The organism is Bradyrhizobium brasilense, assembly GCF_029714345.1.
Taxonomy (GTDB): domain Bacteria; phylum Pseudomonadota; class Alphaproteobacteria; order Rhizobiales; family Xanthobacteraceae; genus Bradyrhizobium; species Bradyrhizobium australafricanum.
Map to the genome: position 1 here is coordinate 2,988,189 of NZ_CP121669.1, position 54,504 is coordinate 3,042,692.

Sequence of the window (54,504 nt, forward strand, 5' to 3'; positions counted from 1 at the left end):
TCCGGAGTGGCGGCCAACCTTCGTGCTGCGCGGGCTGAAGCGGCTGCCGGCGAGCTGGTGACGTTCCCGCGGGGCAGCGATCCGCGGCGAGGCCGGCACACGCACGCTTGAACGGGAAATCCACCATCTGTCCGAAGTCCCAGCAGTAAACCGGCTGTGACTTCGCCGTAGTTGTCTCTATATTTGGGTTGCTCCGGCCAGAGGTTGGCAAAGGGTTCAGCATGAGGAGGCTGCCCCGGAGCTGGCTCAAAGGGAGACACCGTGCAGACGACGCTGCTCGGCCTGGCAATTGCCTTCATTCTTGCACTGGTCGCGGCGCTGGTCGGTCCATATTTCGTTGACTGGAACCAGTTCCGGCCGCAGTTCGAGGCGGAGGCGTCCAAGATTATCGGCGTGCCGATTCGCGTCGCCGGCAATCTCGACGCGCGACTGCTGCCGGCACCCTCGCTGCGGTTGAAGACGGTCACCGTCGGCGGCGCCAACGACCTCGGCAAGATTCGGGCTGCCAATCTCGACGTCGAGTTCAGCCTGAGCTCGCTGATGCGCGGCGAGTGGCGCGCGAACGAGCTCACCGTCAACGGCGTGTCGCTCGATCTCGGGCTCGACCCGAAAGGGCGGATCGACTGGTCGCCGTCGAGCGGGAGCTTCAACCTCGCTTCGCTGGCGATCGACCGGCTCAACCTGACCGGCCGCATCGGACTGCATGATGCCGCGAGCCGCAGCACGCTCGAGCTGAACGACATTGCCTTCAGCGGCGACGTCCGCTCGCTGGCCAGCGCGATCCGCGGTGACGGCAATTTCATGTTCGACGGCAACCGCTACCCGTTTCGGGTCTCCTCGGGGCAAAGCGCCGATGGCAGCGGCACCCGCCTGCACTTCAGCGTCGATCCCGGGCAGCGGCCGGTGTCGGCCGATCTCGACGGCATCCTGACCTTCGAGGCCCGCGCGCCGCGGTTCGAGGGCACACTGACGCTGGCGGGTGCGCCCGGTCAGCGCGGCGGCGATGCGCCGCCATGGCGGATCGCAGCCAAGGTGAAATCGGACTATTCGGCGGCACGGCTCGACCAGATCGAATTGAGCTATGGCGCCGAGGACCGTGCGCTGAAGCTCGCCGGTAATGGCGATCTGCGTTTTGGTGCGTCGCCGCTGCTGCGCGCCTCGCTTACGGCGCGGCAGCTCGACGGCGACAAGTTCGCCGCCAAGGATAGCGCCAAGGATAGCAACAACGGCAATGTCGAGCCGGTCCGCGTGCTGCCGGCCATGCGCGCGGTGTTGTCGGGTCTTCCGCAAAGCCCGATACCGGCGCAGCTGGAGCTGGCGTCCGAGCAGATCATGCTCGGCGGCCGTCCGTTGCAGGACATCTCGGCGGAGCTGCGATCGGATGCGAAATCCTGGACGGTGCGCCGGCTGGAATTTCGCGCGCCGGGATCCACGCGGGTCTCCATGAGCGGTGCCAGCGCGCAAGCCGGTGCAGCGAACAGCTTCAAGACCGCGCTCAACATCGAATCGTCCGATCCCGACGCGCTGATGACCTGGCTGCAGGGGCGCGGCGACGTCACCTATCGCAGCCAGAAGCCGCTGCGGTTGCGCGGCGACGTCATGGTGTCGCCATCAGGCTTTTCGATCGACGCGATGAAGGCGGAGATTGAGGGCGGCACGCTCGAGGGCCGCGTCGCGGTTACGCACCGCGAGGCGACCAGCGGCTCGAAGGTCGAGGCGCAGTTGAAGGCGGAGCGGCTCGATCTCGACGCGACCGCGGCATTGATCCGCTCGCTGGCCGGTCCGCAAGGCGAATGGCCCGACGAGGCGCAGCTGTCGCTCGACGTCGGGCGCGCGGTCTCTTCCGGGCAGGAATTGCGGCCGCTGCTGGCGAAGATCGCCTATAGCCCGAAGAATATCGTGCTCGAGCGCGTCAAGATCGGCCAGCCCGACAACGTCACGCTGGACGGCAATGGCAATTTCGACCGCGCTAATTCGACCGGCAAGCTCGCGGTCGACGCGACCGCCGCGTCGCTTGGCCGGCTGACCGCTGTGGTTCAGCCGTTCGCGCCGGCGCTGGCCGCGCGGCTTGGCGTGCTCCGCGCGGCTGCCGGCCCGGTTCGCGCCAGGCTCGCGCTCGACCTCGGCAAGGGCAAGGCGGCCGATCGCGTCAGCGCGCGCGCGACGCTCGATCTCGACACGCCGCAGCTCAAGGGCAATACGGTGATCTCGGCGACGCCGCAGGTGGCCGCGATCCGTGCGCTGGATTTCGATGCACTTCGCCGCAACGAGGTTGCAGCGGAGACGAAATTCTCGGCCGGCGATGGCAACGCTTTGCTGGCGCTGCTTGGGCTTGACCATGCGGTCGCAGCCGGTGCCGGTTCGACGCAATTCGAGGGCACGGCGATCGGCGCGTGGGGCGCGCCGTTGCGGCTGAAGGCAAGGCTCTGGGGCGCAGGGCTCGACGCGGATGCCGAAGGGACCGCGGAGCCTTGGACCAAGGACGGGGCCAACGCGGGCAAATCCAGCATCAGCCTCCGCGTCCGCAGCGCCGACATCAGTCCGCTGCTCAATCTGAAACCAGCCGATCCGGTCGCAAACATCCGCCTGTCGTCGAAGCTGACGCTCGCGGGCGACAGGCTGACCTTCGACGATCTCGACAGCATCATCGCCGGTTCTCGGCTGCGCGGCCATCTGGCGCTGACGCTCGCCGATCAGAAAAGCGTCGACGGCGAAGTTGGTCTCGATCAGATCACGCTGGCGCCGATTTTCGCGGCCGCGATCGGCGCGGCCGGTCACGATGCGACGGAGCCGCTCGGCCAGGGGCTCACAAGCGCCTGGCGCGGCAAGGTCACGTTCGAAGCGCTGCATGGCCTGCTGCCGGGTGGCGCCGAGCTGCAGCCGGTCAGCGGCACCATCAGGTCGGACGGGCAATCGCTGACCTTCGACGGCATCAAGGGCAAGATCGGCGGTGGCGAGGCGACCGCCACCATCGATGCGCGACAGGGCGCCAACGGACTTGCGCTCAGCGCCAATGTGCAGCTGTCCGGCATCGACAGTTCAGCCTTGCGCTACCGCAGTCTCGCGATGCCCAAGGGACGCGCCTCGATGCAGATGACGTTGTTGACGCAGGGCCGCAGCGCCTCGGCCTTGACCGGCGCGCTGTCCGGCAGCGGCACCGTGACGCTGGAGGGGCTGAGCCTTCCGGGCCTCGATCCGCGCGCCTTCGAGGTTGCGATCCGCGCCAGCGATTCCGGGCAGGCGACCGACGACACGCGGCTGCGGCAGATCGTCGAACCGGTGCTCGCGAGCGGCGCGCTGTCGATCGCTTCGGCGCAAATCCCCTTCAACATCCGCGACGGCCGCCTCCGGGTCGGCGCCACCACGCTCGCGGCGAACGGCGCCAATGCGATCGTATCCGGCGGCTACGACATTCCGGCCGACCAGGCCGACATCCGCGCCGCCCTGGCATCGACGCAGGTCGGCACGGCCAACAGCCGACCGGAAATCCAGCTGCTTGCCGTCGGTACGCCCGATGGATTGTCGCGCAGCATCGACATTGCGGCGCTGTCGTCGTGGCTTGCGGTGCGCGCGATCGATCGGGAGACCAAGCGGCTCGACGCCATCGAGCGCGGCGAACCGGCGCCGCCGCCGACCCAAACGGCGCTTCCGCATCCGGCCGAGCCGGCGCCGGATGCATCCAACCCGAATTCGGCGGGAGTGCCTTCCGCCAACTTGCCGGGGCCTGGCCCTGACCCGCGCCGCGTGCCGGCGAAGCCGAAGATCGTTGCGCCGCGGCCGCCGACTGTCCCGCCGGTTGCCACCGCACCCGCCATTGTGCCGCCCGCGTCGGTTGCGAGCCAGCCGCAGCTGGCGCCGCTGCCGCCGCCGATCGAGGTCAAGCCGGCGCCCGGCGCGGCCAGGCCAAAGCCGCTGCGGCCGCCGCTGTCGCTGACGCCGCAGGTCGCCAATCCATCGCAGCGGCCGGCGATGCAGAACTAGACGCGCTTTCAAGCGAAGCGGGCACCGGTTCGCGTCAAGACAGCGCGTCAAACGAAGCGCTGGCTCATGATCGGTGCTGGAGAATATTGATCAGCTTGCCGAAGGGATCGCGGACGAAGAAGCGCCGCACGCCCCACGGCTCGTCCGCCGGTCCGTATTCGATCGCGATGCAGGCTGCCTTCATTCGGCGCAGGGCCTCGTCGAGATCGTCAACCTCAATGGAGAGATCAGGCACCGGCGTGCCGGAGCCACCTTCGGAAGCGAAGCTGATTTGAGCCTGCATTGTTTCGGATGAGCCGTAAGTCGCAACCCAACCGAAATCCATCAGGGGCTCGAGGCCAAGCACGTCGCGATAGAGCGACTTCGCTGCCGCTGTGTCCGGTGCGGCAACGTTCGCGACGATCCGATTGACCCTCATGCTGAGCCCGCGCAGCGGAACGACCGTCAACTGGTGGCGACGGTCGGAGAGGCCGTCAGGCCTGCTGACGCGTGTCGACCTGTTGCGGCCTGACATCCGTGGGCACCGCCGGCGTGGCGCGCGAGCGGAAGTAGTCGAGCACGAACAGCCGGATCGCGGAGGACAAATTGCCCTGCTGACGGTTGTTGTCGATCTCGCCGACCAACTCCGACAGCGTCATGTTCCGCAGACCGGAAATCTCCTTCATGCCATTCCAGAAGGCTTCTTCGAGGCTGACGCTGGTCTTGTGTCCGGCGACGACGATCGAGCGCTTGACGACGGGAGACTTCATGATGCGTCTCCATTTTCGATGCGGTGCTGATCGAGCACACGCGCGTTGCGCTTGCCGAGGAATTCGTCACGCGCTCGTTCGGATTTGGTGCGACCGAATAGCGCACGATTGGCTTCGGCCTGCTTCGCTGCTTGTTCGCGCTCACCGCGCTTCTTGAATCGTTTCAAGTTGACCACGTCGCCCATGCTCGTCGTCCTCATCGTCCCCAGAGCGGAATTGGTGATGCATCGTGACGAAAGCAAGAGCAACTGCGCTACGCGCCCGGCTCGATATCCATCCCGAATCCCCGTTTGATGCCCTGATAGCATCAAAGAATCCGTTTCGCTCTGCGAAAACTAGACGTCTGTACCATGCGCCAGCGCAGAGCTCATAGGTAACGCGCCTTAGTCTTTAGGCGTTATGATCGATAATTATATCACGCGCGCTGACCGTAATTATCCGGACAATGCGCGCTTCGCTTTAGCCCGGGTGTGTCATTTTGTCCGGCTGCACGAGGCGATCAAATTCATCCGCGGAAACAAATCCGAGCCGCAAAGCCTCTTCCTTCAGCGTCGTTCCGCGCGCATGCGCCGACTTGGCGACCTTGGCTGCGTTGTCGTAACCGATCTTCGGTGCGAGTGCGGTGACCAGCATCAGCGAGCGCTGCATCAGTTCGTTGATGCGCTTTTCGTCGGCGCGTATTCCGACAACGCAATGCTCGGTAAATGAGCGGACAACGTCAGACAGCAACTGAATGGAATTTATCATACAGTATGCCAACACAGGCTTGTACACGTTCAACTCGAAATGGCCCTGGCTGCCGGCGACGGTGATCGTGGTCTGATTGCCGAACACCTGGCAGCAGACCATGGTCATGGCTTCGCACTGGGTCGGATTGACCTTGCCCGGCATGATCGACGAGCCCGGCTCGTTCTCGGGCAGGATCAATTCGCCGAGGCCCGAGCGCGGGCCCGAGCCGAGCAAGCGAATGTCATTGGCGATCTTGAACAGGCCGGTCGCCACCGAGTTGATCGCGCCGTGCACCAGCACATAGGCGTCGTTGGAAGCCAGCGCCTCGAACTTGTTGGCCGCGCTGGTGAACGGCAGCTTGGTGATCTTGGCGACGTGGCGCGCGAAGGTTTTCGCAAATCGTGGCTTCGAGTTGAGGCCGGTGCCGACGGCGGTGCCGCCCTGCGCGAGCGGAAACAGATCCTTCACCGCGACGCGCAGCCGCGCGATGCCGCTCTCGACCTGCGCGGCGTAGCCGGAGAATTCCTGGCCGAGCGTCAGCGGCGTCGCATCCTGGGTGTGGGTGCGCCCGATCTTGACGATCTTGGCAAACGCCTTCTCCTTCTTGCGCAACGCGCGAAGCAGTTCGGTGAGTGCTGGAATCAGATCGGCGACGATGCGGCTCGCTGCGGCGATATGCATCGCGGTCGGAAACGAGTCGTTCGACGACTGACTCATGTTGACGTGATCGTTCGGATGGATCGGCTTCTTGGCGCCAAGCTCGCCGCCGAGCATCTGGTTGGCGCGGTTGGCGATCACCTCGTTCGCGTTCATGTTGCTCTGCGTGCCCGAGCCGGTCTGCCAGACCACCAGCGGGAAATTGTCGTCGAGCTTGCCTTCGATCACTTCCTTGGCTGCGCGGATGATGGCGCCGGCGCGGCGCGCATCGAGCTGGCCGAGCTCGCGATTGGTCTCCGCGGCCGCAAGCTTCACGATGCCGAGTGCATGGACGATCGCGATCGGCATGCGGTCGTGGCCGATCTTGAAATTCTGCCGCGAGCGTTCGGTCTGCGCGCCCCAATAGCGGTCGGCGGGAACGTCGATCGGACCGAAGCTGTCGGTCTCGCTGCGGGTCTTTGCCTTGGAGGGGATCGTCGATCGAGCCATCATGCTTTCCGTGGATGCTTGCCGTTGCGTCGTCAAAACGTGGCCCCGCGCGGCAACGCGACAGCGTCCGCGTGAAGGGCACGTTCATGCAGAAGGTAGGCCGGGATGACGATTTGTCATCCCGATCCCGGCAGGCATCCTACAAGGTCGAGGCGTGATCTGCGCTTAGATTATTTCTTGCGGAAGCGGTCCAGCCGCACGACCTCGGCGCCTTCGCTGGGCTTCGCGGGCTCCTGCTCGGTCTCGGCGCTCTCGGTCGCAGGGGCGGGCAGGGGAGAGGCCGGTGCGGTGGCGGGAGGGGCTTCTTCGGACAGTGCGTCCGAGACATCGAAGCGCAAATCGAACGGCGCGGACGGATCGAGGAAGCGCGTCACCGCGGCGAACGGCACGGTCAGCCGCTCGGGAATCCCGCCGAACGACAGGCCGACCTCGAAGCGATCCTCGGTCACCACCAGATCCCAGAACTGGTGCTGCAGGATGATGGTCATCTCCTCCGGATACTGCGCGAGCAGCCGGGGCGACAGCTTCACGCCGTCGCCGTGCGACAGGAAGGTGATGTAGAAATGGTGCTCACCTGGCAGGCCATGTTCGGCGGCGTCGGACAACACCCGGCGCAGCACCCCGCGCAGCGCATCGCGCGCCAGCACGTCATATCGGATGTGATCGGTCGCCATGGTGATCCTGTCGCTTCGAAAATGCCCGCCGGGGCGGCGCCGGACCGTCCGACTCGCCCTTTTGCCATGCTACCCCGCCGGGAGCCGGAAATCAGCAGGGCTGGCCGCTGAAATGCGCGCAGACGCCCGATTGGGAAACAAGGGATAAAGTGGAGGCTTCTGTTGCCAGGTGCCTCCGAACCCCGCCTAGCGGAGCTTAACCCGCTAGGACTTTAAGATGGTCTTTCAAACTGCGTTACGCAGCCTGAGCAACCGGAGCAAAGTTGTCGTTGGCAACTATTGCATTGGCCCGATGTCGGCGGAACCATACCGAGAAAAAACACGCCCTTTACGCCCTCGTCGATCCTATTTCGCCCCCGCCGAAAGCCACCGCGACGGATGGATTTTGGTGGAGGCGCCGGGTACCGCCCCCGGGTCCGAATGGTTTATTGCGACGGTCATTTATTTCCATAGCCGGCGAACCGGCACCCCCAATATAGCGGCAAAGTCTTAGAAAAACAGAGCCGATTCAGGTCCTTTCGGCTGTGAAAACCCGCCGATTTGGGGTTGGCCAAGGTCTTGGCGCTGTCCCGGCGCTGATCTAGGTTTTGTCCATGCCCCCGGATTCTCCGCCGGTTGCCGCCCCGGCGCCGGATGCCTCCGCACCATCGCCGCCCCACCAGCCCGGCCTGCTCGAGCTGTTCCTGGCCTTTGCCAAGATGTCGCTAGCCGGCTTTGGCGGGGTTCTGGTCTGGGCCCGGCGCGCGATCGTCGAGCAGCACCGCTGGATGACCGCGGAGGAGTTCAACGAGACCTTCGCGCTGTGCCATTTCCTGCCAGGTCCGAACATCGTCAACCTGTCGGTCGTATTCGGCTCGCGCTTTCGCGGCATAGCCGGCGGGCTCGCCGCCTTCGCCGGGCTGGTCGGGCCGCCGATGGTGATCGCGACCATCCTTGCCGCGCTCTATGCCCGTTACGGCGACATCGACGTGCTGCGCCGGACGCTCGCCGGCGTCGCCTGCGCCGCGGTCGGGCTGCTGTTCGCCGTCGTCTTCAAGATGATGATGCCGCTCCTGAAGCGGCGCGATGTCACGGGCCTCGTCATTCTGGCTGCTGTTTTCGTCGCGATCGGACTGATCCGCTGGCCGCTCCAGATCGTGCTGCTGGTGGCGATCCCGCTCAGCATTGCGACGACGGTCCTGGCCCGCCGCATGGTGCGGGCATGAGCTCGGAGTCCAACCCGATCGCGGCGCTGGTCTGGACCTTCGGCCTGATGTCGCTGTTTGCGGTCGGCGGCGCCAATTCGGCGATTCCCGAAATGCACCGTGCCGCCGTCGACGTGCATCACTGGCTGACCGACAAGCAGTTCGCCGACGTATTCGCGATCTCGCAGCTCTCGCCGGGGCCGAACGTGCTGATCGTGACCTTGATAGGCTATTCTGTCGCAGGCGTGGCCGGGGCGTTGGCCGCTACGGTGGCGATGTGCGGACCGACCGCGCTGCTTGCCTATTATGTGAGCCGTTTCCTCGATCGCTCGCGCGAGGCGCGCTGGCCGGCGATGATCCAGGCGGCACTGGTTCCGCTGTCGATTGGTCTGATGGCGGCCTCCGGCCTGATCGTGGCGCAGACCTCAGACCAAAGTTGGATCGCGGTCCTGATCACCATTGTCGCGGCCGCGCTTGCTTTTGCGACGCGGATCAACCCTTTGTGGATGTTGCTGGCCGGAGGCCTCTTGGGTTTCGCTGGCGTTATCTGACGAAAATCGCTAGCAAGGCTTTCGGTCAACGCACCACAAACCAAGCCATTCAATCAAAACGGGCGGGACAGCCCTGACGGGGGAAGCGAAGTCATGAGCGATACGCCGAGCGAGGCGCCGGTCAAATCGATCTTGCCGAAATGGGTGCGCGGTCCGCAGGATTTTGTCGGCGGGCTCGCCATGATGGCGGTTGCGCTGTTTGCCTTGTGGGCCTCGAGCGATTTGCAGGGCATGCACGGATTTTCGTTCGGCGCCGGAACCGCGCCGCGCATGTTCGCCGTGCTGCTGCTGTTGCTCGGCGGTGGTGTCGCGCTGATGGGAGTTCTGCAGGCCGGCCCGCATATTGCGGCCTATTCCTGGCGCGGCCCGTTGTTCGTATCCGCCGCAATCGTGTTCTTCGCATTGGCGATCCGGCCGCTCGGGCTTGTGGTCTCCGCCTTTGCCGCCTTCATGATCGCGGCGATGGGCTCGCAGGAGACGAAATTGGTCGAGGCCATCATTGTCGGCGCCTGTCTGACCCTCGGCTGCGCGCTGCTTTTCCCCTATGTGCTGGGACTTCCGATGCCGATGTTCCCGCGTTTCCTGATCCAGTGAGGGCGTGATGGAACTGTTTGCCAATCTCGCCCACGGTTTCGCGGTCGCATTCTCGCCGATCAACCTTCTGATGTGCCTGATCGGCGCACTGGTCGGCACGCTGGTCGGCGTGCTGCCGGGCATCGGCACCATCGCCACCGTCGCCATGCTGCTGCCGATCACCTTCGGCCTGCCGCCGGTCGGTGCGCTGATCATGCTCGCCGGCATCTATTACGGTGCGCAATATGGTGGTTCGACCACCTCGATCCTGGTCAATATTCCGGGCGAGGCGACCTCCGTCGTCACCGCGCTCGACGGCCACCAGATGGCCAAGCAGGGCCGCGCCGGTCCGGCTCTGGCGATCGCCGCGATCGGCTCGTTCTTCGCCGGCTGCGTCGCGACCGTGCTGATCGCCGTGCTCGGCGCGCCACTGACCAAGCTCGCGCTGGCGTTCGGCCCGGCTGAATATTTCTCGCTGATGGTGCTCGGCCTGATCTTCGCGGTGGTGCTCGCCAAGGGCTCGGTGCTGAAGGCGATCGCGATGATCGTGTTCGGCCTGTTGCTGTCGATGGTCGGTTCCGACATCGAGACCGGCGCCTCGCGCATGGCCTTCAACATCCCCGAACTCGCCGACGGTCTCGGCTTTGCCACCGTGGCGATGGGCGTGTTCGGCTTCGCGGAGATCATTCGCAACCTCGACCACGGCGCCGAGATGAACCGCAACCTGGTGCAGCAGAAGATCACCGGTCTGATGCCGACCAGGAAGGACATCGCGGATTCCACGCCTGCGATCCTGCGCGGCACCGTGCTCGGCTCGATCCTCGGCATCCTGCCGGGCGGCGGCGCCGTGATCGCCTCGTTCGCGGCCTATACGCTGGAGAAGAAGCTGGCGAAGGATCCGAAGCGGTTCGGCCGCGGCGCGATCGAGGGCGTGGCGGCGCCGGAAAGCGCCAACAACGCCGCGGCGCAGACCTCGTTCATCCCGCTGCTCACGCTCGGCATCCCGCCGAACGCGGTGATGGCGCTGATGGTCGGCGCGATGACCATCCACGGCATCGTGCCGGGTCCGCAGGTGATGCAGAAGCAGCCCGATCTGGTCTGGGGCATGATCGCCTCGATGTGGATCGGCAATCTGATGCTGATCATCATCAACCTGCCGTTGGTGGGCATCTGGGTCCGTCTGCTGCGCGTGCCGTACCGGCTGATGTTCCCCTCGATCGTGGTGTTCTGCGCGATCGGCATCTATTCGGTGAACAACGCGCCGGTCGACGTCGTGCTCGCCGGCGTGTTCGGCCTCGTCGGCTATTGGCTGATCAAGCACGATTTCGAGCCGGCACCGCTGCTGCTCGGCATGGTGCTGGGCCCGCTGATGGAGGAGAACCTGCGTCGTGCGCTGTTGATCTCGCGCGGCGACTGGAGCGTGTTCGTCTCGCGGCCGCTGTCGGCGGTGCTGCTGGCGATCGCGGCCGGTCTCCTGGTGCTTGCCGTGCTGCCGACCTTGCGTGCCAAGCGCGACGAAGTGTTCGTGGAGTCCGAGGGCTAGAGCATGATCCGGAAAAGTGTGAAGCGGTTTTCCGGATAGATCATGCTCAAACAGGGAGCGCCGGCCCTGCGTCGGCGCGCCGCAGGCGGAAGTCGAATCGACACTCGATGTCGTCCCGTGAAATGAAAATGCCGGCCGATTTGGCCGGCATTTTTATTGGTCAAACGTTCCGGGAGGAATTGAGATGATGTCCATTCGCTCGCTTGCGGGCGCATGCCTTTCGGCATTTGTCGCGCTCGGCGCTTTCGCCGTGCCGGCGTCCGCGCAAAACTATCCGACCCGCACCATCACCATGATCGTGCCGTTCGCAGCCGGCGGCCCGACCGACGTCATTTCGCGCATCGTCACCGCGCACATGGCGCAGACGCTGGGACAGAGCATCGTGATCGAGAACGTGGTCGGCGCCGGCGGCACCACCGCGACGACGCGCGCCGCACGTGCCGCCAATGACGGCTATACGTTGATCACAGGGCATATGGGCACGCACGCCGCCTCGGTGCCGCTCTATCCGAAGCTTGCCTACCACCCGGAAAAGGATTTCGAGCCCGTCGCGCTGCTCGCCGGCACGCCGATCCTGATCCTTGCCCGCAAGGACTTCCCGCCGAAGGATCTCAAGGAGTTCGTCGCCTACGTGAAGGCCAATGCCGAGAAGGTCAACGCCGCGCATGCCGGCATCGGCTCGGTCTCGCACGCCTCCTGCGAGCTCCTGAACTCGATCCTCGGTGTCAAACCGGTCGGCGTGCCCTTCAACGGCACCGGCCCGGCCATGAATGCGCTGGTCGCCGGCCAGGTCGATTACATGTGCGACCAGATCGTCAACGCGGTGCCGCAGATCAACGCCGGCACCATCAAGGCCTATGCGGTCGCCACCCCCGAGCGCAACCCGTCGCTGCCCAATGTGCCGACCACGACGGAAGCCGGCTTGCCGGCATTCCAGGCCCAGGCCTGGAATGCGATTTTCGCGCCGAAGGGAACTTCGCCCGCCATCATCGCCACGTTGAATGCCGCGGCCATCAAGGCGCTTGACGATGAGAATGTCCGCAAGCGCCTGCTCGACCTCGGCAGCGTGATCCCGGCGCCCGCCAACCGTACGCCGGAGGCGCTCGCGACGCTCGTCAAGAACGAGATCGCGAAGTGGACGCCGGTGCTCAAGCCGGCAACTTAATCCAGTACAATCAGGCAGATAGGGCAGGGGCGGGACGCGAGTTCCGCCCCTTGTCGTTTGGCGCGGAGTGCTCACTTTTCAGGGTATAATCGGTACGCTCAGCCGAATCAGCGTGCCGACCGGCGGCCTTGGCCGCTACATTGGTCGTTCTCTCGAAAGCCTGAAACAGACGCCATGAACCAGTATCACGACCTGCTCGAACGCATCCTCGCCGACGGTGCCGAGAAGCACGACCGCACCGGCACCGGGACGCTGTCGATCTTCGGTCATCAGATGCGTTTCAACCTCGCGGCCGGCTTCCCGATGCTGACCACCAAGCGGCTGCCGCTGAAGGCGATCGTGCACGAGCTGCTCTGGTTCCTCGCCGGCGACACCAACATCAAATATCTCAACGACAACGGCGTCACGATCTGGGACGAATGGGCCGACGCCAACGGCGACCTCGGTCCGGTGTACGGCTCGCAATGGCGGTCGTGGCCCGCGCCGGATGGCCGCAGCATCGACCAGATCGCTGGCGTGGTCGAGATGATCAAGCGCAATCCGGATTCGCGGCGGCTGATCGTCAGCGCCTGGAATCCGGCCGAGGTCGACAAGATGGCGCTGCCGCCGTGCCATTGCCTGTTCCAGTTCTATGTCGCCAACGGCAAATTGTCCTGTCAGCTCTATCAGCGCTCGGGCGACGTCTTCCTCGGCGTGCCCTTCAATATCGCCTCCTATGCGCTGCTGACCATGATGGTCGCGCAGGTGACCGGGCTCAAGCCCGGCGATTTCGTGCACTCGCTCGGCGACGCGCACCTCTACTCCAACCATCTCGAGCAGGCGCGCCTGCAGTTGACGCGGCCGACGCGGCCGTTGCCGACGATGGCGATCAATCCGGACGTGAAGGATATCTTCGCGTTCCGCTACCAAGACTTCAAACTCGAAGGTTACGACCCGCATCCGCACATCAAGGCCGAGGTCGCGGTATGAGTTGCGGTCCGAGGGATTGAATGTCGCTGACGATCCGCCGCGCGCGGCCCGATGAGGCCGGACTGGTGTTCTCGCTGGTCCGCGAACTCGCCGAATACGAAAAGCTTCTGCACGAGGTTCACGCCAGCGAGGCCGATATCGCCGAGGCGCTGTTCGGCGCCAACCCACGGCTCTATTGCGACATCGCGGAATGGAACGGCGAGCCTGCCGGCTTCGCGGTCTGGTTCGTCAACTTCTCGACCTTCGCCGGCCGTCACGGCATCTATCTCGAAGACCTCTTCGTGCGTCCGGCGCTGCGCGGCAAGGGCATCGGCAAGGCGCTGCTCGTGCATCTGGCGAAGCAATGCCTCGCCAATGGCTGGTCGCGCCTGCAATGGGCGGTGCTCGACTGGAACGCGCCGTCGATTGCATTCTACAAGTCGCTCGGCGCCGAGATGATGGACGAATGGACGATTTGCCGCGTCTCCGGCGAGGCGCTGTCGACGCTCGCGGAAGGGACGCTCTGATGGAGATCGTGCTCGTCGTAGCGGTCGCCGAGAACGGCGTGATCGGGAGCGACAACGCTATTCCGTGGCGGCTGAAATCCGACCAGCAGCGTTTCAAGGCGATCACGCTGAACAAGCCCGTCGTGATGGGGCGCAAGACCTTTGAGTCCCTGCGCAGGCCGCTGCCGGGCCGCACCAACATCGTGGTAACGCGCGATCCCAACTACCGCGCGCGCGGCGCCATCGTCACGACGTCGTTTGACAACGCCCGCGCCATTGCGCTTGGCGACGCGCTGCGGCGTTTCGCCACTGAGATTGCCGTCATCGGTGGCGCGGAAATCTACGCGCAATGGATGGGCACCGCCGATCGCCTTGAGATCACCGAGGTCCATGCCCGGCCGGACGGCGACACGCGGTTCGACAAAATCGATGCGCAGCTGTGGGACGAGGTGGCGCGCGTGCGAAATCCGGCAGGCCCGGACGACAGTGCCGACTTCTCCTATGTGACATATCGTCGGCGCGGCCGGGGTTAACCAATGTTTGCATTGACAATTATGCCCCGACGCATAGCTCGTCCGGCCAGGAAGCTTGCGTTGTAAGGGCCCTAGCGGTCCCCTATAACCGGGCCGGACATTCGAGGCCGGGCGTCCCGTCCGGACTTGCCGAGGAGATGTTTGATGCCGTGGAAAAATCAAGGCGGGGGGCCCTGGGGCTCGGGTCCGAAAGGGCCATGGGGCACCGGTCCGCAGTCAGCCGGGCCAAGGCCGCCGGATCTTGAGGATCTGCTGCGGCGCGGCCAGGACCGCCTGCAGCAGTGGCTGCCCGGCGGGCATTTCAGCGGCATGGGCGTCGCGCTGGTGCTGGTCGCCGCGCTGGCGATCTGGTTCGCGACCGGCATCTTCCGCGTGCAGTCCGAAGAGCTCGGCGTCGTGCTGCGCTTTGGCAAGTATGTCCGCGATGCGCAGCCGGGCCTGCGCTATCACCTGCCATATCCGATTGAGACAGTGCTGCTGCCGAAAGCGCTGCGCGTCAACACGATCTCGATCGGCATGACCCTGATCGACGATCCCGCTCGCCGCGGCCGCACCATGCGCGACGTGCCGGAAGAGAGCCTGATGCTGACCGGCGACGAGAACATCGTCGACGTCGACTTCACGGTGCTGTGGCGCATCAAGCCGGGTGGGGCCGGCGCCTATCTGTTCAACATCCAGAATCCCGAAGGCACCGTGAAGGCGGTTGCCGAAAGCGCGATGCGTGAGGTGATCGGCCGCTCGCAGATCCAGCCGATCCTGACCGGGGCGCGCAACGTCACCGAGCAGAGCGTTCAGGAGTTGATGCAGCGGACGCTCGATACCTACAACGCGGGCATCCAGATCACGCAGGTGCAGATGCAGAAGGTCGATCCGCCGGCGCAGGTGATCGACGCATTCCGTGACGTGCAGGCGGCGCGCGCCGACCTCGAGCGCAAGCAGAACGAGGCACAGACCTACGCCAACCGGATCGTGCCGGAGGCGCGCGGTCGTTCCGCGCAGATCCTGCAGGCTGCCGAAGGCTACAAGGAGCAGGCGGTCGCCGACGCCAAGGGCCAGAGCGCACGCTTCCTGAAAGTCTATGAAGAGTACAAGAAGGCACCCGACGTGACGCGCGAGCGCATCTATCTGGAGACCATGGAAAAAGTGCTCGGCGGCTCCGAGAAGCTGGTTTACGACGGCGGCCCGGGCCAGAACATCGTGCCCTACCTTCCGCTCGGCGAACTGACGCCGCGACGTCCGGCGGCACCGGCCACGACCGGCCAGCAGCAGGGAGCCACCCGATGAGGTCTCCCGTCACCGGCATTGTGTTCCTGATCATCCTCTTCATTGTGCTCGCCGTCGGCTACAGCTCGGTGTTCACCGTGCAGCAGACCGAGCAGACCATCGTCTTGCGGTTTGGCGAGCCGGTCGACATCGTCACCGAGCCCGGCCTGCACTTCAAGGCGCCGTGGAATTCGGTGATCAACGTCGACAAGCGCATCCTCGATCTGGAAAACCCGTCGCAGGAGGTGATCGCCTCCGACCAGAAGCGGCTCGTGGTCGACGCCTTCGCGCGCTATCGCATCAAGAACGCGTTGCGCTACTACACCAGCGTCGGCTCGATCCAGGCCGCCAATCTGCAGCTGACCACGCTGCTGAACGCAGCGCTGCGCCGCGTGCTCGGCGAGGTCAACTTCATCACCGTGGTGCGTGACGATCGCGAGAAGCTGATGCAGCGGATTCGCGAGCAGCTCGACAGGGAAGCGGACGGATACGGCATCGAGGTCGTCGACGTCCGCATCCGCCGTGCCGACCTGCCGGAGCAGAACAGCCAGGCCGTCTACAACCGGATGAAGACCGAACGTGAGCGCGAGGCGGCCGAGTTCCGTGCCCAGGGCGACCAGAAGGCGCAGGAAATCCGCTCGAAGGCCGACCGCGAAGCGACCGTGATCGTCGCCGAGGCGAACTCGGCCGCGGACCAGACCCGCGGTGCGGGTGACGCCGAGCGCAACCGCCTGTTCGCCGAAGCCTATGGCAAGGACAAGGACTTCTTCGCGTTCTATCGCTCGATGACGGCTTATGAGAACGGCCTGCGTTCCAGCGACACGCGTTTCCTGTTGCGGCCGGACTCGGAATTCTTCAGATACTTCGGCGGTGCAGGCGGCAAGTTGCCTGAGGCGGCCGCCGCGCCGAAGCAGTAACGTCACGACTTGAACATCAGGACTTGGCGGCGATGCGGATGACGCTTCGCCGCCGACCAAAAACAACAAGCATCGAGCGGGAGGCTGCCATCCGATGAAGTCCATAGCGTTCGGCGACTTCCTCATCGGGTTGGGAATCCTGTTCGTGCTCGAAGGCATCCTGTTCGCGGCAAGCCCCGCCTGGATGCGCCGGGCGATGAAGAGCGCGCTGGCGACACCCGACAACATCCTGCGCGTCGTCGGTATCGGCTCGGCGGTCGCCGGGCTTGTCCTGATCTGGGTGGTGCGAAGATAGTCGCCGCTCCGGAGCATGCGAAGCATGACCGCCAATGCGCGATTGCGCATCGGGGAACCTCGAGATTTCCCCAAGGTGCGCGATTGCGTCCCCGGGGTTCAGCCCTGTCGGGCTGCCCCGGAATGACAAGCAAGACTGAACATAATCGTGAGCCTCTCGCCGCCGGTTTTTCGCCGAAATGTCCGGCTGAGATGCTTGCGCCGTATGCCCGTTCGGGCGCACTCTGTAACTAGCGCATTTGAACCCGTTTGCTTCTGGAGAAACTCCTACATGACCGCTGCCAGACCAGCCCTGAGCCGCCGCTTCCGCATGATGGGAGCCGCGATCTCGATCGGTGCTGCGAGCATGCTGAGCTCCGTGCCGGCGTTCGCACGCGGTCCTGAAGGCATCGCCGACATCGCCGAGAAGGTGATCGACGCCGTCGTCAACATCTCGACGTCGCAGACCGTCGAGGCCAAGGACCGGACGATGCCGCAGCTGCCGCCGGGTTCGCCGTTCGAGGAATTCTTCGACGACTTCTTCAAGAACCGCCGCGGGCCGCCTGGCAAGGGCGGCGACAAGAGCGGTGAGTTCCAGCCGCGCAAGACCAACTCGCTCGGCTCGGGCTTCATCGTCGACACCGCGGGCATCGTCGTCACCAACAACCACGTCATTGCCGACGCCGACGAGATCAACGTCATCCTCAACGACGGCACCAAGATCAAGGCCGAGCTGGTCGGCGTCGACAAGAAGACCGACCTCGCGGTCCTGAAATTCAAGCCGCCGAAGCCGCTCACCGCGGTCAAGTTCGGCGACAGCGACAAGATCCGGCTCGGCGACTGGGTGGTCGCGATCGGCAACCCGTTCAGCCTCGGCGGCACGGTGACCGCGGGCATCGTCTCGGCCAAGAACCGCGACATCAGCCAGGGCCCGTATGACAGCTACATCCAGACCGACGCCGCCATCAACCGCGGCAATTCCGGCGGTCCGCTGTTCAACCTCGATGGTGAGGTGATCGGCGTCAACACGCTGATCATCTCGCCGACCGGCGGTTCGATCGGCCTCGGCTTCGCGGTGCCGTCGAAGACCGTGGCCGGCGTCGTCGACCAGTTGCAGAAATTCGGCGAGCTGCGCCGCGGCTGGCTGGGCGTGCGTATTCAGCAGGTCACCGACGAGATCGCCGACAGCCTCAACATCAAGCCGGCGCGCGGCGCGCTGGTTGCCGGCGTCGACGACAAGGGGCCGGCCAAGCCGGCGGGCATCGAACCCGGCGACGTCGTCGTCAAGTTCGACGGCAAGGACGTCAAGGACCCCAAGGATCTGTCGCGCATCGTTGCCGACACGGCGGTCGGCAAGGAAGTCGACGTCGTCGTCATCCGCAAGGGCAATGAGGAGACCCGCAAGGTCACGCTCGGCCGGCTCGAGGACAACGAGAAGGTTCAGCAAGTCAACGCCAAGTCGAAGGACGACACCGCCGAGAAACCGGTGACCCAGAAGGCGCTCGGTCTCGACCTCGCGGCGCTGAGCAAGGACCTGCGCACCAAGTACAAGATCAAGGACAGCGTGAAGGGCGTCGTCGTCACCGGCGTCGACGGCAACTCCGATGCCGCCGAGAAGCGGCTGTCGGCGGGCGATGTCATCGTCGAGGTGGCACAGGAGGCGGTGTCGAGCGCCGCCGACATCAAGAAGCGCGTCGATCAGCTCAAGAAGGACGGCAAGAAGTCGGTGCTGCTGCTGGTCTCGAACGGCGACGGCGAACTGCGCTTCGTCGCGCTCGGCGTGCAGTAGCCCCGATGGTCATTGCCGGGCTTGACCCGGCAATCCATCACCTAACAAAGTTCTTGCGAAGAAGATGGATGCCCGGGTCAAGCCCGGGCATGACGACTTTCGCGAACGGCTACCCCGCCACGAACTCATCCCGCCGGTAGCCCTGCGCGTACAGCAGCGCGGTGAGATCGCCGTGGTCGATCCGGACCGCGGCGGCGGCAGCGACCGCCGGCTTGGCGTGATAGGCTACGCCGAGGCCCGCAGCCTGGATCATGCCGAGATCGTTGGCGCCGTCGCCCACCACCAGGGTGTCGATCTCGTCCAGATCGAAGGACTCGGTGAGCTCGATCAAGGTGGCGAGCTTGGTGGCGCGGCCGAGGATCGGCTCGACCACCTCACCGGTCAGCTTGCCGTCCACGACCTGCAACTGGTTGGCGCGGTTTTCCTGAAAGCCGACCTTCGCCGCGACCACCTTGGTGAACAAGGTGAAGCCGCCCGAGATCAGGCAGGTATAGGCGCCGTGCGCGCGCATGGTCATGACCAGTTCGCGGCCGCCCGGCGTCAGCGTGATGCGCTTGTCGAGCACCTCGTCGACCACGCTGACCGCTAGGCCCTTGAGCAGCGCCACCCGCTCGCGCAGCGCGGACTCGAACTCGATCTCGCCGCGCATCGCACGCTCGGTGATCGCAGCGACATGGGCCTTGAGCCCGGCGAAGTCGGCGAGCTCGTCGATGCACTCCTGGCCGATCATGGTGGAATCCATGTCGGCCAGAAAAAGCTTCTTGCGCCGAGCGATCCGAGGCTGCACGACAATGTCGATCGGCAGGTCGCCGCGGGCCTGGCGAAGGCGTTCCTCGATTGTCTTGATACCGTCCCTGCTGCTGTCCTCGCCTTCGAACGGAATGTCGGCGGCGACTTCGTTGAACAGCCACTGCGCCGGGCCGGGTGAGGGCAGCACGGCCCGCGCACCGTCGACGATGGTGGAGTCGAGCGCGGGGCTTGCAGGATTGCAGATCAGCGTGGCAACGAGGGACATGCAGGCGCATTCGGGATTGTTGAACAAGGCAGTGCTTATCGCAGGGCCGACCGCCAGCGGCAAGTCGGCGCTGGCGCTCGAACTCGCGCAGCGGACCGGCGGGGTCGTGATCAACACCGACTCCATGCAGGTCTATCGTGACCTCCGGACCATCACCGCGCGGCCGACCGCAGGCGAAGAGGCGCTGGTTCCGCACCGGCTCTACGGCCATGTCGACGCCGGCGTGAATTTCTCCGCCGGCGCCTGGGTGGCCGATGCGGCGAAGGTGCTTAGTGAGGCTCGTGAGCAGGGACGGCTGCCGATCTTCATCGGTGGCTCCGGCCTCTATTTCAAGGCGCTGACGCGCGGCTTGTCGGCGGTGCCGCCGATCCCGGCTGATGTGCGCGACGGCGTGCGCGCACGGCTCGAGCAGCACGGCGTCGAGGCGCTGCATGCCGAGCTTGCAGCGCGCGATCCGGTGTCGGCCGAGCGGCTGAAGCCGCGCGACCGCACCCGCATCGCACGCGCGCTCGAGGTGGTCGAGGCCACCGGCCGCCCGCTGCCGGACTGGCATCGCGAGGGCCTGCCGCCACTGCTGCCGCCGGGCGATTTTCATGCGCTGTTTCTCGCGCCGGCGCGCGAGACGCTCTATGCGCGGATCGACGCCCGGTTCGGTGTCATGCTCGATGCCGGCGCGCTCGACGAGGTCGCGGCGCTGGCGGCGCGTGGGCTCGATCCGTTGCTGCCGGCGATGAAGGCCCATGGGGTGCCGGCGCTGATCCGGCACCTGAGGGGAGAGATCAGCCGCGAGGAGGCCGCCGAGATCGGCCGGGCCGACACCCGCCATTATGCGAAGCGCCAGTTCACCTGGTTTCGCCATCAGCTCCCGGAATTCGAATGGGTGGTGCCGGAAGCTGGCGGGGAATGGCTGGAGAGCCGGGTCCCGTAGCCCGGGCCGGCGGTCCCGCACGCCCGTCAGCCATGCGCGTTCGCCTGCGCAAAAACACTCGCCGAACGAGCGGAACCCCGGTAGAGTACCGAAATCGCGAAAGTGCTTGCCTTGCCTTGACATTCAGGCTTTGGCCGCTATGTTCGCGCAACCTTTGGGAAGACTGGGTCGTATCGTGCGCAACATTATTACCAAACTGCTTATCGCCGTCGTACCCAGGCACACCGCCGGGGATGGCTAGCGGCCATCCAAATTCGGGCGGTGTGCATGGGGCCTCTAGGGCCCCTTTTTATTGCCCGAAGCCGAACTGACGAGAACTGACAAAAGCCGCGCAAAAACAAGCGCATCCGGAGCGAACCATGACCGACAAGAGCCACGATCCTAATCAGATGACCGGCGCCGCGATGATCGTGCGCGCGCTCATCGATCACGGCGTGCAGCATGTCTTCGGCTATCCCGGCGGTGCGGTGCTTCCGATCTACGACGAGATCTTCCAGCAGAGCGAGGTCGAGCACATCCTGGTCCGTCACGAGCAGGGCGCCGGCCATGCCGCCGAAGGCTATGCCCGCTCGACCGGCAAGCCCGGCGTGGTGCTGGTGACGTCGGGCCCCGGCGCCACCAACATGGTGACGCCGCTGACCGACGCGCTGATGGATTCGATCCCGCTGGTCTGCATCACCGGCCAGGTGCCGACCCACCTGATCGGCAACGACGCCTTCCAGGAGTGCGACACGGTCGGCATCACGCGGCCCGCCACCAAGCACAATTGGCTGGTCCGCGACGTCAACGACCTTGCCAGGGTGCTGCACGAGGCCTTCTATGTCGCCACCACCGGCCGCCCCGGCCCGGTCGTGGTCGACGTGCCGAAGGACGTGCAGTTCGCGACCGGCACCTACCATCCGCCGCGCAAGTCGGACGTGCACGTCTCCTACACGCCGCGCGTCAAGGGCGATGCGACCCAGATCCGCAAGGCGGTGGCGCTGCTCGCCAACGCAAAGCGGCCGGTGATCTATTCCGGCGGCGGCGTGATCAATTCGGGTCCCGAGGCCTCGAAACTGCTGCGCCAGCTGGTGGAGGCGACCGGCTTCCCGATCACCTCGACCCTGATGGGGCTGGGCGCCTATCCCGCTTCGGGCCCGAACTGGCTCGGCATGCTGGGCATGCACGGCACCTACGAAGCCAACATGACGATGCATGATTGCGACGTCATGCTGTGCGTCGGCGCGCGCTTTGACGACCGCATCACCGGCCGTACCGACGCGTTCTCGCCGGGCTCGAAGAAGATCCACATCGACATCGACCCGTCCTCGATCAACAAGAACATCCGCGTCGACGTGCCGATCATCGGCGACGCCGGCAACGTGCTCGGCGATTTGCTGCAGGTGTTCAAGGCGGAAGCCAAGAAGCCGGACATCAAGTCGTGGTGGCAGCAGATCGCGCAATGGCGCGCGCGCAACTCGCTGTCCTACCGCAAGAACAACGATATCATCCTGCCGCAATACGCGATCCAGCGCCTGTTCGAGCTGACCCGCGGCAAGGACACCTACATCACGACCGAGGTCGGTCAGCACCAGATGTGGGCCGCGCAGTTCTTCGGCTTCGAGGAGCCGCATCGCTGGATGACCTCGGGCGGTCTCGGCACCATGGGCTACGGCCTGCCGGCCGCGGTCGGCGTGCAGGTGGCACATCCGGACAGCCTGGTGATCGACATCGCCGGCGACGCCTCGGTGCAGATGACGATCCAGGAGATGTCGACGGCGGTCCAGTTCGAACTGCCGATCAAGATCTTCATCCTGAACAACCAGTACATGGGCATGGTGCGGCAATGGCAGCAGCTGCTGCACGGCAACCGCCTGTCGCATTCCTACTCCGAGGCGCTGCCGGACTTCGTCAAGCTCGCCGACGCCTATGGCTGCGTCGGCCTGCAGGCGACCAAGCCGTCCGATCTCGACGGCGCGATCAAGGAGATGATCTCGATCAAGCGCCCGGTGCTGTTCGACTGCCGGGTCGCCGCGCTGGAGAACTGCTTCCCGATGATCCCGTCGGGCAAGGCGCATAACGAGATGCTGCTGCCGGAAGAGGCGACCGACGAGGCCACCGCGAAGGCCTTCTCCGGTGGCAAGGCGCTGGTGTGATGATGGATCGGCGTGGAGCACTCTCTTTTCACCTCGCCCCGCTTGCGGGGAGAGGTCGGATTGCGCGCAAGCGCAATCCGGGTGAGGGGGAGTCTCCGCGAGTCCGTCTCTCACCATTGCTCTGGAAGCAGCCCCTCACCCCAACCCTCTCCCCGCAAAGAGCGGGGAGAGGGAACTTATCGCACGCTCGGATGGAGGGCGGCTCCCATGTTTGACCTCAACGAGCTCGAGCGTGCACACCGGATCGTCGGCACCGCAGTGCCGGCGACGCCGGCGCACACATGGCCGCTGCTGGCGGAGCGGCTCGGCACCGAGGTCGTGGTCAAGCATGAGAACCACACGCCGACCGGCGCCTTCAAGGTGCGCGGCGGCCTGGTCTATCTCGAACGGCTGAAGCGCGAGCGGCCCGACGTTCCCGGCATCATCTCGGCGACGCGCGGCAATCATGGCCAGAGCCTGGCGTTCGCGGCAGGACGTCAGGGCGTGTCGGCGACAATCTACGTGCCGCGCGGCAACTCGGTCGAGAAGAACCGCGCCATGCACGCGTTCGGGGCCGAGCTCGTCGAGCATGGCGACGACTTCCAGGCCGCGCGCGAAGAGGCCGAGCGCCGCGCCCAATTCGCCGGCCTGCACATGGTGCCGTCGTTCCACCCGGACCTCGTGCTGGGTGTCGCGACCTACGCGCTCGAACTGTTCCGTACCGCGCCCGATCTCGACATTCTCTATGTGCCGATCGGGCAGGGCTCCGGCATCTGCGGCTGCATCATGGCGCGCGACCTGCTCGGGCTGAAGACCGAAATCATCGGCGTGCAGTCGACCGAGGCGCCGTCCTACGCGCTGTCGTTTGCGGCCGGAAAGATCGTCACCACCGAGTCGAGCAACACCCTTGCCGACGGCATGGCGACGCGGATTCCGGACGCGGATGCGTTCGTGCTGATCCGCAAGGGTGCCTCCCGCATCGTACAGGTCAGCGACGACGAGGTCGGGCAGGCGATCCGCGCCTACTGGACCGACACCCACAATCTCGCCGAGGGCGCGGGCGCTGCGGCGCTCGCGGCCGCGCTGCAGGAAAAGAACAGGCTCGCCGGCAAGCGGGTCGGCCTGATCCTGAGCGGCGGCAATATCGATTTCGATCTGTTCCGGACCTGGATCGGAACGGATGCCGCGCCGGCCGCCGAGCGGGCGGTGGCGTGAACAGAATGTAAGGGGACGACCATGAACCAGCCCGCATCCGCCTACTTCCTCGAAGAGCGTCACGATCCCAACGAGACGCACACTTTGTCCGTGCTCGTGCAGAACGAGCCCGGCGTGCTCGCGCGCGTGATCGGCCTGTTCTCCGGCCGCGGCTACAACATCGAGAGTCTCACCGTCTCGGAGACCGAGAGCCAGAAACATCTCTCGCGGATTACGATCGTCACCACCGGCACGCCGATGGTGATCCAGCAGATCAAGCATCAGCTCGACCGCATGATCCCGGTCTACCGCGTCGTCGACATGACGCTGACCGGCAGCTCGATCGAGCGCGAGCTTGCGATGGTCAAGGTGCGGGGCGGTGGCGATCACCGCGTCGAGGCGCTGCGGCTGGCGGACGCGTTCCGCGCCCGGGTGATCGACGCCACGACCGAGAGCTTCGTGTTCGAGATCACGGGCAATTCGTCCAAGATCAGTCAGTTCATCGACCTGATGCGTCCGCTGGGCCTGGTCGAAGTGTCACGAACCGGGGTGGCCGCGATCACGCGCGGGCCGGAAGGGATGTGAGGCATGTTGGCGCGCGACTGGTACTACACGCAACGGCGGCAGGTCGGTCTCGATACCGCGGTGGCCTCGATCTATGACGTCAGCGAAGACAGCGATGTCCGTGCCCGCCAGGCGCTGACCATGCTCGGCGTCAAGCCGGGCTGGCGGATCGCCGATATCGGCTGCGGCAACGGCGTGCTGGCCACCGAGGCGGCGCTGATGGGCGCCGAGGTCGACGCCATCGACATCTCGCCGGCGATGATCGGGCTTGCCGAAATCTATGCGCGCGACCGCAAGGCGAAGATCCGGACCCAGCCGGCCGGCCTGCTGTCGTTCGCCTACCAACCGAATTCCTACGACCTCATCGTCAGCGAGTTCACGCTGCACCATCTGCCGGACTTCTGGAAGGCAGTGGCGCTGTCGCGAATCTTCAACGCATTGAAGCCCGGCGCGAACTTCTATCTGCGCGACATGGTGTTCGTCGGCATGCCCGACGGTGTCGATCGCGATGTCGAAGGATGGGCCGACTTCTCGATCAAGAATCACGGTTTCGAGCGCGAAAGCGTGATCACCCATATGCGCGACGAATACTCGACCTTCGGCTGGGTGATGGAGCGTATGCTGACCGAGACCGGTTTCACGCTGGTCTCCGTTGACTACCACGCGCCGCTGCACGGCACCTATCTGCTGCGCAAACCGAAGCCCGACGAACAGATCTAGATCCCGACCGAAACGGAAGCAAAAGAAGAACAACAATGAAGCCGGCCGATGTTGGCATCGCCGTCATGGTCGCGGTGATCTGGGGGCTTGCGTTCGTCGCAAGCCGGATCGCGCTCGATGAGTTCTCGCCGGAGCTGATGACGACGCTGCGCTTCGCCATCGCCGCGCTGCCGTGCCTGTTCCTGCGCAAGCCCGGCGTATCCTGGCCGCTTCTGATCGCGATCAGCTCAACGCTGTTCCTCGGCCAGTTCCTCGCACAGGCCTTTGCGATCGCGCATGGCGTTCCCGTCGGGCTTTCCAGCGTGATCGTGCAGAGCCAGGCGCTGTTCACCATCGCCTTTGCTGCCTTGGCTTTCGGAGAAATCCCGACGCGGACCCAGGCGATCGGCATCGCGATCGCCGCGCTCGGCCTGCTGATGATCTGCGGGACGGTCGGCTATGACTTCAGCGTCGCGGCGTTCGCGATCATCATGATCTGCCCGATCAGCTTCGCGATCGGCAATCTTCTCCTGCGGCAGGCGAACGGCGCGCCGATGTTCGATCTGTTCGCCTGGCTGTGCCTGTCCGCCGCGGTGCCGCTCGCGGTGCTGACCTTGATCACAAACGGCCCGCAGCCGACCTGGCATGCGCTGACCCATATGTCGCTGACCGGGCTCGTCTGCATGCTCTGCCTCGGCGGCATCTCGACCAGCATCGCCTACTGGCTGTGGGGCCGGCTGCTGCGGGATTATCCGGCGGCGCAGGTGGTGCCGTTCGCGCTGCTGGTGCCGTTCGTCGGCTCCGCCGCCTCGAGCATCGTGTTCGGCGAGACATTCGGGCCGCTGCGGCTGGCCGGCATGGTCACCGTGATCGCCGGCATCGCCGTGATGCTGCTGTCGAAGCGGCCAAAAGCTCTGCCGAAAGTCGCGTGAGGGCGCCATGTCGAATTCGCTGCTGTTTGCCTTTGTCGTATTCGCCGTCGTGATGTTCTTCACGCCGGGCCCCAACAACATCATGCTGCTGTCGTCGGGGCTGACCTACGGCTTCCGCCGTACGGTGCCCCATATCGCTGGCATCACGGTCGGCTTCGCCTTCATGGTCGGCGCGGTCGGCGTCGGGCTAGGGACCGTCTTCATTGCCTATCCGGTGCTGCAGACGATCCTGAAATATGGCGGCGTCGCCTACCTGATCTATCTCGCCGCCGTCATCGCCATGGCCGAGCCGCCCTCGGCGGACAAGGACGACAGGGGCGGCCGCGGCCCAATGACGTTCTGGGGTGCCGCCATGTTCCAGTGGATCAATGCCAAGGGCTGGGTGATGGTGATCGGCACCATCACGGCCTATGCGGCGATTGCCGCCTTTCCCTGGAACATCGCGATCCAGGTCGGCCTGAGCCTGATCCTGGGCACGGTGTCCTGCATCGTCTGGGCGCTGTTCGGGACCGCCTTGCGGCCGATCCTGACCTCGCCCCGGGCGATCCGCGCCTTCAATGTGGTGATGGCCATCCTGCTGCTGGCCTCGCTCTACCCGGTCTTCATGGACGCATGATGCCGCACCGCGCCATGCGAGATGAGGGTTTCCCCTGAGGGGGAAAATGCTCTAGACAACGCCGGAAATTCGCGGGCGCCCGGCGGTTCTGACCTTCCGAAAGCCTGATTCATCGGCCGATTTTGGCCCCCTTCAAACGAGGAAACCACGATGCGAGTTTACTACGATCGCGATGCCGACCTGAACCTGATCAAGGGTAAGAAGGTCGCCATCGTCGGCTACGGCAGCCAGGGCCACGCTCACGCGCTGAACCTGAAGGATTCGGGCGTCAAGGAAGTGGCGATTGCGTTGCGCAAGGGTTCGGCCTCGGCCAAGAAGGCCGAGAACGCCGGCTTCAAGGTGATGGAAGTTGCCGAAGCCGCCAAGTGGGCCGACCTCGTCATGATGCTGACCCCGGACGAGCTGCAGGGCGACATCTATCGCGAGCACCTGCACGACAACATGAAGAAGGGCGCGGCGCTCGTGTTCGCCCACGGCCTCAACGTGCACTTCAACCTGCTCGATCCGCGCGCCGACCTCGACGTGCTGATGATCGCGCCGAAGGGCCCCGGCCACACCGTGCGTTCGGAATACCAGCGCGGCGGCGGCGTGCCCTGCCTGATCGCGATCGCCAAGGATTCGTCGGGCAACGCCCATGACCTCGGCCTCAGCTACGCCTCGGCGATCGGCGGCGGCCGCGCCGGCATCATCGAGACCACCTTCAAGGAAGAGTGCGAGACCGACCTGTTCGGCGAGCAGGTGGTGCTCTGCGGCGGCCTGGTCGAGCTGATCAAGGGCGGCTACGAAACCCTGGTCGAAGCCGGCTACGCGCCCGAGATGGCCTATTTCGAGTGCCTGCATGAAGTGAAGCTGATCGTCGACCTGATCTATGAAGGCGGCATCGCCAACATGAACTACTCGATCTCCAACACCGCCGAATACGGCGAGTACGTCACCGGTCCGCGCATCGTCACGGCCGAGACCAAGGCGGAGATGAAGCGCGTGCTGGCCGACATCCAAGGCGGCAAGTTCGCCCGCGACTGGATGCTGGAGAACAAGGTCAACCAGACCTCGTTCAAGGCGACCCGCGCCAAGCTCGCCGCACACCCGATCGAGGAAGTCGGCGCCAAGCTGCGCGACATGATGCCCTGGATCAAGAAGGGCGCGCTGGTCGACAAGAGCAAGAACTAAGGCAGAATTGCAGGGTGAGCGCGGTTTCGCTTGCCCTGCACGCCAAAAGTAAAAAGGGTGGGCGCGTTGCCCACCCTTTTTCTTTGTCGCAGAGGCGCGGCGGCCTAGCCGGCCGCCATCGGCTGCTTCTCGATCCTGTTGTGCAGCTGCCAGAACCGCACCGTGCGCTGCGCGGTTTCAAGCGAGAGCCGGCGGTAATCGCGCTGCGCGATCTCGAGCGTCGCATTGTCGAGCGGCAGCGGCAGCGGCCGCTTGCGCAGGATGCTTTCGACCGTCGGCCAGTTGAGCCGCGCCGAGCGGCACGGGATCAGGATCAGGTCGGAGCGAAGGCCGAGCATCAGCCGTTCGATCATCGCGATCGGCATGTCGTTGAGCACGGCGAGCGCGACCGTGACCTCGTCGAGCTTGCCCTCTTCGGCGAATTTGTAGACGGCCGCATCGTCGAGCTCGTTCAACTGCTTCATCAGCTTGACCAGCTCTTCGGCGATGCCGTAGTTGCGGCGCGGCGCCGCGGCCTCTTCCTGGGCGATGTCGTTCAGCACCTGGCTGATCTCCTCGCGCGCCCTGGGCGACGCGATCGAGAGCAGGCGGGCGCGCACCGTATCCTTGGCGCGCTGCAGCAGGTCGCGCAGCAGCTTGGCCGGAATGTCGATGCGCAGCCCGAGGATCTCGACCAGCTCGTCGTCGCCTTCGGCGCGGGCGACGATGCTGGAATAGCCGTTGTCGGAGAACTGCGCGCCGGCGTTCTTGGCGAGACGCCGGATCACCTTGTCCTCGCCGCGGTCGATGATCACGTCGGTGACGGAAGGCGGCAGGTTTTCCCGCGCGGAGATCGCGAACAGGTGGTCCTGGCCCTTGCTGCTCGCGATCTCGCGCAGGGCGTCGTTCGAAAGGCGGCTGGAGTGGGTCAGCACGTCGCCGGCGACGCTGATGTCGTCGTCCCAGGCGAGGTGCTGAATCACCTCGAACGGCGCATAGTCGAGCGGGGCGAGCCGCTTGCTGAGCTCGGCCCGCGCACGGGTCTCGACGCGCGCGACCAAGAGGCAGAGCACGTCGTCGAACACCTTGACCTGTTCATCGTTGAGGCGGTCGCCGTCGTTCAGGAACAGATCGGTGACCTGCCGCAGCGTCTGCACGCGCTTGGCCGATGTCCCGTCCCGGACCGCATCCTCGAGTTCGGCAATAATCGATTGTGACGCCTGTTGCGCCATCGATGGGCAACCTTGTTTTTGTTGAATGACACCTGTCTGCGCACCATGCGGGGCGCGGTCTTACACCTGCGTTAAGGTGGAACCCGGTGCAAATACGGTGTGCATCGCATCCTTAACAGGCTGCGACCGGACTCGATTCAATGCGCGCTTTCGGCTCAGCGGAAGCTGATGCCGGTGCATTTTAAGAGATCGTTTAGGCCGATAGGCGCCGCGCGACGGAAAAGATGTCGATCGACGCTGCTCGTCCGCGCAATTGCGTCGAGCCGAGCGGCTCGACGACTAAGTCCCGGTCCGGCGGCAGCAGGCGGAGCAGGTCGCCCGATACCAGCAGCGGACGGCCGGCCTCCTTGCAATGCGCCTGCAGCCGCGCCGTGACGTTCACGGTGTCGCCGAAATAGGCGATCTGCCGCCGCGAGTCCCCGCATTCCGCGATGACGACCGGACCGGCATGCATCCCGGCCCGAAACGCGGGCACCACGCCGAACTCCTTGCGATATTGATCGGCCCGCTTGGCGAGGCGATCCTCGATCGCGAACACGCAATCGAGATACCGCCGCGATCGTCCGTCGGCATTGGCCGGCCAGGTCACGATCACTTCGTCGCCGACATAGGCGTGGACTTCGCCGCCGTGCGACACGATCGGCTCGTCGATGTCGAAGAAGAAGCGCGTCAGCAATTCCTGCACGCGCAGCTCGCCCATCGACTCCGCTAGCGTCGTCGAGCCGACCAGGTCGAGGAACAGCAGCACGCGCTCCTCGCGCACCGGCTGCCGATAGCGTCCGAGCACGATGCCGAGCAGCGTATGCCCGCCGATCATCCGGACCAGCTCGTAGATCGTCGTGATCGGGATCGACAGCAGCAGGCCGACGCCAATGATCTTCAGGAAAGTTTCGCGCATCCACTTGGCTTCGAGCCCATGCCCGTAAAGCACGATTTCCAGCACGATCGCGGCGGCCGCAACGGTGACGGTGAGGATCACAGAGCGGCCGATCAGCTCGACGATGAGTGATTGCCGTCGCAGCCAGCCACCACGTGCGGCCAGATAGAGATGCGTCGCCCAGACGATCACCGTGAGGGCTGCGCCGTCGAGGGCGCTGCGCACATAATTCGAGACGGAGGCCTTGTCGGACTCATCGAACGCATAGCGAAACAGCCCACCGACGAGCAGGCCGAACACCGCCAAGACGATCACAGGCGTCACGGCGCGCCGCATGGTCCCTCCATGCATATGAAATATCCTGCGCGGACCGGGAAGGCCAGCCGCGGCGCGGCCGGCGGTGGACGGGATGCATCGCGGCGGCACTCATGTATGCTGCGACGACAGGATCGATCGAACAGGGAAAGTGGCATGACATCGGCTGTCACCACAGGCGCGTGCAGGCTGGCCGTTCTGACGGCCGTCTCCATCGCCTTCACCGCGCCAGTTGCCCGCGCCGGCGATCAGAGCGTTGGCGAGCCATCCTGCGACGGCGACACCTACCAGATGGTCGAATGCCTCAAGGCCAAGACCGCGCAGTGGGACAAGCGGATGAACGTCGCCTACCAGAAGGCGTTGAAGGATGCCGCCGACGACAAGCAGCGCGAACAGCTGCGCACCGCGCAGCGGCTATGGATCCAGTATCGTGACGCCAACTGCCTGTATTACGACCTCGGCGAGGGCACTATCGCCCGGCTCGATGCCGGTGAATGCATGCGCAGCATGACCGAAGCCCGCGCTAAGGAACTGGAGAATCTTGGCCATCAGTGAGCCATCTTCCGGAGTCAGGACCGAGGTCATGACTGATGGAAAGAGCCAGGACGAATTGACCCAGCTTGCGGATGAGGCGTTGCGCGCCCAGCCCGGCTGTGAGACCGCGCGCGTGCCGGCGATCGCCGGGCTGCCCGATGCGCAGATCGGACGCAACTGGGAGATTCCGAACGTCGTGCTCGGCGACAGCCTGATCAGCGACGTCGACCGCGCGGTGCTATCGGTTCATCGCCAACTCGGCCGCAAGTTTCACCTGGTGTAAGGTGGCCCGATCTTAGCTCGCCTGCGCCTGACGTGGCGCGGGCCGGCCGGCCATGCTGATCATCCTGAGCGCGAACACCGCAGCGAGCGGCACGAGGAATAGCGCGTAGAGCGGCATCTCGGGAATCCGCTTGCCGAACGAGACCATGAACTGCAGCAGCAGATAATAGCCGCCGATCAGATGCAGCCTGCGCCAGGAGCGCGGGTCGAGCAGTGCAGCCGTGCGATCGAACGAAGTCGCGGTCAGCGCGATGATGGTGAGATAGCCGATACCGCCGAAGATATACGAGACCGCCGAGGTCGCGGCCGCAAAGCCGGGTGGATCGAGCATCGCGAAGGAGGCGATCGCGACCGCATGGATGGCGTGCGAGGCCGCGAAGGTGACGCCCAAATAACGGCGGTTGCGGCGCTGCCAGTGCGTCCAGGCGTTCGGCCACAGCCGCGCCAGCGCCGCTGCGGAGAAGGCAAGGCAGAAGAACAAAAGCGAGGTCCGCGCCGTGAAACGGACCACCATCCGAACACCCTCGACCTCAAACTGCCGCATCGCGGCGATCCAGATCGAAAGCCCGATCAGGGTCAATGTGAGCAGGCCGAACAGCCGCCAGCCCTCGAACCAGTTTCGACGCGCCGTCATATCCCGCCTCTCGTTTATGTAATCGCCAATTACATTGCGCGGTCTCGCGCGGTCAATCCGTGTAATCAGCGCTTACATTCACAAGCGGGTGATGCTAGAGGTGCGCCATGCGCCGACCCGCCAAAAGCCCGCCCTCCGGACGCCGGCCCGCCAAGCCGCGTCCGGCCGCGGCAAGGGCGACGGCGGCCAGGCCGTATCACCACGGCGATCTCCGCCGGGTTCTGATCGATGCCGCCATGCAACTGGTCGGCGAGGGCGGCCCGGAGGCGGTCAGCGTGCGCGAGGCCGCGCGCCGGGCCGGGGTCTCGCCGGGCGCGCCGTTCCGGCATTTCCCGAGCCGGGACGCGCTGATGAATGCGGTGGCGGAGGAGGCGCAACGCCGCTTTCTTGCCGAGATCGAGGCGGCGTTGGCCGAGGCGCCGTCAGGTGATCCGCTCGGCCGCTTCCGCTATCTCGGGATCGCCTATCTGCGCTGGGCGATGAAGAACCCGACCCATTTCGAGATCATCTCCAGCCGCCGCTTCTTCGACCACGACCGCTCGGCCGCCCTCTCCAGCGACAATGCCGAGTTGATCGGTCTGACCGGGCGCACGCTGGCGGAGGCATTTTCAGCTGGCCAACTCGGGACGCGCGACCTCAGGCAGGTCCAGATCGCCGGTCGCGCGCTGGTCTATGGCTTCGCGCGGATGCACATCGACGGTCATTTGCCGCGCTGGGGTGTCGGCGATGCGGAGGTCGAGCAGATGGCCGCCGACATCGTCGATCTCTTCATCGCGGGTATCGCGAGCCACGCTGCGCCGGCTGCCAAAGTTTAAAGGCACGGGCGCTGCCTGCCGCGGCCAGGCCTGGGCAGGCAAATTCATTGCACGTTCATGACGATTCAATTACGGTTTTGTGACGCGGTCCAGACACCGGCTGTGCCGCATGCCTCCTGGCCGTTGCCAGTCAAGGCGGTGGCATTGCGCCGGGTTGTATTGCGTCCCGCCCATGGCGCCCGCGCCTCAGCAGAACTCCTCCGTCGCCGCACTGGCCGGCGGTCTTGCCGCGCTTGGCATCTGGCGGCTGATGGCGGTCGCGGCACCGCATTTCGGCGCGCTGATCCTGATGCTGCGCACCGAGACCGATTTCGGCTCGCGGCTTTGCTTCCTGCTCACCTGGGGAATCCTGAACTTCCTGTTCATCGCGCTGCTGCGCCGGCCGGCGCTGTCGGGCGCGCTGTCGCTGACACTGGTCGTGGTCTTGGTGCTGCTGTCGCGCTTCAAGCACGACGTGGTGCAGATGACCGCGAACTTCGTCGACCTGATGGTGATCGACCGCGACACCGCGGCGTTCCTGCTGACGATCTTCCCGAGCCTGCGCTGGTCGATCATCGGCGCCGGCCTCGTCACGCTGCCCCTGATGTATGCGCTGTGGTGGCTCGATCCGTTCCGCATTCGCCGGCTGCCGGCTGCGGCGGCCTGCCTCGCCTGCACGGCGGCGCTCTCGGGTTATGCCTTCGCTTGGCCGGATGAAGCCTGGCGCGGCTATTACGACGACGGCTACCTCTCGAAGTTCGCGCGCTCCGGCGTCACGGCCGTGTCCGATTTCGTCGCCTACGGCTTCATGGAGTCGGATCCGACCGCGAGCGATCAGCTCAAGATGCCCCTGGTCGATGCCTGCCATCCCGCCGGGCGGCGGCCGAACATCATCATGATCCATGATGAATCGAGTTTCGACATCCGCGCCGCCTCCGGCGTCAAGGTGCCGCCGGGCTATGGCAGCCAGTTCAAGTCCTATGACGGCGTCGCGCGCAAATTCCTCGCCGAGAGCAATGGCGGGCCGAGCTGGTTCACCGAGTACAACGTCCTTGCGGGATTGTCCTCACGCTCGTTCGGCCGGTTCTCCTATTTCGTCACCCGCATCGCATCGGGACGCGTGGAGCGCGGCCTGCCGTTGGCGCTGCGCCGCTGCGGCTACGACACGCTCTCGCTCTATCCCGCATTCGGCGCCTTCATGAGCGCGCGCAACTTCCAGACCACGACCGGCATCCAGCGCTTCTACGACGCGCATGACCTGCATGCGAAGGATGTCGAGCCCGACAGCTTCTTCTACGACAAGGCGCTGAAGCTGATGGCCGAGCAGAAGACGTCAGGCACGCCGCTGTTCGCCTTCGTCTATCTCGCCGCCAATCATTTCCCCTGGGAAACCAAATTCCGTCCCGAGTTGCTGCCGTCGTGGAAGCGGCCGGGCAATACGCCCGCGGTCGACGAATATCTGCGCCGGCAGGCGATGAGCGCTGGCGATTATGCCGGCTTCGTCGCTGCGCTGAAGAAGAAGTTTCCGGCGCAGCCTTTCCTGATCGTGCGTTACGGCGATCATCAGCCGGAATTCTCGCCGCAGCTGCTCGATCCCGATCTCGACGAGGCCGGCATCGGCAAGAAGCTGATGGATTACGATCCGCGTTACTACGCGACCTACTATGCGATCGACGCCGTCAACTTCGAACCCGTGAAGAGCCCGGCGGTGATGGACACGATCGACGCCGCCTATCTGCCGTTGGTGATTCAGGAAGCCGCGGGCATTCCGCTCGATCCGTCGTTCGAGGAGCAGAAGGCGATCATGCTTCGCTGCAACGGCGCGTTCTATTCCTGCAAGGACGGCGCAGAAGCACGCCGCTTCAACCGCCTGTTGATCGATGCGGGGATCATCAAGGGATTGTGAGACGTCGTCATTGCGAGGAGCGTAGCGACGAAGCATACATCTTTCCTCGCATGCGGAGAGGTGGATTGCTTCGCTTCGCTCGCAATGACGGCGAGAGGCTATTTTCCGCCGACCTTCCCCCACAGCCAGCGCGCCACGGCGTCGGGCGACGATGATGCGTCGTTGCCCGACGCGCGCAAATTCGCCTCGCGCATCCCGGCGATATCGATCTTGCCGAGCAGCGGCCGCAGCGCCGCCTTGAGCGCCTCGTCGTCGCGCCGCTTTGGCGACAGCAGGACGATGGCGTCATAGGGCGGGATGGCGTGCCTGTTGTCCTCGAGCGTGACAAGATCGTATTTCGCGATCAGTCCGTCGCTGGTGTAGCCCGCGATCACGTCGACCTCGCCGGAGGCAACCGCCGCATACATGAAATCCGGCTGCATCTGACGCTGGGCGCGGAACGTCAGCCCATAAGCCTTCTGGATGCCGGTCCATTCCGGCCGCGAGAAGAATTCATAGTCTCCGGCGATCGACATCGTCGCCGCGCGTGACGCGAGGTCGGCGATCGAATGGATACCGAGCTCTTCGGCGCGCTTCCTCGGCATCACCAGCGTATAGGCATTCTCGAAGCCGAGCTCGCCGAACAGCGTGATGTCTTGCTTCGCCAGCGTTGTCTGCAATTCGCCCAACAGCTCGGCGCGGGGCTTGATGTCGGTGTGGTGGAACTGGTTGGCCCACAGCGTTCCGGAATAGTCGACATAGACATCGATATCGCCGGCCGCGAGCGCGTCGAAGATCACGTTGGAGCCGAGGCCGGCGCGGGTCGTGGCCGGAAGGCCCGCCGCTTGCAGCCGCTGCGCGATCAACGCCGACAGCACATATTGCTCGGTAAAAGTCTTGGCGCCGACCACGATGCGCGCATGCGGGCGCGCGATCGCGGGCACCACCGTCGCCGCGATCAAGGCGGCAATACCGAGCCCGCCGAGTGCCGTCCGGATGCGGCTGCGATTGCGCAGGCCGTTCTCGATCAGCGCCAGCAATTGGTCGACCACAAGCGCGAGCACGGCCGCAGCGAAACAGCCGAACAGCACGAACACCCAGTTTTGGGTCTGCAATCCCGCGAAGATATAGTTGCCGAGGCTGGTCTGGCCGATCGGCGTCGACAAGGTGGCGGTGCCGATTACCCATACCGCCGCGGTGCGGATCCCGGCCATCATCACCGGCAGCGCCAGCGGCAGCTCGACCATGGTGAGCGATTGCCGCGGCGTCATGCCGACGCCCTGGGCGGCTTCCAGCACCGCCGGATCGACCCCCGACAGGCCGGTGATGGTGTTGCGCAACACCGGCAGCATCGAATAGAGAGCGAGCGCCAGCACGGCGGGCAGGAAGCCGAAGGCGGAGAAGCTGAAGCCGAGCCACGCCGCGGTCAACGCGGCGAGCGCCAGCAGCAGCGGATAGAACAATGCGAGCAGCGCGAGACCGGGCACGGTCTGCACGATGCTGGCAAGCCCGAGCAACGTCGTGCGCAGCACCGGCCGGTTACGAGCGATGATCGCAAGCGGCAGGCTGATCAGGAGCCCGAGCGCCAGCGCGGCGACGCTGACCCGCACATGATTGCCGAGATAGTCGGGCAGATGGGAAAGCGCCTCGCTCCAGCGCGGATCGGCTGATAGAGTCATGCCGTGTCGCCCCGCGGCAGCAAAGCGCCCAGGCGTTCCGCCTGCCGCCGCGGCGTGCGCATCAGTTCGCCGACATAGCCGTCGGTGCTGGCCGAGAGCTCCACCGGCGTGCCCTGGGCCAGCAGCCTGCCGCCGCGCATCACCGCGACACGATCGGCCAGCAGCAACGCCTCGGTCATGTCGTGGGTGATCATGACCGTGGTCAGGCCGAGCTCGCGGTGCAGCGTTCGATAATCGTCGCCGAGCGCGTCGCGGGTGAGCGGATCGAGCGCGCCGAACGGCTCGTCCATCAGCACGATGCGCGGCTTCGCAGCCAGCGCACGCGCGACGCCTATGCGTTGACGCTGGCCGCCGGAGAGTTCGTGCGGCAAACGCTCGCGATATTGTGAGCGGTCGAGCCGCACAAGGTCGAGCAGTTCATCAACCCGCGCCGCGATCTCCGCCTGCGTCCAGCCGAGCAGATGTGGCGTGATGCCGATGTTGTCGGCGACGGACAGATGCGGAAACAGCCCACCGCTCTGGAAGACATAGCCGATGCGGCGCCGCAGCAGGATCGGGTCGATGCGGCTGACATCCTCACCCTCGACCGCGATCCGGCCGTGGTCGGCTTCGATCAGGCGATTGGCGAGCCTCAGCAGCGTCGTCTTGCCGGAGCCCGAGCCGCCGACAATCGCCAGGAATTCACCCTCGGCCACGTCAAGCGAGACGTCGTCGACCGCCACCACGCGACCACTGTCAAAACTCTTGCCGACATGCGCATAGGCAATCAGCGGCGTTGCGGGCATTCCAGGGCGACCTCATGTCTCACCGTCGTTAACGACAGTGATAGCCCATAAATTGGACTTTGACTCGAGGCGCGGGCGCCTGCGCGGTGGTTTCGCAGGCTGTTCCGGTCGAAGCGGGTCAGCCCCGTCCGGGGCTGTGAGCACACATCACACTTCGTTCTTGGGTACGTACTTGCCCATGATGCATTTATAGCTCTGCAGGTGCCATTCGTGATACGGCCCCTTGGCGAGCCAATCGGCGATGCCGATCTGCGCATTCACTGCGCAGGCGCCCATGGTGATGCCGGATTGGTCACTCGTGGTGACGACCTTTTCCATGCAGAGTTGAGCATTGCAGAGGATGGCGACGAGCGTAACGAGCATGACGGCCTTTATCAGTGGGGTTAACCCGGTCTGACCCGAATCATGCAGGGTTCATGCCACTATCAGCAGCTTTGGCGTCGCGGCCGACAGGGCCGGGAAAGTACGGCCGGAGCGGATCGTCACGCCCGTCAGCGCGTAGCCGCACGCCCGTAGATACGCTATAGTCGCTGCCCAACTACGGCGTGAGATCGGGGCGAGCGAGGAACGTTGCGCGGTCGGGGGCTGCATCGATGATGACGTTACCTGAGTTGGCGGCAGGTGCTTTGGAGAAGTTTCTCGCCACGCATGTCAGCCGCACCTTCGGCGCTTCGCAGGCGCGCTTCGGCGAACTCCTGCCAGCCGCCGCGCGCATCGCGCTGGAATGCATCGGCAACAGCGACGCGCTCTACCACAATGTCGAGCACACGATGCTGGTCACGCTCGCCGGGCATGACATCATCCGCGGCCGCGCGCTGCACACCCACGTCACCGCCGAGGATTACACCCACACCATCATCGCCTGCCTGACTCACGACATCGGCTATGTGCGCGGTCTTTTGAAAGGCGATGGACCTGACGGCTACGTCATCGATGCCTCCGGCAACAAGGTGGTGCTGCCGCGTGGCTCGTCGGATGCCGGCCTGATGCCGTATCATGTCGACCGCTCGAAGCTGTATGTGCTCGACAGGCTCGAGGCCGTCCTTCCGCTCGATCGCGAGCGCGTCGCGCGCAACATCGAGGGCACGCGGTTTCCGGCGCCCGAAGGCCAGCAATATGACGATGAGGCGTCGATCGTCCGGGCGGCCGATTTCATCGGTCAGCTCGGCGATCCCAACTACATCAGGAAGGCCAACGCGCTCTATCACGAGTTCGAGGAGGTCGGCATCAACCGCCAGCTCGGCTATGAGTCGCCGGCCGATATCGTCGACCGCTATCCGCAATTCTACTGGAACATGGTTGCGCCGCACATTCAGAGCGCCATCAACTGCCTGAACATGACGGCAAGCGGCCGCCAGTGGATCGCGAACCTCTATAGCAACGTGTTCCGCGCCGAGCGCGAGGTGACGCTGTCCGGCCCGCAAATCTGACGCCGCGGCCTTTCAGCACGGATTGTGCTGCGTTCCCCAGCCGTTCGCGTGGTGTCCACATTTAGGCCTGCTTCGTCGTTGCACAGTCCGTGGAAATCAGCGACCTTGCGCCATGGACCCCTCCAGCGACCGTGCTTTCGACCGCTTCAGCATGATCTCCCGTTTCGCTCAACTGATTGCGGCTGCCGTCCTCTGCTGGCCGGCGCTCGCCGTTGCCGCCGGTCCGGTCTACGACGTCGATCTGTACGCGTTGATGTCCGGCACTTGCCGCAATGTCACCGTTGCGGGCCGCAGCTACACCTGCAAGGCAGTCGCTTACTTTCACACCCTGCGCGGCCGTTCCGAATTCACCGTGGTGCTCGACGATCCCGCCGACAAGAGCCACATCATCTCGTTTTCCGGCGAGAGCACCGAGCGCACCCAGGACAATCTGTTCGAGCTCGCGGTCGACCGCATGTTGCTGAAGTCCAGCGACCGCCCGCGGGTGGATGGTCTGCCGGTGCCGCTGGTCGAGATGTCGACGGGCTCATGCCGTCAGGTCGGAAGCTTCATCACGCGGCAGGTATCCACCATCACCTGTGCCGCCACCGACCAGAACGGCAAGAAATACGAGCTGAGCTTCGAATCGGACGGCTCGCCGATGACGTTGCGCCGGTTGCGGCAATCGACGCTGCCGTCCGAACGGCAGCGGGCGCGCCAGATCGCACAGCTCGAATGCCGTCTCAAGGCGCGCGCCGCGCAAGTGCTGCCGCGGGACACGACGGCCTTCATGATCCGCTGCCTCGGTGAGGGCGACGGCAAGCCGGCCGACGAGCAACGATAGCCGCGCCCTGCGTTCCGGACGAGGCTTGAGGAGAATTCGATGCGTTTGAAACTCATCATCATCGCCGCCGTTGGCGTTTGCATCGCCGGGCCCGCCGCCGCACAGATGTACGATCCGAACTATCCGGTGTGCCTGGAAGTCTATGGCGGCAGGCTGACGCCCGAGTATATCGATTGCAGCTACACGTCGCTTCCGCAGTGTCAGGCGACGGCCTCGGGGCGCTCCGCGACGTGTTCGGTCAATCCGTTCTACAAAGGTCCGAAAAAGCCGCCAAAGCAACGGGGGCAGCGACAACGCCAGTCCGCCAACTAGCGCGCTCAGGCTTGCCGCCTGCCGTCGCTCAAGACTGTATGGCCGTCGTGTCCCCAGTGCGGTTGACTAACTCCGGCAGTTGTGAGGAAACGGTCCGAGCAATAAGGAGAATCCGATGCGCCTGAAACTTTTCGCGATCGCTGCGTTCGCGGTCGCGCTGGCCCGACCTGCCGCCGGACAGGCCTATGATCCGAACTATCCGGTCTGTTTGCATCTCTATAACGGGCCGATGGCCGGAGACCACATCGATTGCAGCTACACCTCGATCCCGCAGTGTCAGGCGACCGCATCGGGTCTCTCTGCGATGTGCATCGTCAATCCCTTCTTCGCTCCTCCGCCACCACTCCCGGAACGTCCGGTGCGCCGCGGACGCCATCCCGTTCAGTGAGGCGGGCCCGCGAAACTCGTCCCGTCAAAGCGGCACACGCGAGGCATCGTAGGTGAACAGCCAGTCATAGCGCTCGCGCACCCGGTCCGGTTGCCATTCGCGCGAGACATAGGCATCGGCGCCTTCGGCATCGGCGAGTGCCGGATTGTGGAAGCGCCTGGCATTCTCGGCCGACTTCACCACGATCGCGTTCGTCCGCGTCAGCCGCGCGGTCTCGTACCGCCGCAGCGCTTCCTCGGGCGGGAAGCCTTCAAGGCAGCGCGCCAGCACCATGCCGTCCTCGATCGCCATGTTGGCGCCCTGGGCCAGGAACGGCAGCGTTGGATGCGCGGCGTCGCCGAGCAGGCAGGCGCGCCCGACGACGAAGCGATCGAGCGGGTCGCGGCCGAGCAGCGCCCATTTGTAGGGAATATCGAGGCTCGCGATAATGGTGTGGATCTCTGGATTCCATCCGGCAAAGGCACCGCTGCAGGCCTCGCGCGTGCCGCGTTCGGTCCACGACTCGACCGACCAGCTCTCACCCTCGAAAATACCGACGAAGTTCAACAGCTCGCCGCGGCGAACTGGATAGGTGATGACGTGGCCGCCCGGGCCGATCCAGTTGGTGCCGACGTCCCGTTGCAGGCTCGCCGGTAGCCGTTCCATTGGCACCAGGCCGCGCCAGGCGGCCACGCCCGAGAAGAACGGCTTGGTGTCGCCGCCGATCTGCCGGCGAATTTCGGAGTGCACGCCGTCGGCGCCGACCACGACGTCGCCGCGCCGACGCTCGCCATTGGCAAGGTGCAGCCAGATGCCGTCGTCGTCCTGGTCAAATCCGGTGCAGCGGCTGCCGAGATGCAGCCGCCCCGGCGCCCGAGCCGTGAATGCGTCGACCAGCACGCGGTGAAAGTCGCCGCGATGCACCATCCAGTAGGGCGCGCCATAGATCACGCGCGAGGAGGCGCCGAGGTCGAATAGTTTCCAGGTCCGCCCGGTGCTGAACAGCCTGATCTCCTTGCCCGAGGGCTCGCAGGCGATGGCCTGCATCTCCTGCTCGAGCCCGAGCGCGATCAGGACGCTGGTGCCGTTGGCGCTGAGCTGGACACCGGCGCCGAGCTCGCGCAGCTCGGACGCCTGCTCGAAGATCTCGACTTCCACGCCACGCTGCAGCAGCGACAATCCGGCGACGAGACCGCCGATCCCGGCGCCGGCAATCAGAACTTTTGGCTTGCGGTGTGTACTCACGCGAACACCGCTATCTGCGCGTGATCAGGAAGTCGTCGGTGAATTCGCCGCGCGACAGCTTGACCGGGATCTCGCCGTCGCTGCCGATCTCGACGATCTCCGAGCCGGACTTGTTATCCTCAGGGGTTAACAGCTCGATGCGCTCGGCGATCCGCTCCGCCTGCCAATCGGTCAGCTTCCAGGCAAACCGGCCGCCGAGATCGCGCATGCCGAATTCGTCGTCGGCGGGCGCCAGCACGAGCGCGTCGCGCGAGACGGCACCGGGAATCCGCTCCGCGACGGCAATGGTCTGCGGGTCTTCGGCAAAGCGCCGCAGCAGCATTGCCAGGGCGGCGAGATCGGCAGCTTCGCCGAGGAACAGGAACAGCGGATGAAAATCGCTCGGCATGTATTCAAATCGCAGCATGATCGTCGGTCCGTTGACTGGGACTACTCGCTGAGCACCTTGATGACGTCCTGGGCGTGGCACAGCTCCACCGTGCCAACGTCGGCGGGCCGGGCAGGGCACTCCAGATAGTGCACCTGCAGCCACTGGCCATCGTCCATGTTCTCCACCACTTCGGCGACGACGCCGGCCTCCAGTTTCAGCCGCGTCCCCACCTTGATCGCCGTCACGTCAATCATCGCTACCCCTGCTACGCTTGGCCCACTCGGAATTGGCCTCGTTCAGAAGAACGTGGTGAGATTCTTGGCCAGCAGGATATTCTGTTCAAGCAATATCTCGCGCCGCGCGATCTTCCAGCCAGTGTCGGTCAAGCGTAGCGCGTCGTTGCGGCGGCCGACGAAGATGTAGGTCTCGTACTCGACGCGGTTCTGGTAGACGAGGAAGCGGCTGGTGACGTCGAGCTCATGGGTTGCATCGATGTCGGGCCGCGCGGCCTTGATCTGCACATTGCTGACCATGTGCGTGATGCGCGACAGCGGCTCCTCGGCATAGTGCACGCCGGTCAGGATCTGCTCGACCCGCTTGGTCAATGTCCATTTGTCTTCGTCGAACCAGCTGATGCCTTCACCGCGTTTGGTGTTCTCGCGCGCGGCCTGCTGGCCGAACTTCACGTTGCGGCGGATCGGCATGAAATAGCTGATGTCGTCGGTGAGTAGCTCGAGCCAGTCGCGGAAGCGCCGGTCGTCGAGCAAATCGGCCTCGTGGTAGTAGAAATCCTCGACATCGGCCTTCAGCCGGTAGTAGGCCGCCGATCGCTCGATCGCAGCGTTGCCGGCGGGTTGTTGTTTGTCCTGATCCTGAACGGTCGTCGTCATCGCTATCTCCACATCAGGCATCGCAGGGTTGTCAGAGCGCCGGCTTTGGCGGGATCGGTCCGCCCTGCTGGGCGAAGCAGCCGACATCGATCACGGTGCCGGACAGCGTTTCCGCTTCCGGCGACAGCAAGAAGGCGACCACATTGGCGATGTCGTCACCGGCGGCGACGCGGCCCGCAGCGGTGCCCGGCGCGCCCTTGCCGAAACGCGCCGCATCGCCGCCGACACGGCCGAGGCTCATGCCGCTGACGATGCCGCCGCCGCCGGGGATCACGGTGTTGACGCGGATGCGCTGGTGGAAGAAGTCGTAGGCCATCGCCGCGCTCAGCGCGACAACGCCGCCCTTGCTCGCGCTGTAGACCGCCATGTTCGGCTTGCCCCAGCCGGCGCCGGAGCCGACGTTGACGATCGAGCCGCCGCCTTGCGCGATCATGTGCGGGATCGCGGCGCGGCTGGTCAGATACGGTCCCTTCAGGTTGACGGCGATGATCCGGTCGAACAGCGCCTCGTCGGTGTCGAGCACCGTGCCGAGCGGGCCGATCGCGGCGTTGTTGACGACGCCGTCGATGCGCCCGAACCGCGCCATCGCGTGGGCGACCACCTCGGCGACATCGCCGGCCTGCGACACATCGGCTTCCATCAGTTCGGCCGAGAGCCCTTCGCGATCAAGCTCCTCGCGCAGGGCCGGAATGGCGTTCTGCGCGGTACTCGAGACCTGCGCCGCCTCGAGACCGAAGGCGACCACCGCGTGGCCGCGCCGCGCAAGGCCGAGCGTGATCGCGCGGCCGATGCCGAAGGTGCCCCCGCTGACGAGGACGGTTTTTGCGGGCGCGGTCATTCTGCGGCCTGCCGGTTGCCAGCGGGTGATCCGAGCAGCTCGTGCCAGTCGCCGCCCTGCATGTAAGTGGTCCAGCGGCGATAGAAGCCGCGCGCGATCTGCTCGGTGACTTGCGTCGAGACATCGCCGCCGAGCGGATGATCGGTGACGTAGGCGCCCATCGACTGCTGATAGTTGAAGGGATAACGCCGCGCCACCGTGCCGGTGCTCGCCGCGGTGGCATAGAGCCAGTTCTCCATGTCGTCCTGCTCGGTCATGCCGGCCGGGCCGGAGTAGCGCATGTAGTAGCGGCGCAGATATTCCTTGGCTTCCTTCGGCGCGTCCTTGTCGACCAGGAAGAAGCGCCAGCCTTCGGTCGAGGTCGGGCTGTGCGGATGCCAGGCGCAAAGTCCGCGCGGCTGGCGGCCGTGATAGGAGGTGTTGGGGAAGATCGTGCCGACGAACGGCAGCAGCCGCGCCCCTTCGCCGAGCCGCCGCTTGCGCTCCTCGAAACAGTATCGGAAGTATTTTTCGAGGATCGGGTTGTCGAGGAAGGACTCGATATATTCATTGGCCTCCGGCTGGATCGCGCTGTGCACGCCATGGCCTTCCGGAAAGCTGATCCAGACGTGCTGTGCCTTCTCCAGCTCGTCGTCGCGGCGGCCCTTCTTGCCGGCGGCAGCGCTCGGCCCGATGCCGATCAGGTCGACCGAGCGATGGCTCGGGTTGTGATAGGTGTCGCCGAGGAAATTCTCGGCCGCGAATTTCCAGTTGGCGGGGAACACCCATTTGTGGACACCGATCACCTCGGAGCCGCCCTCGCGGCCGTCGCGGCAGTCGAGCGCCTGGTCGAGATGGACCTTGGCATCGCCGAGATAGGTGATGAAGTCGGGCGCGTCCTTGTCCCAGGTCGCCCAGATCGAGCCCTTGTAATTGCAGAGCTTCGCCACCGAGACCAGCGAGTTGGCGTCGCGGTCGAGCACCCCGTCGTACAGCGTCCGGTGCAGCGGAACGCCCTGCAGCTTGCCGTCGGTGGTGTAGGTCCAGCTGTGATAGGGGCAGGTGAACAGCGACGTGTTGCCCTGCTCGTAGCGGCAAACCTTCATGCCGCGGTGCCGGCACGAATTGAGGAAGACGTGAATCTCGCCCTTCTTGTCGCGGCAGAGGATCACGGATTCCTCGCCCATCCGCGAGGTGTAGAAATCGCCGGGATTGGGCACCAGGCTTTCGTGCCCGACCAGCAGCCAGGCGCGGGTGAAGACCTTGTCGAGCTCCTGCCGATAGATATCGGCGTCCACGAAGATCTCGCGGCTAATGAAGCCACCCTTGACGTCAACAAGCTGATCGAAATCGTTGCGAAGCGGCATCGGCTCCTCCTTGTCTGGCCTGCGCGATCGTCAGTCGCGGTGAATGATGGTGCGTCTACTTGTCGAGCTTGCAGCCGCCGGTTCCCTCGGGGCGGAACGCCTTGTCGCCGGGGATGGCCGCGATCTTCTGGTAGTAGTCCCAGGGATATTTGCTCTCGTCCGGCTTCTTCACGCGGTAGAGTGAGAGGTCGTAGACGACGCGGCCGTCTTTCCGGATGTGCGCGGGGCGGCCGAAGAAATCGACCGGCAGCTTGCGCATCTCGGCGTTCACCGCGTTCGCCTCGTCGCTGCCGCCGGCCTCGATCGCCTTCAGATAGTGGCGCACGGCGGCGTAGGTCGCGGCCTGCAATTTGGTCGGTTCACGCTTCTCGATCTCGATGAAGCGCTTGGCGAAGGCGCGGGTGCCGTCGTCATCATCCCAGTAGTATTGGGACGCGATGTACATGCCCTGCGCGTCGCGCAGGCCGATCGAATGGACGTCGGAGATGAAGGTCAGCATGCCGACGATGGTCTGCCCGCCCTGTTGCAGGCCGAATTCGTGGGTCTGCTTCACCGCGTTGACGGTATCGGCACCGGTGCCGGCCAGCGCCACCACCTTGGCGCCGGAGCTCTGGGCGCCAGCAAAAAGGATGAGAAGTCGGTGGTGTTGAAGGGATAGCGCACCGCGCCGATCACCTTGCCGCCGGCATCGGTGACGGCGCGCGAGGCATCCTTTACCATCGCGGTGCCGAACGAATAATCGACCGCGACAAAGAACCATTCCTTGCCGACGCGGCGGCTCAGCTCGCCGACTAGGCCGGCCGACAGTGCGTAGGTGTCGTCTGCCCAATGCGTGACGACGGGCGAGCATTTGTCGCCGGTCAAATCGGACGTCGCGGCGCCCGAGACCAGCGCGGTGCGGTTGCTCTGCGTCGCAAGGCCGGCGACCGCGAGTCCGACCGAGCTCACGGCGAGATCGGTCACCGCGTCGACATGCTCGACGTCGAACCACTGCCGCGCGATCCCGACCGCGACGTCGGGCTTGTTCTGGTGATCCGCCGAGATGATCTCGATCGGCTTGCCCAGCACCTTGTTGTGAAAATCCTCAGCGGCAAGCTTGGCCGCGGTCACCGAGCCCGGCCCGCCGAGATCGCGGCCGCTGCCGTAGTCACCCAGCACCGCAATCCGCACCACGCCGTCCGAGATGCCTGAGCCGTCGGGTGCGGCGTACGCCAGCGGCGTCGAGAGCATCAGCGTGGCGATCGCGGCGGCGGCCCATCTGCGCGAGGTGTTTGTCTCCAGCAATTCCAATCCTCCCGTCGATTTTTCGCATGTCCATCTAGTGGACATTATTCTCATAATTTGCGATACTATCCGCGCGGGCCGATTGGTCAAGCGCGCTGGATGCAGCGCGCCCCTGCCGATTTTGCGGATGTGGACGGATGGCAAAGAAACCGAAGGCGGAAGTTCTGGACGCGGAGCAGGGGGCGTCAGGCGTGCGGGCCGTCGACCGCGCCATCGCGATCCTGCAATGCTTCACGCCGGATCAGCCGGCGATGAGCGTGATCGAGATCCAGAAGCGGGTCGGGTTGAGCCGGCCGACGCTCTATCGCCTGCTGCAGACGCTGGCGCAGCGCGACCTGATCCAGGCCGAAGGCGACCCGCAGCGTTTCCGGCTGTCGCACGGCGTGATGAAGCTGGCCCATGTCTGGCTGAAGGGTCTCGAGGTGGTCGCGATCGCGCGCCCGGTCGTCGAGGGCCTGCGCGAGGCAACCGGCGAGACCGCAGCGTTGTTCCGCGAGCAGGACGATCGCGGCATCTGCATCCTCGAATGCGAGAGCCGTCACGTGCTCTCGATCAGCCGCGGCGTTGGCCACAGTCTGAGCCTGATCCAGGGATCGACCGGCAAGGCGATGCTGGCCTTCATGGACCCGAAGCGGCAGGCCGCGCTTCTTGCCAGCATAGCAAAGAGCGCGGACCGTGCGCGGCTCGAGGACGCGCTGACCTTTGCGCGGCGCAACGGCTATGCGACCAGCCATGGTGAGATCTTCGCGGGCGCAGTCGCCGTCTCCGCGCCGTGCTTCGATCACCGCGGCGAGGTGGTCGGTTCGGTCGGCCTCTACGGACCGAGCGCGCGCATCGACGAGCGGAAGCTATTGGAATATTCAAAGCTGGTGCGCGAGGCCGGCCGGCAGATCTCGGTTCTGCTGGGCTATCAGGACGGCGCGCCCATCGCGTAGGGTTTCAACACCGCATAGAGCATGTCGTGTGTCGGCGTCGGGACGCCGAGCTTGCGGCCGAGCTCCACCACCTTGCCGTTCAGCCACGGCAGTTCGAGCCGGTTGCCACGCTCGAGATCGAGCGCCATCGAGGCCTTCATCGCAGGTGGCGCGTGTCCGATGAAGTCGAGCACTTTCGTCAGCGCATCCGGCGGCAGCTTGATGCCGCTGGCGTGCGCGACGGCGATGATCTCCTCGCAAGCCGATACGAAGAGCGGGCGCAAATCGGGATCGTCGCGCAGCTTGCCGATCGGCAGCCGCGTGACCGCGGTCATGCCGGCATTGGTGGCGAGGCCGACGAACTTCATCCAGAGCTCGGTGTTGATCTGCTCGCTCAAGGTCGCGTCGAAGCCGGCCTTCAGGCAGAGATCGAGCAGCGCCTTGCCGCGCGGCGTGATGCGGCCGTCGAGCTCACCGAAGATCATGCGCATGAAGGTGCCGACCTGGTTGATGACGCCAGGCTTGATGATCGAGGCCGAGATCTGCGCCACGCCGCCCATCACGGCGTTGCGTCCCAGGATCGGGACCAGTCTGTCGGGCGCGTCGATACCGTTCTGCAGCGGGATCACCGCGGTGTCGGGGCCGACCATCGGCCTGATGTGTTGGCCGGCACTCTCGACGTCCCACAGCTTGACGCAGAACAGCACGATATCGACCGGGCCGACGCTTGCCGGATCGTCGGTCGCCTGGGTCGGGACCAGATGGGTTTCGCCGCGGCCGCCCTGAACCTTCAGCCCCTCGCTGCGCATGGCGGCCAAATGAGCGCCGCGCGCGATAAAGGTGACGTCCGCGCCGGCATGCGCGAGCGCCGCACCAAAGCCGCCCCCGACGCCTCCGGCGCCCACCACTGCGATCCGCATGATTGTCTCCTTGTCCGTCGCTTTGGCCCGCAGCCTCGACGATGTCGGCGCAATGCGCAACCCGGTTGCGCAATTGAGCAACCCTGGCCTGTCTGAAAATCGCGTGACCACAGCCTTGTTTGCTAGGCCATCTTCCTGCGTTGACTTGCCCGCCCGAACCGCTAAGCCATCTCGGAAAGTTCGGGAGGGATGCGTGGCGATGACGGAGCCGACGGCGGTCGCGCTTGACAGTGCGACGGTGGCGTTTCGGTTGGCGGATGGACGCGTCTATACCGCGGTCGAACAGGCCAATCTTTCGGTTGATCATGGCGAGTTCGTCGCCATTGTCGGACCGACTGGATGCGGGAAATCGACGCTACTTAATGTCACGGCCGGGCTGCTCAAGCCCGCGGCCGGAACGGCAAGGATCTTCGATAAGCCGCTGAGCGGCCTCAACCGTGATGCCGGCTACCTGTTCCAGGCCGATGCACTGTTCCCCTGGAAGACCGCGATCGACAATGTCGCGATCGGGCTCGAGATATCCGGCACGCCGCGCGCCGAGGCGCTCGCGCGCGCGCAGAAATGGCTGACCTCGGTCGGGCTCGGCGCCTTCGCCAATCGCTATCCGCACATGCTGTCGGGCGGCCAGCGCAAGCGCGTCGCGCTGGCGCAGGTCCTGATCCGCGATCCGAAGATCCTCCTGATGGACGAGCCGTTCGGTCCGCTGGACGCCCAGACCCGGCAGATCATGGGCAATCTGCTGCTGGAATTGTGGAGCGCTGACCGCAAGGCGGTGCTGTTCGTCACCCACGATCTCGAGGAAGCGATCGCGCTGGCCGATCGCGTCGTGATCATGTCGGCCGGTCCTTCCGCGCGCATCATCGGCGACTGGCGCATCACGCTGCCGCGGCCCCGCGACATCGCCGAGATCCGGATGGAGAAGGATTTCCATGCCCTGCACCGCGAGATATGGGGCGTGCTGAAGGACGAGGTGATGAAGGGCTATGTCCAGTCGACGCAGGCGGGAGCTGCCTGATGTCGCGCGTCGCGCTGCTGTCCTTGCAGGTTCTGGTCGCCGTCGTCACGCTGGCGCTGTGGCAGGTCTTTTCCACCGTGCCGGTGTTCGGCAAGGTGCTGCTGCCGCCGTTCTTCTTCTCCAATCCGATCGACGTCTTCAGCCAGATCGTGAAATGGTTCTCGACCGGGGTGATCTGGAAGCATCTCGCGATCACGTTGTGGGAATCCATCCTCGCCTTCGTGATCGGCTCGGCCGGCGGCATTCTGGTCGGCTTCTGGTTCGCGCGGCAGCCGCGCGTCGCCGCGGTGTTCGATCCCTATGTGAAGATGGTCAACGCGTTGCCGCGCGTGGTGTTGGCGCCGATCTTCGCGCTGTGGTTCGGGCTCGGCGTCTGGTCCAAGGTCGCGCTCGGCGTAACCCTGGTGTTCTTCATCGTGTTCTTCAACGTCTACCAGGGCGTCAAGGAAGTGCCGACCACGGTGCTCGACAATGGCCGCATGCTCGGCATGAACGAGCGGCAGCTGATGCGCCACGTCTACTGGCCGTCGGCGCTGTCCTGGATGTTCTCCTCGCTGCACACCTCGGTCGGCTTCGCGGTGGTCGGCGCGGTGGTCGGCGAATATCTCGGCTCCGCAGCCGGCCTCGGCTACCTGATCCAGCAGGCCGAGGGCGTCTTCGACGTCGCCGGCGTGTTCGCGGGCATGTTCGTGCTGTCCGCCTTCGTCATCCTGATCGACATGGGCGTGACGATGGTCGAGAATCGGCTGCTGGTTTGGCGACCGACGCCGGTGACGCGGGACTAGGGCACAAGCCTGGCGCGTCCCGAACGAAAGAGGCCGCCAGCGTTGGTGGCCTCTCCGCATTCGCGACGCGAAAGCATCAGGTCTTGTATCCTTGACTGGTGCACCACCATGAGGTGCCCCAGCTATCGTGGCCTAACTTGAGCAGGAATTCCCGGCATTCGTTGTAACTGTGGAAACGTTGGACGAGACGTGGCGCGCACGGCACCGGCGCCGGATTGGGGCAACTGCTGGTGACGGAGCAACCAGACGGGTGTGTTTCCGCGGCGGCCTGCGTGATGAGTTTGCGCTTGTTCTCAGCATTCGCAGATGCAATCGAAACGATTGCGACAGCTAGGCCTGCGACGCAAAGTGACGAGGCTTTCATGGCTTCTCCCATCCACCGTTGGCTCGGTGGTGGCGCACTATACCATAGGTCGCATCAAAGGAGCGCTTCAATTCGCGTTTCGCTACGTGAACGGCGCCGACGATCATGTCCGTTCATTTCCCGGGTGCGGTGTTCATCAACCCGCGAATCTTCTCCGCCACCTCGGGGTCGATCGGATTGTAGACGATCATGCTGAGGTCGGGTCGGCCGTCGACCGCGAACGCCGAATATTCGAACTTGACCGGGCCCAGGATCGGATGCCGGAGCTGCTTGACGCCCTCGCCGTGCGTTCGCACGTCGTTGTCGCGCCACAGCGCCGCGAATTCCGGACTGAGCCGGCAGAGCTCGTCGACGAACGGCTGCACCTCGGCTGCGGCGCCGGCACGCGCTGCGTCGACCCTGAAGGCGCCGACCACGAAGCGCGCCACGCTGGCCCAGTCATGTTGTGCGGCGCGGACGCGCGGATCGAGGAACATGAAGCGCAGCACGTTGCGCTCGCGCGGCGGCAGCGATCCGTAGTCCGTCAGCATCACGGTCGCGGCCCGGTTCCAGGCGACGATGTCCCAGGTCGCGGTGCGTATCACGGCGGGGCGCGGCTCCAGCGCGTCGAGCACGCGCTGCAGCCGGGGCGTGACGCCTTCGCTCTTCTGGTAGCGCACCTCGGGCGTGCGGCCGAGGCCGAGCAGGAACAGATGCTCGCGCTCGACATCGGTCAGCATCAGCGCACGCGCAATGCGGTCGAGCACATCGGCCGAGGGCGCGCCGCCGCGGCCCTGTTCGAGCCAGGTGTACCAGGTCGCGCTGATGTTGGCGCGCTGCGCGACCTCTTCACGGCGCAGGCCCGGCGTGCGCCGCCGCTCCGGCGGAAAGCCGAACACGGCCGGATCGAGCTTGCTGCGGCGGTCCTTCAGGTAGGCGCCGAGCAGGTTCTCTTGCGCGAGCGGTTCGCTCATCCTGTTAGCTATTATACCATGATAAGGTCACTACTTTAACAGGATAGCGCGCAGGGCCAGATTTGTCTCCAACGAAACCTGGAGACTTCCTCATGCGTGTGTTCGTCACTGGTGCCACCGGATTCATCGGCACTCCCGTCGTCAAGGACCTGATCGCCGCCGGACATCAGGTTCTTGGTGTGGCCCGTTCGGACGAGGGGGCGAACGCGATCTCTGCCATTGGCGCGGAGGTTCTTCGCGGCTCGCTCGAGGACCTTGATAGCTTACGCAAGGGGGCGAGCGCTTCGGATGCTGTCATTCACCTGGGCTTCGTTCACGACTGGTCTAATTTCGCGAAGAGTTGCGAGATCGACCGCCGCGCCATCGAAGCGCTGGGTTCTGTTCTGGCCGGATCGGACAGGCCGCTGATCGTGACCGGGGGCTTGGCGGGATTGGCCGCGCCCGGCCAGATCGCGACTGAGGACCAAACGATATCGCCGGATTTCCCATTTCCCCGTGTGTCGGAACAGACGGCCCTGTCGCTAAAGGGCGTCCGCGCGTCGGCCATGCGTCTTCCCCAGGTCCACGATCCCGTCAGGCAGGGTCTCATCACCCCCTTGATCGCGGTGTACCGCGAAAAGGGCGCGTGCGCCTATCTCGGCGATGGGCAAAATCGCTGGCCGGCGGCGCATGTTCTCGACGTGGCGCGTCTCTACCGGCTGGCCATCGAAAAGGCTGAGCCGAACGCAAGGTATCACGCCGTCGCGGAAGAGGGGGTCTCGATGCGCGATATTGCCGAAACGATCGGACGGCGGCTGAAGCTGCCGGTCAAATCCATCGCCCCGCAAGAGGCGCAGGCCTTCTTTGGCTGGCTCGGCACGTTCGCGGCATACGACATGGCGGCTTCCAGCGAGCAGACGCGCAGGAAGCTTGGATGGCAGCCGACCGGGCCGGGGTTGATTGCCGATCTCGAACAGCTGGTCGATTCCGCGCAGTAAGAAGCAGCGCAGTAGGATGCGTAGGGTGGGATAGCCGAAGGCGTAAGCCACCCTACGCATCTACGCTGCGGCTCAGAGCGGGAAGCACCGCATGTAGGCGGCGAACAATGCTTCGTCGCTGTAGCTCACCAGCTTCGCGGCAATCGCGTCGGCCAGTTCGAGGTCGCGGTTCTGCACGCGCAGCCAGGCCTGGGTATCGGCGGTGATGGTCAGAGCCGCCTCTCCGACATGCCGTCCCGGCACGACCTGGAGATCCTTGCCCTTGATCGCAACGGTCATGTCCAGCGCGCTCGTGCCGGTGAAGCGCAGATGCGTCACGAAATCCAGGCCTCGCGCCCTGCCGCGCTGGAATCCGAGCGAGAGCGAAAAGATATAGGCCTGCAGGCTGCCGGTATGGCGGCCCGAGGTGACATGCTGGACCTTCTTGTGCGGAAAGCGCCGCGTCACCGTGTCCTCGGCGTCGGTATCCGGGATCACGTAGACGAACTCGTCCTTGTCGATCAGCGGCTGCACCACATCGGAGAAGTGGGCGTCGCGATCGTGCAGGAAGGGGCCGATCACGTCTTCGCCGGCCGGGCAGGCCGAGATGCAATAGGCCGCCTTGTAGCCCGGCTTGAACGACAGCGATTGCCAGATGTTCATCGTCTCGGTGCGGGGAACGCGGGCGCGATAGTCCCTGGCGTCCTTTGCATCCGCGACCTTCTCCACCCACTGCGAGAAGTTGCCGAGAAAGTCGTGGTAGTTGTGGGTGTGGCAGGACAGGAAATCGAAGCCGCCGTCCGGCTTGATGGCGCCGACCGGGCAGGCGGCGACGCACAATTTGCACTCCAGGCACGGATTGTAGTCGATCGGGTGGTCATGCGCGTCGACCTCGCATCCGAGCAGGATGGTGCCGAGCAGGACGAAGCTGCCGAACTTCGGATGGATCACGCTGCGATGGATTCCCATGCGGCCGAGACCGGCCTCCACCGCGATCGGCTTGTGCTGGACCATCATGATCCTGGGCAGGTCCATCTCCATCGGGAACGCGGCAACCGAGTTGCAGGCCGGGATGCCGTGCTCGTCGAGCGCGCGAACGATGGCGCGCGCGGTTTCGTTGACGTGATCGTAGGTGCTGTGGAATTCCTCGTTGGCGACCGAGCGCGATGGCGAGCGCACCGGCTCGCGGTTCATGTGGCAGACGATCGCGAGCAGGGAGCGCGTCCGGCCATAGACCTTGCGAATGAAGTCCCGCTGCGGCGCGATGGCGGCCCGTTCGAACTCGATGATGCCGACATCATCGGCTCCGCATCGCCGCGCGATATCCTTGATGAGTTCCGATGAAACCGGGACGTCGCGGACCGGTTCGCTGCTGAGCGCGCGCACAGCCCTGACCGTGGGGTGATCGTCCAGGCTCATGGTTCCGGCTTTCCATAAAATGACGCTCGTAATATTATGGATGGCCGGACGTTAGGCAAGCGAATTATCCGGCAAAGAACGGTTGCAAGAATTGCAGGCCCGGCCACGCGGCCAGTGACGCCTGCGAACGCGCCATCAGCAATCCGAAGTCAGCCGCGAACCGCCGATACGCCTGTACTCCGCCAGGAATAGGTCGTTGGGCAGCTGGCCGTCGCCGTCGCGCGAATATTCCTTCCTCAGACCATTGAGAAGGAACATTGCGTGCGCGTGCTCGTGCTTGGTCTCGACGGGGCCGCGCGATTCCAGTTCGAACAGCCTGCGGACATGTCCGGCGACGGTCTCCGAGACGTTGATTTGCCCCACGACCCCGAACGCTTCCATGAACCACGCGGTGTTGACCGCATCACCCCAGATATCGAAGGTCATCCGGCGGTTGCCGACAACGCCGGAAATGACTGGTCCGGTATGGATGCCGATGCGCAATTGCAGAGCCTGTTCGCCGATCGCTTCGTGTTCCGCCCTCAAGCGACCGAGCCGGGCCCGCATCTCCAGAGCCGCCAGGCAAACGTCGATCGGGTGCCGTCGGTCGGGCGCAAGCACGCCGGCGACCGCCATGTAGGCGTCGCCCATGGTCTTGACCTTCTCCAAGCCATATCGGACGCCGATCTCGTCCAGGGCCGAGAAATACTTGTCGAGGAGATCGATGAGCCTGGCCGGCTCGGTCTGTTCGGCCAGCAGGGTAAAGCCCTGGATATCCGCAAACAGAATGGTCGCGGACCGTGTGTATTTGGGCTGAACCTTGCCGCTGCGCTTCAGCTCGTCGGCGATCGGCGTCGGCAAGACGTTGCGCAACAGCTCTTCGGCGCGCGCGCTCTCGGCCGCGGTCTCGAGTCGTGACTGCTTCAGCTCGTTGATCGATTGCTGGTATTCGATCAGCTTTCGACGAAGCTCGAGTTGTGCCAGCACTTGATGCGACAGCATTCGCAGCGCTTCCGTCTGCTCGAACGACAGGTGCCGCGGCGCGAAATCCATCACGCAAAGCGTGCCTAACGCATACCCTTCATCGGTAATGAGCGGCATGCCGCAATAGAAGCGGCATGGCGGCACCAGGGCCGTCATCGGGCTGTTGTCAAAGCGTGGATCCTGCTTCAGGTCGGGCACGACGAACAGCTCGGTGCCGCAGATCGTCGTTGTGCAGACGGCAGTTTCGCGCGGTGCGTCGGATATTTCGGCCGGCAGACCATATCTTGCCTTCAGCCAGCGCCGGTCGTCATCGATAAAACTGATGTAGGAGACCGGGCAGCTACAGATCTGGGCCGCAAGCTCGGCGATTTCATCGTAAGCCGCTTCCGGCGCGCTATCGATAATGTCGAGTGCATGCAGCGCAACCAATCGTTCGGTTTCGTTTGTGGGGGCCGTTGGCGGCATATTGGTCTCCACCGCGGAGAACCTGAGACGGACCTCCCGCCTTCCGAAAGCCAGGCGGCGCGGTCCCCATTCATTTGGGAAAGCGTTGCAGGT

56 protein-coding genes, 1 other RNA gene and 1 pseudogene (1 of these 58 cut by a window edge) are annotated in these 54,504 nt (G+C 64.9%); 34 read left to right on the forward strand and 24 right to left on the reverse strand.

Features of this window, described 5'->3' with window-relative positions; all coding sequences use genetic code 11:
• Nucleotides 1–61, forward strand: partial view of a cytochrome P450 gene (locus QA635_RS13745; RefSeq protein ID WP_028332498.1) — the final stretch only. The gene continues 1,172 nt to the left of window position 1, outside the view; 61 of the gene's 1,233 nt are visible here — the last part of the coding sequence; its start codon lies off the left edge, out of view; the stop codon is at nucleotides 59–61.
• Nucleotides 62–261: 200 nt separating this feature from the next.
• The gene (locus tag QA635_RS13750) at nucleotides 262–3,981 is read left to right on the forward strand and encodes an AsmA family protein (RefSeq protein ID WP_283069673.1); all 3,720 of its coding nucleotides are present in this window, start codon (nucleotides 262–264) and stop codon (nucleotides 3,979–3,981) included.
• Between the two features lie 64 nt (nucleotides 3,982–4,045).
• Here QA635_RS13750 and QA635_RS13755 read toward each other — a convergent pair whose 3' ends face one another.
• The 6 genes from QA635_RS13755 to ssrA all read right to left on the reverse strand — a co-directional run bounded on the left by QA635_RS13755 (nucleotide 4,046) and on the right by ssrA (nucleotide 7,783).
• Nucleotides 4,046–4,399 (reverse strand): VOC family protein, encoded by a 354-nt coding sequence (locus QA635_RS13755; RefSeq protein ID WP_283069674.1) that lies wholly within the window; start codon nucleotides 4,397–4,399, stop codon nucleotides 4,046–4,048.
• 55 nt (nucleotides 4,400–4,454) lie between these two features.
• Nucleotides 4,455–4,730 carry a ribbon-helix-helix domain-containing protein gene (locus QA635_RS13760; protein ID WP_024580116.1) on the reverse strand — a complete coding sequence of 92 codons (276 nt, stop codon included), beginning with the start codon at nucleotides 4,728–4,730 and terminating at the stop codon, nucleotides 4,455–4,457.
• Nucleotides 4,727–4,915 carry a DUF4169 family protein gene (locus QA635_RS13765; protein WP_283069682.1) on the reverse strand — a complete coding sequence of 63 codons (189 nt, stop codon included), beginning with the start codon at nucleotides 4,913–4,915 and terminating at the stop codon, nucleotides 4,727–4,729. Before QA635_RS13765 ends, QA635_RS13760 begins: the two co-directional genes overlap by 4 nt.
• A 274-nt stretch (nucleotides 4,916–5,189) precedes the next feature.
• The gene (gene fumC / locus QA635_RS13770) at nucleotides 5,190–6,608 is read right to left on the reverse strand and encodes a class II fumarate hydratase (protein WP_283069683.1); all 1,419 of its coding nucleotides are present in this window, start codon (nucleotides 6,606–6,608) and stop codon (nucleotides 5,190–5,192) included.
• Between the two features lie 167 nt (nucleotides 6,609–6,775).
• Entirely contained in the window at nucleotides 6,776–7,279 is a 504-nt protein-coding gene (locus QA635_RS13775; RefSeq protein WP_283069685.1) for an SspB family protein, read from the reverse strand.
• 148 nt (nucleotides 7,280–7,427) lie between these two features.
• Nucleotides 7,428–7,783: a transfer-messenger RNA gene (ssrA, locus tag QA635_RS13780) on the reverse strand.
• Nucleotides 7,784–7,872: 89 nt separating this feature from the next.
• On the opposite strand from ssrA, the gene QA635_RS13785 reads away from it, so the two are divergent.
• The 12 genes from QA635_RS13785 (at nucleotide 7,873) to QA635_RS13840 (ending at nucleotide 18,524) form a co-directional block, all read left to right on the forward strand.
• Nucleotides 7,873–8,484 carry a chromate transporter gene (locus tag QA635_RS13785; protein WP_057015036.1) on the forward strand — a complete coding sequence of 204 codons (612 nt, stop codon included), beginning with the start codon at nucleotides 7,873–7,875 and terminating at the stop codon, nucleotides 8,482–8,484.
• Nucleotides 8,481–9,014 (forward strand): chromate transporter, encoded by a 534-nt coding sequence (locus tag QA635_RS13790; RefSeq protein WP_076824254.1) that lies wholly within the window; start codon nucleotides 8,481–8,483, stop codon nucleotides 9,012–9,014. Before QA635_RS13785 ends, QA635_RS13790 begins: the two co-directional genes overlap by 4 nt.
• 93 nt (nucleotides 9,015–9,107) lie before the next feature.
• Nucleotides 9,108–9,608 carry a tripartite tricarboxylate transporter TctB family protein gene (locus tag QA635_RS13795; protein WP_283069688.1) on the forward strand — a complete coding sequence of 167 codons (501 nt, stop codon included), beginning with the start codon at nucleotides 9,108–9,110 and terminating at the stop codon, nucleotides 9,606–9,608.
• Between the two features lie 7 nt (nucleotides 9,609–9,615).
• Entirely contained in the window at nucleotides 9,616–11,130 is a 1,515-nt protein-coding gene (locus QA635_RS13800) for a tripartite tricarboxylate transporter permease (protein ID WP_018272999.1), read from the forward strand.
• A gap of 184 nt (nucleotides 11,131–11,314) precedes the next feature.
• On the forward strand, nucleotides 11,315–12,295 hold the full coding sequence (locus QA635_RS13805; protein ID WP_057015039.1) for a tripartite tricarboxylate transporter substrate binding protein BugD: 981 nt from the start codon (nucleotides 11,315–11,317) through the stop codon (nucleotides 12,293–12,295).
• Nucleotides 12,296–12,469: 174 nt separating this feature from the next.
• The gene (locus QA635_RS13810) at nucleotides 12,470–13,264 is read left to right on the forward strand and encodes a thymidylate synthase (RefSeq protein ID WP_283069691.1); all 795 of its coding nucleotides are present in this window, start codon (nucleotides 12,470–12,472) and stop codon (nucleotides 13,262–13,264) included.
• Between the two features lie 20 nt (nucleotides 13,265–13,284).
• On the forward strand, nucleotides 13,285–13,770 hold the full coding sequence (locus tag QA635_RS13815) for a GNAT family N-acetyltransferase (RefSeq protein WP_076824256.1): 486 nt from the start codon (nucleotides 13,285–13,287) through the stop codon (nucleotides 13,768–13,770).
• Nucleotides 13,770–14,282: a dihydrofolate reductase gene (locus tag QA635_RS13820; RefSeq protein ID WP_283069694.1), complete on the forward strand. Its 513-nt coding sequence runs from the start codon at nucleotides 13,770–13,772 to the stop codon at nucleotides 14,280–14,282. The genes QA635_RS13815 and QA635_RS13820 overlap by 1 nt, the downstream gene beginning before the upstream one ends.
• A gap of 144 nt (nucleotides 14,283–14,426) precedes the next feature.
• On the forward strand, nucleotides 14,427–15,566 hold the full coding sequence (hflK, locus tag QA635_RS13825) for an FtsH protease activity modulator HflK (RefSeq protein WP_028342342.1): 1,140 nt from the start codon (nucleotides 14,427–14,429) through the stop codon (nucleotides 15,564–15,566).
• Entirely contained in the window at nucleotides 15,563–16,462 is a 900-nt protein-coding gene (gene hflC / locus QA635_RS13830; RefSeq protein ID WP_225162561.1) for a protease modulator HflC, read from the forward strand. The genes hflK and hflC overlap by 4 nt, the downstream gene beginning before the upstream one ends.
• A 94-nt stretch (nucleotides 16,463–16,556) precedes the next feature.
• Entirely contained in the window at nucleotides 16,557–16,757 is a 201-nt protein-coding gene (locus QA635_RS13835; RefSeq protein WP_283069695.1) for a DUF2065 domain-containing protein, read from the forward strand.
• Nucleotides 16,758–17,027: 270 nt separating this feature from the next.
• Nucleotides 17,028–18,524, forward strand: coding sequence for a Do family serine endopeptidase (locus QA635_RS13840; protein WP_168857168.1), 1,497 nt, complete (start codon nucleotides 17,028–17,030; stop codon nucleotides 18,522–18,524).
• A 109-nt stretch (nucleotides 18,525–18,633) separates the two neighbouring features.
• On the opposite strand, the gene serB is transcribed toward QA635_RS13840, so the two are convergent.
• Nucleotides 18,634–19,539: a phosphoserine phosphatase SerB gene (gene serB / locus QA635_RS13845; RefSeq protein WP_283069697.1), complete on the reverse strand. Its 906-nt coding sequence runs from the start codon at nucleotides 19,537–19,539 to the stop codon at nucleotides 18,634–18,636.
• Here serB and miaA point away from each other — a divergent pair.
• The 8 genes from miaA to ilvC all read left to right on the forward strand — a co-directional run bounded on the left by miaA (nucleotide 19,538) and on the right by ilvC (nucleotide 27,756).
• A complete protein-coding gene (gene miaA / locus QA635_RS13850; RefSeq protein ID WP_283071628.1) occupies nucleotides 19,538–20,467 on the forward strand; it encodes a tRNA (adenosine(37)-N6)-dimethylallyltransferase MiaA in 930 nt (309 codons plus the stop codon). The genes serB and miaA overlap by 2 nt on opposite strands.
• A 359-nt stretch (nucleotides 20,468–20,826) precedes the next feature.
• Nucleotides 20,827–22,602 (forward strand): acetolactate synthase 3 large subunit, encoded by a 1,776-nt coding sequence (locus QA635_RS13855; protein WP_212053832.1) that lies wholly within the window; start codon nucleotides 20,827–20,829, stop codon nucleotides 22,600–22,602.
• A gap of 207 nt (nucleotides 22,603–22,809) precedes the next feature.
• Complete coding sequence (locus tag QA635_RS13860) at nucleotides 22,810–23,796, forward strand: threonine dehydratase (RefSeq protein ID WP_283069698.1); 987 nt, start codon at nucleotides 22,810–22,812, stop codon at nucleotides 23,794–23,796.
• A gap of 21 nt (nucleotides 23,797–23,817) precedes the next feature.
• Entirely contained in the window at nucleotides 23,818–24,360 is a 543-nt protein-coding gene (ilvN, locus tag QA635_RS13865) for an acetolactate synthase small subunit (protein WP_016841057.1), read from the forward strand.
• A gap of 3 nt (nucleotides 24,361–24,363) precedes the next feature.
• Complete coding sequence (locus QA635_RS13870; RefSeq protein WP_028332477.1) at nucleotides 24,364–25,059, forward strand: class I SAM-dependent methyltransferase; 696 nt, start codon at nucleotides 24,364–24,366, stop codon at nucleotides 25,057–25,059.
• Between the two features lie 35 nt (nucleotides 25,060–25,094).
• The gene (locus QA635_RS13875) at nucleotides 25,095–25,970 is read left to right on the forward strand and encodes an EamA family transporter (RefSeq protein WP_283069703.1); all 876 of its coding nucleotides are present in this window, start codon (nucleotides 25,095–25,097) and stop codon (nucleotides 25,968–25,970) included.
• A 7-nt stretch (nucleotides 25,971–25,977) separates the two neighbouring features.
• The gene (locus tag QA635_RS13880; RefSeq protein WP_092089957.1) at nucleotides 25,978–26,586 is read left to right on the forward strand and encodes a LysE family translocator; all 609 of its coding nucleotides are present in this window, start codon (nucleotides 25,978–25,980) and stop codon (nucleotides 26,584–26,586) included.
• Between the two features lie 150 nt (nucleotides 26,587–26,736).
• A complete protein-coding gene (gene ilvC, locus QA635_RS13885) occupies nucleotides 26,737–27,756 on the forward strand; it encodes a ketol-acid reductoisomerase (protein ID WP_018272993.1) in 1,020 nt (339 codons plus the stop codon).
• A 104-nt stretch (nucleotides 27,757–27,860) separates the two neighbouring features.
• On the opposite strand, the gene QA635_RS13890 is transcribed toward ilvC, so the two are convergent.
• A complete protein-coding gene (locus QA635_RS13890) occupies nucleotides 27,861–28,967 on the reverse strand; it encodes a DUF2336 domain-containing protein (protein ID WP_076824268.1) in 1,107 nt (368 codons plus the stop codon).
• Nucleotides 28,968–29,160: 193 nt separating this feature from the next.
• Nucleotides 29,161–30,180: an adenylate/guanylate cyclase domain-containing protein gene (locus tag QA635_RS13895; RefSeq protein ID WP_283069709.1), complete on the reverse strand. Its 1,020-nt coding sequence runs from the start codon at nucleotides 30,178–30,180 to the stop codon at nucleotides 29,161–29,163.
• A gap of 135 nt (nucleotides 30,181–30,315) precedes the next feature.
• Here QA635_RS13895 and QA635_RS13900 point away from each other — a divergent pair, with 135 nt between their 5' ends.
• Both QA635_RS13900 and QA635_RS13905 read left to right on the forward strand, forming a co-directional pair.
• Nucleotides 30,316–30,714 (forward strand): lysozyme inhibitor LprI family protein, encoded by a 399-nt coding sequence (locus tag QA635_RS13900; protein WP_283069711.1) that lies wholly within the window; start codon nucleotides 30,316–30,318, stop codon nucleotides 30,712–30,714.
• Between the two features lie 28 nt (nucleotides 30,715–30,742).
• Nucleotides 30,743–30,976 (forward strand): hypothetical protein, encoded by a 234-nt coding sequence (locus QA635_RS13905; protein ID WP_168857163.1) that lies wholly within the window; start codon nucleotides 30,743–30,745, stop codon nucleotides 30,974–30,976.
• A gap of 12 nt (nucleotides 30,977–30,988) precedes the next feature.
• Here the strand turns inward: QA635_RS13905 and QA635_RS13910 are convergent, their stop codons facing one another.
• Nucleotides 30,989–31,609: a hypothetical protein gene (locus QA635_RS13910; protein WP_283069713.1), complete on the reverse strand. Its 621-nt coding sequence runs from the start codon at nucleotides 31,607–31,609 to the stop codon at nucleotides 30,989–30,991.
• Between the two features lie 107 nt (nucleotides 31,610–31,716).
• On the opposite strand from QA635_RS13910, the gene QA635_RS13915 reads away from it, so the two are divergent.
• Together QA635_RS13915 and QA635_RS13920 are read left to right on the forward strand one after the other, a co-directional pair.
• Nucleotides 31,717–32,424, forward strand: coding sequence for a TetR/AcrR family transcriptional regulator (locus tag QA635_RS13915; RefSeq protein ID WP_283069715.1), 708 nt, complete (start codon nucleotides 31,717–31,719; stop codon nucleotides 32,422–32,424).
• Nucleotides 32,425–32,596: 172 nt separating this feature from the next.
• The gene (locus tag QA635_RS13920) at nucleotides 32,597–34,309 is read left to right on the forward strand and encodes a sulfatase-like hydrolase/transferase (protein ID WP_057015052.1); all 1,713 of its coding nucleotides are present in this window, start codon (nucleotides 32,597–32,599) and stop codon (nucleotides 34,307–34,309) included.
• 98 nt (nucleotides 34,310–34,407) lie between these two features.
• Here the strand turns inward: QA635_RS13920 and QA635_RS13925 are convergent, their stop codons facing one another.
• From QA635_RS13925 to QA635_RS13935, 3 genes are all read right to left on the reverse strand, one after another.
• The gene (locus QA635_RS13925; RefSeq protein WP_283069716.1) at nucleotides 34,408–35,967 is read right to left on the reverse strand and encodes an ABC transporter permease/substrate-binding protein; all 1,560 of its coding nucleotides are present in this window, start codon (nucleotides 35,965–35,967) and stop codon (nucleotides 34,408–34,410) included.
• Nucleotides 35,964–36,752 carry an ATP-binding cassette domain-containing protein gene (locus QA635_RS13930; protein WP_283069717.1) on the reverse strand — a complete coding sequence of 263 codons (789 nt, stop codon included), beginning with the start codon at nucleotides 36,750–36,752 and terminating at the stop codon, nucleotides 35,964–35,966. The genes QA635_RS13925 and QA635_RS13930 overlap by 4 nt, the downstream gene beginning before the upstream one ends.
• Before the next feature lie 147 nt (nucleotides 36,753–36,899).
• Nucleotides 36,900–37,115 (reverse strand): hypothetical protein, encoded by a 216-nt coding sequence (locus QA635_RS13935; protein WP_016844293.1) that lies wholly within the window; start codon nucleotides 37,113–37,115, stop codon nucleotides 36,900–36,902.
• 230 nt (nucleotides 37,116–37,345) lie between these two features.
• On the opposite strand from QA635_RS13935, the gene QA635_RS13940 reads away from it, so the two are divergent.
• From QA635_RS13940 to QA635_RS13955, 4 genes are all read left to right on the forward strand, one after another.
• Nucleotides 37,346–38,182 (forward strand): metal-dependent phosphohydrolase, encoded by an 837-nt coding sequence (locus QA635_RS13940; protein ID WP_283069719.1) that lies wholly within the window; start codon nucleotides 37,346–37,348, stop codon nucleotides 38,180–38,182.
• Between the two features lie 112 nt (nucleotides 38,183–38,294).
• Nucleotides 38,295–39,005: a hypothetical protein gene (locus QA635_RS13945; protein WP_283069721.1), complete on the forward strand. Its 711-nt coding sequence runs from the start codon at nucleotides 38,295–38,297 to the stop codon at nucleotides 39,003–39,005.
• A 39-nt stretch (nucleotides 39,006–39,044) separates the two neighbouring features.
• On the forward strand, nucleotides 39,045–39,317 hold the full coding sequence (locus QA635_RS13950) for a DUF3551 domain-containing protein (protein ID WP_076824284.1): 273 nt from the start codon (nucleotides 39,045–39,047) through the stop codon (nucleotides 39,315–39,317).
• A 115-nt stretch (nucleotides 39,318–39,432) separates the two neighbouring features.
• On the forward strand, nucleotides 39,433–39,705 hold the full coding sequence (locus QA635_RS13955; RefSeq protein WP_283069724.1) for a DUF3551 domain-containing protein: 273 nt from the start codon (nucleotides 39,433–39,435) through the stop codon (nucleotides 39,703–39,705).
• Between the two features lie 24 nt (nucleotides 39,706–39,729).
• Here the strand turns inward: QA635_RS13955 and QA635_RS13960 are convergent, their stop codons facing one another.
• The 7 genes and pseudogenes from QA635_RS13960 to QA635_RS41770 form a co-directional block, all read right to left on the reverse strand.
• The gene (locus QA635_RS13960) at nucleotides 39,730–40,929 is read right to left on the reverse strand and encodes an FAD-dependent monooxygenase (RefSeq protein WP_283069725.1); all 1,200 of its coding nucleotides are present in this window, start codon (nucleotides 40,927–40,929) and stop codon (nucleotides 39,730–39,732) included.
• 10 nt (nucleotides 40,930–40,939) lie between these two features.
• A complete protein-coding gene (locus QA635_RS13965; RefSeq protein WP_283069726.1) occupies nucleotides 40,940–41,335 on the reverse strand; it encodes a hypothetical protein in 396 nt (131 codons plus the stop codon).
• A gap of 23 nt (nucleotides 41,336–41,358) precedes the next feature.
• Entirely contained in the window at nucleotides 41,359–41,553 is a 195-nt protein-coding gene (locus QA635_RS13970) for a hypothetical protein (RefSeq protein ID WP_283069728.1), read from the reverse strand.
• A gap of 42 nt (nucleotides 41,554–41,595) precedes the next feature.
• Nucleotides 41,596–42,189, reverse strand: a complete 594-nt coding sequence (locus tag QA635_RS13975) for a 3-phenylpropionate/cinnamic acid dioxygenase subunit beta (RefSeq protein WP_283069730.1) — start codon at nucleotides 42,187–42,189, stop codon at nucleotides 41,596–41,598.
• Nucleotides 42,190–42,220: 31 nt separating this feature from the next.
• Nucleotides 42,221–43,027 (reverse strand): SDR family NAD(P)-dependent oxidoreductase, encoded by an 807-nt coding sequence (locus tag QA635_RS13980; RefSeq protein WP_283069732.1) that lies wholly within the window; start codon nucleotides 43,025–43,027, stop codon nucleotides 42,221–42,223.
• A complete protein-coding gene (locus QA635_RS13985; protein ID WP_283069733.1) occupies nucleotides 43,024–44,373 on the reverse strand; it encodes an aromatic ring-hydroxylating oxygenase subunit alpha in 1,350 nt (449 codons plus the stop codon). The genes QA635_RS13980 and QA635_RS13985 overlap by 4 nt, the downstream gene beginning before the upstream one ends.
• A gap of 55 nt (nucleotides 44,374–44,428) precedes the next feature.
• A pseudogene (locus QA635_RS41770) lies at nucleotides 44,429–45,663 on the reverse strand (ABC transporter substrate-binding protein).
• A 131-nt stretch (nucleotides 45,664–45,794) separates the two neighbouring features.
• Here QA635_RS41770 and QA635_RS14000 point away from each other — a divergent pair.
• A complete protein-coding gene (locus QA635_RS14000; protein WP_057015063.1) occupies nucleotides 45,795–46,592 on the forward strand; it encodes an IclR family transcriptional regulator in 798 nt (265 codons plus the stop codon).
• Here QA635_RS14000 and QA635_RS14005 read toward each other — a convergent pair.
• Nucleotides 46,568–47,491 (reverse strand): ketopantoate reductase family protein, encoded by a 924-nt coding sequence (locus QA635_RS14005; protein WP_253607615.1) that lies wholly within the window; start codon nucleotides 47,489–47,491, stop codon nucleotides 46,568–46,570. The two genes, QA635_RS14000 and QA635_RS14005, sit on opposite strands and share 25 nt — an antisense overlap.
• Nucleotides 47,492–47,690: 199 nt before the next feature.
• On the opposite strand from QA635_RS14005, the gene QA635_RS14010 reads away from it, so the two are divergent.
• Both QA635_RS14010 and QA635_RS14015 read left to right on the forward strand, forming a co-directional pair.
• Entirely contained in the window at nucleotides 47,691–48,506 is an 816-nt protein-coding gene (locus QA635_RS14010) for an ABC transporter ATP-binding protein (protein WP_225162586.1), read from the forward strand.
• Nucleotides 48,506–49,291 (forward strand): ABC transporter permease, encoded by a 786-nt coding sequence (locus QA635_RS14015; protein ID WP_283069739.1) that lies wholly within the window; start codon nucleotides 48,506–48,508, stop codon nucleotides 49,289–49,291. The genes QA635_RS14010 and QA635_RS14015 overlap by 1 nt, the downstream gene beginning before the upstream one ends.
• A gap of 477 nt (nucleotides 49,292–49,768) precedes the next feature.
• On the opposite strand, the gene QA635_RS14020 is transcribed toward QA635_RS14015, so the two are convergent.
• Nucleotides 49,769–50,608, reverse strand: a complete 840-nt coding sequence (locus QA635_RS14020) for a helix-turn-helix transcriptional regulator (protein WP_253607618.1) — start codon at nucleotides 50,606–50,608, stop codon at nucleotides 49,769–49,771.
• A 92-nt stretch (nucleotides 50,609–50,700) separates the two neighbouring features.
• Between QA635_RS14020 and QA635_RS14025 the strand changes: the two genes are divergently transcribed.
• Nucleotides 50,701–51,585: an SDR family oxidoreductase gene (locus QA635_RS14025; RefSeq protein ID WP_283069740.1), complete on the forward strand. Its 885-nt coding sequence runs from the start codon at nucleotides 50,701–50,703 to the stop codon at nucleotides 51,583–51,585.
• Nucleotides 51,586–51,657: 72 nt separating this feature from the next.
• Here the strand turns inward: QA635_RS14025 and QA635_RS14030 are convergent, their stop codons facing one another.
• A complete protein-coding gene (locus QA635_RS14030; RefSeq protein ID WP_283069741.1) occupies nucleotides 51,658–52,983 on the reverse strand; it encodes a 4Fe-4S binding protein in 1,326 nt (441 codons plus the stop codon).
• A 135-nt stretch (nucleotides 52,984–53,118) separates the two neighbouring features.
• Nucleotides 53,119–54,411 (reverse strand): adenylate/guanylate cyclase domain-containing protein, encoded by a 1,293-nt coding sequence (locus tag QA635_RS14035; protein WP_283069742.1) that lies wholly within the window; start codon nucleotides 54,409–54,411, stop codon nucleotides 53,119–53,121.
• Nucleotides 54,412–54,504 lie beyond the last annotated feature (93 nt).

Bases quoted from the DNA above. Each gene is read 5' to 3' on its own strand.
- hflK (WP_028342342.1), top strand. From the start codon at position 14,427: ATGCCGTGGAAAAATCAAGGCGGGGGGCCCTGGGGCTCGGGTCCGAAA.
- serB (WP_283069697.1), bottom strand. From the start codon at position 19,539: ATGTCCCTCGTTGCCACGCTGATCTGCAATCCTGCAAGCCCCGCGCTC.
- hflC (WP_225162561.1), top strand. From the start codon at position 15,563: ATGAGGTCTCCCGTCACCGGCATTGTGTTCCTGATCATCCTCTTCATT.
- QA635_RS13775 (WP_283069685.1), bottom strand. From the start codon at position 7,279: ATGGCGACCGATCACATCCGATATGACGTGCTGGCGCGCGATGCGCTG.
- ilvC (WP_018272993.1), top strand. From the start codon at position 26,737: ATGCGAGTTTACTACGATCGCGATGCCGACCTGAACCTGATCAAGGGT.
- QA635_RS14020 (WP_253607618.1), bottom strand. From the start codon at position 50,608: ATGAGCGAACCGCTCGCGCAAGAGAACCTGCTCGGCGCCTACCTGAAG.
- QA635_RS13930 (WP_283069717.1), bottom strand. From the start codon at position 36,752: ATGCCCGCAACGCCGCTGATTGCCTATGCGCATGTCGGCAAGAGTTTT.
- ilvN (WP_016841057.1), top strand. From the start codon at position 23,818: ATGAACCAGCCCGCATCCGCCTACTTCCTCGAAGAGCGTCACGATCCC.
- miaA (WP_283071628.1), top strand. From the start codon at position 19,538: ATGCAGGCGCATTCGGGATTGTTGAACAAGGCAGTGCTTATCGCAGGG.
- QA635_RS13945 (WP_283069721.1), top strand. From the start codon at position 38,295: ATGGACCCCTCCAGCGACCGTGCTTTCGACCGCTTCAGCATGATCTCC.
- QA635_RS13875 (WP_283069703.1), top strand. From the start codon at position 25,095: ATGAAGCCGGCCGATGTTGGCATCGCCGTCATGGTCGCGGTGATCTGG.
- QA635_RS13905 (WP_168857163.1), top strand. From the start codon at position 30,743: ATGACTGATGGAAAGAGCCAGGACGAATTGACCCAGCTTGCGGATGAG.
- QA635_RS13760 (WP_024580116.1), bottom strand. From the start codon at position 4,730: ATGAAGTCTCCCGTCGTCAAGCGCTCGATCGTCGTCGCCGGACACAAG.
- QA635_RS13855 (WP_212053832.1), top strand. From the start codon at position 20,827: ATGACCGACAAGAGCCACGATCCTAATCAGATGACCGGCGCCGCGATG.
- QA635_RS14010 (WP_225162586.1), top strand. From the start codon at position 47,691: ATGACGGAGCCGACGGCGGTCGCGCTTGACAGTGCGACGGTGGCGTTT.
- QA635_RS13925 (WP_283069716.1), bottom strand. From the start codon at position 35,967: ATGACTCTATCAGCCGATCCGCGCTGGAGCGAGGCGCTTTCCCATCTG.
- QA635_RS14035 (WP_283069742.1), bottom strand. From the start codon at position 54,411: ATGCCGCCAACGGCCCCCACAAACGAAACCGAACGATTGGTTGCGCTG.
- QA635_RS13940 (WP_283069719.1), top strand. From the start codon at position 37,346: ATGATGACGTTACCTGAGTTGGCGGCAGGTGCTTTGGAGAAGTTTCTC.
- QA635_RS13980 (WP_283069732.1), bottom strand. From the start codon at position 43,027: ATGACCGCGCCCGCAAAAACCGTCCTCGTCAGCGGGGGCACCTTCGGC.
- QA635_RS13910 (WP_283069713.1), bottom strand. From the start codon at position 31,609: ATGACGGCGCGTCGAAACTGGTTCGAGGGCTGGCGGCTGTTCGGCCTG.
- QA635_RS13820 (WP_283069694.1), top strand. From the start codon at position 13,770: ATGGAGATCGTGCTCGTCGTAGCGGTCGCCGAGAACGGCGTGATCGGG.
- QA635_RS13915 (WP_283069715.1), top strand. From the start codon at position 31,717: ATGCGCCGACCCGCCAAAAGCCCGCCCTCCGGACGCCGGCCCGCCAAG.
- QA635_RS13970 (WP_283069728.1), bottom strand. From the start codon at position 41,553: ATGATTGACGTGACGGCGATCAAGGTGGGGACGCGGCTGAAACTGGAG.
- QA635_RS13935 (WP_016844293.1), bottom strand. From the start codon at position 37,115: ATGCTCGTTACGCTCGTCGCCATCCTCTGCAATGCTCAACTCTGCATG.
- QA635_RS13870 (WP_028332477.1), top strand. From the start codon at position 24,364: ATGTTGGCGCGCGACTGGTACTACACGCAACGGCGGCAGGTCGGTCTC.
- QA635_RS13800 (WP_018272999.1), top strand. From the start codon at position 9,616: ATGGAACTGTTTGCCAATCTCGCCCACGGTTTCGCGGTCGCATTCTCG.
- QA635_RS13805 (WP_057015039.1), top strand. From the start codon at position 11,315: ATGATGTCCATTCGCTCGCTTGCGGGCGCATGCCTTTCGGCATTTGTC.
- QA635_RS13880 (WP_092089957.1), top strand. From the start codon at position 25,978: ATGTCGAATTCGCTGCTGTTTGCCTTTGTCGTATTCGCCGTCGTGATG.
- QA635_RS13835 (WP_283069695.1), top strand. From the start codon at position 16,557: ATGAAGTCCATAGCGTTCGGCGACTTCCTCATCGGGTTGGGAATCCTG.
- QA635_RS13950 (WP_076824284.1), top strand. From the start codon at position 39,045: ATGCGTTTGAAACTCATCATCATCGCCGCCGTTGGCGTTTGCATCGCC.
- QA635_RS13790 (WP_076824254.1), top strand. From the start codon at position 8,481: ATGAGCTCGGAGTCCAACCCGATCGCGGCGCTGGTCTGGACCTTCGGC.
- QA635_RS13840 (WP_168857168.1), top strand. From the start codon at position 17,028: ATGACCGCTGCCAGACCAGCCCTGAGCCGCCGCTTCCGCATGATGGGA.
- QA635_RS14025 (WP_283069740.1), top strand. From the start codon at position 50,701: ATGCGTGTGTTCGTCACTGGTGCCACCGGATTCATCGGCACTCCCGTC.
- QA635_RS13755 (WP_283069674.1), bottom strand. From the start codon at position 4,399: ATGAGGGTCAATCGGATCGTCGCGAACGTTGCCGCACCGGACACAGCG.
- QA635_RS13815 (WP_076824256.1), top strand. From the start codon at position 13,285: ATGTCGCTGACGATCCGCCGCGCGCGGCCCGATGAGGCCGGACTGGTG.
- QA635_RS13795 (WP_283069688.1), top strand. From the start codon at position 9,108: ATGAGCGATACGCCGAGCGAGGCGCCGGTCAAATCGATCTTGCCGAAA.
- QA635_RS14000 (WP_057015063.1), top strand. From the start codon at position 45,795: ATGGCAAAGAAACCGAAGGCGGAAGTTCTGGACGCGGAGCAGGGGGCG.
- QA635_RS13785 (WP_057015036.1), top strand. From the start codon at position 7,873: ATGCCCCCGGATTCTCCGCCGGTTGCCGCCCCGGCGCCGGATGCCTCC.
- QA635_RS13860 (WP_283069698.1), top strand. From the start codon at position 22,810: ATGTTTGACCTCAACGAGCTCGAGCGTGCACACCGGATCGTCGGCACC.
- QA635_RS13965 (WP_283069726.1), bottom strand. From the start codon at position 41,335: ATGCTGCGATTTGAATACATGCCGAGCGATTTTCATCCGCTGTTCCTG.
- QA635_RS13890 (WP_076824268.1), bottom strand. From the start codon at position 28,967: ATGGCGCAACAGGCGTCACAATCGATTATTGCCGAACTCGAGGATGCG.
- QA635_RS13975 (WP_283069730.1), bottom strand. From the start codon at position 42,189: ATGACGACGACCGTTCAGGATCAGGACAAACAACAACCCGCCGGCAAC.
- QA635_RS13955 (WP_283069724.1), top strand. From the start codon at position 39,433: ATGCGCCTGAAACTTTTCGCGATCGCTGCGTTCGCGGTCGCGCTGGCC.
- QA635_RS13985 (WP_283069733.1), bottom strand. From the start codon at position 44,373: ATGCCGCTTCGCAACGATTTCGATCAGCTTGTTGACGTCAAGGGTGGC.
- QA635_RS13810 (WP_283069691.1), top strand. From the start codon at position 12,470: ATGAACCAGTATCACGACCTGCTCGAACGCATCCTCGCCGACGGTGCC.
- QA635_RS14015 (WP_283069739.1), top strand. From the start codon at position 48,506: ATGTCGCGCGTCGCGCTGCTGTCCTTGCAGGTTCTGGTCGCCGTCGTC.
- QA635_RS13900 (WP_283069711.1), top strand. From the start codon at position 30,316: ATGACATCGGCTGTCACCACAGGCGCGTGCAGGCTGGCCGTTCTGACG.
- QA635_RS13895 (WP_283069709.1), bottom strand. From the start codon at position 30,180: ATGCGGCGCGCCGTGACGCCTGTGATCGTCTTGGCGGTGTTCGGCCTG.
- QA635_RS14030 (WP_283069741.1), bottom strand. From the start codon at position 52,983: ATGAGCCTGGACGATCACCCCACGGTCAGGGCTGTGCGCGCGCTCAGC.
- fumC (WP_283069683.1), bottom strand. From the start codon at position 6,608: ATGATGGCTCGATCGACGATCCCCTCCAAGGCAAAGACCCGCAGCGAG.
- QA635_RS13920 (WP_057015052.1), top strand. From the start codon at position 32,597: ATGGCGCCCGCGCCTCAGCAGAACTCCTCCGTCGCCGCACTGGCCGGC.
- QA635_RS13765 (WP_283069682.1), bottom strand. From the start codon at position 4,915: ATGGGCGACGTGGTCAACTTGAAACGATTCAAGAAGCGCGGTGAGCGC.
- QA635_RS14005 (WP_253607615.1), bottom strand. From the start codon at position 47,491: ATGCGGATCGCAGTGGTGGGCGCCGGAGGCGTCGGGGGCGGCTTTGGT.